Below are 57,671 nucleotides of genomic sequence, written 5' to 3' on the forward strand. Positions count from 1 at the left end.
TCAGCCAAATGGTATATAAGCACGCCATTTCAACGGTAGTTCCTGCACGTAACCCCCGTAGTAGTTCAAGCCCATCGACCACAACCAGTGCACCACAACCAGCAGGCTACCAAGGTGGCTTTGGTGCTGCATCTGCTGCTCCTGGTGGGTTTGAGCGTGGCACGCCTGGATTTGAAGCAGGTGGTTTTGCTAATAAACGCGGCGGCTTTAGTCGCGGTGGTTTTGCAGACAGAGGCGGCTTTAATCAAGAGCGCTCAGGCTTTATACAAGAGCGCGGATTCGGTGTTGAGCGCGGCTTTGAAGACGATCGAGGCTTTGGCGCAGACCGTGGTTTTGCGGCTAACCGTTCGCAGCGTCGTTTTGATGAGCGTAGTTTTGAAAAGCGTGGCTTCACATCAGCGCCATCTGCACCGTCTGACGATGACAACTTAAGCAATAAGTTTTCAGACGATGATTAGACTGTTTAAGTAAGGTGTTACTCATTAATACTAGTTAATGAATACTAGCGCTTATTATCAAAAACCTGTCCATGTGGGCAGGTTTTTTTATTGTCGTTTTTGCTATTACAGGTAAATATATTGGTAATGGGCAAATTTATGAGGAACAGTCAGGTATATGGCGAGTACATGTCAAGCACATGACAAGAACATAAATAGGAACCTAGAGTCACTAAGGTTAGGATTTGCTTTAAATATTTACACCGACTTACATAGCGACACTGCTCGTTTATTGGCTGAATATGCTAAACTAAAAGCCATAATTTTTTGATAAAAGTACCGTTATGAATGTAAATACACCACATCCGACTGCTCAGCAATATATCGATTATGCCACCAATGCCATACGCACGGAGCAGGCGGCGCTTGATTTATTGATAGATCAACTCGATGAGCGCTTCGTACAAGCCTGTGAGCTGATTTTAAACTGTAAAGGCCGTGTTGTGGTGACCGGTATGGGTAAATCTGGTCATATAGGCCGAAAAATTGCAGCCACTTTTGCCTCAACTGGTTCACCGGCATTCTTTATGCATCCTGGTGAAGCCGGACATGGTGACTTGGGTATGCTTGTGGCAGGCGATGTGCTACTGGCTATCTCAAACTCAGGCGAGTCAGATGAAATTAAAACCTTATTGCCAGTAGTGAAGCAGCTATCTATTCCTCTGATAAGTATCAGTCGTGATAAGCGCGGTATGCTGCCACAATCTGCAGATGTTGCTTTAACGCTAGGTGCCTCAGAAGAAGCCTGTCCGCTGGGACTGGCACCAACCTCGAGCACCACAGCGACTTTAGCCTTAGGCGATGCCATTGCTGTGGCATTAGTCCATGCGCGTCATTTTACGTCTGAAGACTTTGCCATGTCTCATCCTGCTGGTGCACTTGGGCGTAAGCTATTGATGCGCGTCAGTGATCTGATGCATCAAGCTGACCCTAGCTTGTCATTACCGATTGTCAGTGCTGATACCAGCTTGCACCAAGCTTTATTTGTGATGACCAATGGCCGCTTAGGCATGGCAGTTGTGGTAGATGATGAGCAGCGTGTTGTCGGCATCTTTACCGATGGTGACTTGCGACGTGCGTTAGAAAAGCACATTGATTTAGACACCGCTATGGCAGATATTATGACTGCTAATCCAAAGCAGGTCTCTAAAGAGATGCGTGCCTCTGATGCGTTAAGCTTGATGAATGAAAAAGCGATTAGTCAGTTACTTATTGTCGATGATAAGCAGCGTCTAGAAGGGGTGATTACCATCCATGATTTATTACAGGCTGGGGTTAGCTAAAGTCTCATTGATTCACTATAATAAGCCATGTTTTAATGCTACCTAAAGCTCTATTTACTAGACCGTCAATTATCAGACAACTATCTAACTAATAATCGAACTAATAAACAGTCCAAATCTAAAACAGTTCAAAACTATAAAAAAACAATAAAGAAGATAACTATGCAAGATTTAATAAAAGCGGCCGCAAATGTAAGATTATTGGTACTTGATGTCGATGGTATTTTGTCCAATGGCTATATTATTTATGATGCCAATGGTACAGAGATTAAATGCTTCAATGTTAAAGATGGTATGGGCGTTAAATCACTGAAATTTGCCGGTGTAAAAACAGCGATTATCACGGGTCGCTCTAGTGAAATGGTTAATATCCGAGCGCAGGAGATGGGCATCGACTATGTGGTACAAGGACGCGATGATAAATTGACGGCGTTAAAGCAACTGCTACTCGATTTACCTTATGAGCTAGAGCAATGTGCTTATATGGGCGATGATTTGCCAGATCTTAAAGCCTTGCAATCGGTAGGGTTGTCAGTGACTGTGCCTAATGCGCACCAAGAGGTATTAAGTCGAGTGATGATGGTGACAACTAAAGCCGGTGGAGAAGGCGCTGTGCGTGAGGTTTGTGACTTGATTCTCAAAGGGCATGGCAAATATGATGAGTATTTAAGTCAGTATGTGATAGATTAGAATCTGCCTAACGTTATTGCATCTTAAAGAGGTTAAATGAACACTCGATTTTTATTTATCTTATCCTTGATTGTCTCTGTTTTTGCCGTGTGGTTTTATCGTCACCAGGGTGAGCTCGATTCTATTTTAAACTTCTCGACCACTAACATTGAGTACGAAGCAACCGATATTCTAGCCGTGCAAACCGATGAAGATGGGGTAGCAGAGTATTCGCTGACTGCCGATAATCTGACGCATTATGCGGATGAGAACTTAGATAAATTGCAAAAAATGCGCTTAAATTGGCGACCTAGCGCTACGCGTAGTGTGATGGTCGATGCCGATGAAGCAGCGATGTATCATGAAGAGTCGAAAGTGGTCATGACCAATAACGTCTTGTTCTCTAGCCGTGTTAATCCGTCAGATGCCGATGGTTCAGCGACTAAGCCGCCAATGAAATTAGTGGCGTCTGAGTTAATTGGTGATTTGCAGCAAAAACGTATTTATAGTAACAAGCCTATTGAAGTGACTCAGGCAGACAACAGCTTTGAGTCAGATAGCTTTGTGGCAGACTTGGCAACTGGAGAATATGACTTTGCACAAGTGGCGGTGACTTTTATGCCGCCACCGCGTAAAGAAGTGCCTTTATTCTAGTCGCTTTATTCAAATATCAGTTTGATTTAATATTATTTCGTTCTAGTGCACTTTTGGCCTTGTAGCTTGTAGTATTTTGTTCAAATTGCATTTTGCTCAAGTCGTATTTTGGTTTAGTACAAAATATTTGGTTGTAGCAATATGCTTGCAACTAAAGGGCTTTAATAAACTTAGTGTCCACTATCATAAGCTTGTATAATACTGCCTACTTAAGCCGCTTTAAAAACATTCTAATTGTTAACGTCTCAATATGCAGAGGCTGACTAAAAATAAACACTGAATAATTGGCCACAACGCCGACATCGATAAAACCGACAACTGAAAGAATACATTTAGGAAAAAACTGTGAATCAACGCTCAAATATCTTAGCGCAAACCGATGCAACCCCTTACTCAAAACGATTGGGTATGATAGCTGTGGTCGCAGCAACTGCTATCGCTTCAATGGCGTCTATGCATCAAGCAATAGCCTTGCCATCTGATGCCCAACAGCCCATACGTCTATTGGCCGATAGAGCAACCTATAGTGAGCGCACGGGTGTTACCTCTTACTCGGGTAACGTGACGATTACTCAGGGTACGCTTAAATTGGCAGCTGATAACATCACAGTAAATCTATCAAATGGGCGTAGTATTCAGTCGGCAGTGGCAACCGGTCGACCAGCTACTATGCAACAAGTCGTGACCAAAGAAAAAGGTCTGGCTAAAGGTCAAGCCAATAAGATCGATTACAATGCACAAAGTGGTATTGTCACTTTAACCGGCAATGCAAAACTGACCCAAAATGGGGCCAGCTTTTCAGGTAACGTAATTCGCTACAGCCTAAAAGTGGGTGATGTTGAAGCGACAGCAGGCGGTAGTCAACGTGTTGAACTTATTTTCCCGCCGAGTCAATCCAATAGCCGTACAGGAATCAGATAGGTTATGAACAATCCACAACATGACAGTTCAGACAAGGTCGAAGCCAACAGCAGTCCGCTGACTGATTCTCAGCAATCCTCTTCAGAGCTTAGTGGCTTAGATAGCAGTTTAGTTGCTGAAAAGCTTGCTCAGCAGTTACCGCAAGACAATGATGCCAATGTGTCTGCAAATGCGTTAACCATGCGTAATCTAGGTAAACGCTATGGCAAGCGCTGGGTCGTTAAAGACGTGTCATTTAGCGTTGAGCCGGGTCAAGTTGTGGGCTTGCTTGGACCGAACGGTGCTGGTAAAACCACTAGCTTTTATATGGTGGTTGGCCTAGTGACGATGGATAAAGGCGTGGTACGCCTAGGTGGCCAAGATCTATCTAAATATGCAATGCATGAAAGAGCGCGCGCAGGTATTGGTTATCTGCCACAAGAGGCGTCCATCTTCCGTAAGTTATCGGTGGAAGATAATATTATGGCGATTCTACAAACGCGCAAGGATCTTGATACTGCGGCACAGAAGCAACAGCTAGAAAGCTTGATTTCAGACTTTAGCTTAGGTCATGTCAGACACTCATTGGGTATGAGTGTTTCAGGTGGTGAGCGTCGTCGCTGCGAGATTGCTAGAGCATTGGCAGCAGATCCTAAGTTTATTTTGCTTGATGAGCCATTTGCTGGTGTCGACCCAATTTCAGTAAGTGACATTAAAGAAGTTATTATTAAGCTTAGAGACAGAGGCATTGGGGTGTTAATCACCGACCATAACGTTCGTGAGACGTTGGCCATTTGTGATCATGCTTATATTGTTAGTGAGGGCGCCATCATTGCACACGGTACGTCACGTGAGATCTTAAGCAATGAGTTGGTACAAGAGGTTTATCTAGGTAAAGACTTCCAGCCTTTATGCTAAAAGCTCATGCTAAAAGCTAGGCCGTTTAAAAAGTGATTTAATCAAATAAATATAAATATAAATAGCTGGCTGCGATATGCCGGCTATTTTTTTGAACATTATTACTTAAAAATAGTACTTAAAAATATAATAGACGATCGGTTGCAATCATTTGGCTCAGTCTGTATTTAGACTGCCAAGACAGCATATAAATCTACATATAAACGATAATAAGATAATAAGTTAAGAGAAAAATAAAAGGACAAGGGTTATGGCTAAAGTAAAAACCAGTTTTGTGTGTCAAAACTGCGGGGCACACTATGGTAAATGGTCAGGACAATGTTCAGACTGTGGCGAGTGGAATACACTGGTTGAAGCCCCAAATATCAGCCTGCCACATCATAAAGCCTCTAATAAAGCGCCCACGCCTGCTTCCCATGCCGGAGCTCAGCGCACAGTGAGTGCCGGCGAACGGGTCAACTATTCAGGCTCTCAAAGCGGTGTAGTAACGCTAGGCTCAGTGAACGTCACCTTTGATACACGGCTGCCAACTGGTATTAGTGAGTTTGATCGAGTCTTAGGCGGGGGACTGGTTGCCGGCTCGGTGGTATTGATCGGCGGTGACCCAGGTATCGGTAAGTCAACCATCTTATTACAGACAGCTGCCAATATGGCGCATCCGGAATCGTTGTCAGGCAGTGCCTTATATGTGACAGGTGAGGAGTCGTTATCACAAGTGGCGATGCGTGCACAGCGTTTGGGCTTATCAAGCGATTATCTAAAGGTTATGACAGAGACCAATGTTGAGACCATCTGTAGTGCCTTGACCCAAGAGCAACCAGCAGTCGCTATCATTGACTCGATTCAGACCATCTATACCGATGCGATTAACTCAGCTCCAGGCGGCGTCAGTCAAATTCGTGAGTCAGCTGCGATGCTAACCCGTTATGCTAAGCAGACCGGTACCGCACTATTTTTAGTGGGCCATGTCACCAAAGAGGGAACGCTGGCAGGTCCAAGAGTACTGGAGCACATGGTAGATACGGTGTTGTACTTTGAGGGGCAATCAGACTCAAGATTCAGAATGATACGTGCGGTCAAAAACAGATTTGGCGCGGTCAATGAGCTGGGTATCTTTGGTATGACAGATACTGGGTTAAAAGAAGTGGCGAACCCCTCAGCGATATTTTTAAGTCGTTATGATAAGCCGATTTCAGGCTCTGTGGTCATGGTCAGTCGAGAAGGAACACGACCGCTACTGGTAGAAGTACAGGCCTTGGTTGATGATTCTTCAGGACAGCCCAGACGTATGGCGATTGGCTTAGACCCTCAGCGCTTAGCAATGCTACTGGCTGTTATGCACCGTCACGGTGGTATTCATACCAGCGGACAGGATGTCTATGTCAACGTGGTCGGCGGGGTTAAGGTACTTGAGACAGGTTCAGACTTGGCGGTGTTATTGGCCTGCGCCTCTAGCATTAAAGAAAAGCCATTGCCGTCATCCTTAGCGGTGTTTGGGGAGGTTGGGTTATCTGGCGAGATTCGTCCTGTTCCCAATGGCCAAGAGCGTCTAAAAGAAGCAATGAAGCATGGTTTTACCCATGCCATTGTGCCCAAGGCCAATGCGCCCAAAAGCCAGATGGCACAGTTTGCTGGTATCAATGTGATTACTGCTGATCGACTCGATGATGCGATTGAGCGTGCGTTTGAAATTTAGTCGACGTTATTTCTAAGTTTGGTAACTGTTTAGTATAGACAAGTGGCTTAATTATTCTACGATGATGTTGTGTTAAGAATGGGGTATTTATAGCAGAGGTATACAATGCAACAAGATAAACTATATGGGTACTATAATATTGATTTTGAAAAAGAGATGAATATTAATGACTTTGAAAAGTTGCTGATAAAAAAATTTCCGACATGTAATATTCATATCGAAAGTGAGGATGAAACCATAGAGCACTGCTTTAATAATGATAATGACAAGTTTGAGATATGGATGACGGTTGGGTATTTAAAAACAGATGGCATATATGATTTTGAAGATGTAAAAATTAGAGTAATGTTAGATATTATGACTGATTTTGAAGTTAGGCCTATAGAAGTAATCATTGCATTAAAGGAGGTTTCAAGAAAATTTAATACAAAAATTTACATCCCTATGCAGGATGTAGATAAGGGAGCCTCCTTCACCTATAGCGATTATACCTTTTGGTGCATTGATAATGATAAAAGAAAAATTGTCTTTGATTCTGAAGAATTTGATATGAATCCCAAAAATCTATATTGTGATTATATGCCTTTTTAATGAACAGGAAAAAATAGTAAAACTTTTTACTGAGAAATATAGCTTTCAGTCAGACTGCTTTATATGAAACCGATACGGTTTATAACTCTGAAGTACAAGACTTTAGTACCTATCATATTGGTGACTATTTATGACTGATATAATTAAATCTAGATTTACTCCTCGGGATGTTAACTATCCTTCCTGCGCTGACGTATATGCAGAGTTTTTTGTATATTCTAGGTTTGAAGATGCAGAAAAGCTGTTTCAAGGGAATGTTATTAAACCTGACTTTCAGCAAGTAGTTGGAGATACTTTTACGAATAAGTTAGATAGAGTAAGGATTGCAAAGCTTGATCTATGGGGTATCTCAACAGACAAAAAAGTAGTATCTAAAGACGCTAGAGATCATTTAGACTATTTATTATCTAAGCTAATAATCGAAAAGAAGGCGATATTAAGCTTGCAAAAAAATTATAAAATGGGAGTAAAATGTGTCTGGTTTGCAAGTTCTACTGGAGGTCCTGCTGTTTGGCCAGAACAAATGAGTATACTAAGCGAGCTAAATCTTGAGCTTGCATTTAGCGTTTATTGTTTGGATTAAGTTATTAAACCTATTTATATATATGGCTTTATAAATATTAATCATTGAAATCTGTAAAAAGCTACGATGCTATTGATCGTGCGTTTGAGATTTAGTTGATGAACCATTGCTTGAAGCACTTTGACCCCTGCTTAGTATAGACTAGTGGCTCAATTATTCTACAATGATGTTGTGTTAAGAAAGGGGTATTTACATATTCAAGTCACTTTATTTTAGTTTGATAAGATCAAAAAAAGCCTTGTAAATGTACAAGGCTTTTTTATTAGCTAACAGCAGTTAGATGATTAATCTTAGAATGAATCGCAAAATTAATAGTACTTATAAAAATGATGTACAGGACCTTGGCCCTTACCAACATTTAAAGTATCTGCTTTGCTTAATGCGCCAGTTAAATATGCTTTCGCTTTTTCACAAGCCACATCTAAGCTATCGCCTTGACCCCAGAAGGTTGCAATGGCTGCTGATAAAGTACAGCCCGTGCCATGACTGTTTTTGGTAGGGATGCGCTTACCTTCAAACCAGTGATAAGCATCACCGACACGTAATAAGTCAGGCGACTCATCAAGGCCAAGATGACCGCCTTTTAATAAAGCGGCGACACCTAAATGCTTGGCTTGGCTGACCATTTGCTCGCGGCTTGTTGCTTCAGCGACACCCAATAAATCAGCTGCTTCAGGTAAGTTTGGTGTAATTAAGCCCACTTGCGGGATTAACACATCACGTAAGGCAGCAATCGCATCTTTGTCTAATAATCTATCGCCACTTTTGGCTACCATCACGGGGTCTAATACCACTTTACTAGGCTTGTATTTGGCCAGCGCTTCAGCGACACAGGTGATGATGTCTGCCGTGCCTAACATACCGATTTTGATTGCATCCACTTTGACGTCAGTAAAGACAGAATCGATTTGGGCACGAATCAAATCAAGAGGCATGGTCTCGATTTTCTGAACCCCTTGCGTATTTTGAGCGACAACTGCAGTGATGACACTCATGGCATAGCTGCCATTAGCACTAATGGCTTTGATATCTGCTTGAATGCCAGCGCCGCCAGTACAGTCGGTGCCTGCGATGGTTAAGGTATTGGTAATCATGTTTAATCCTTATAATTTCTGTCTAGATCTCACGTCTAGTTCGATTGTTGCTCAAGCAATGCTTGGGCAGCAAATTTAGGGTCTTCTGCAGCACAAATAGCGGAGACCACGGCTATACCAGAACAACCCGTACGATAGACATCACGGGCGTTGGCTAATTGTATGCCGCCAATAGCAACTGTGGGTAGTTGACTGGTAGTAACCAGCGTCTTAAGCCCTTCAGGCGCTAGTGGCTGAGCATGATTTGGTTTGGTCTGTGTTGAGTAGACAGGACCGATACCAAAATAGTCTAAATAGGGGAGGTGATAAGTTTGAGCGTGTTGCAGCTGATGCATGTTATTGATGGTTAATCCTAAAATGGCATCGTTACCTAAGATGTCACGCGCTTGTTCAACCTCGATGTCAGTTTGCCCAATATGGGCGCCATCCAGCTGCGCTCTTTTGGCAATCAGCACTCTATCATTGATAACCAGAGGAACCCGTCCGGCAACCGCTTCTTTGAGTTCACAAGCAATCTGATATAAGCGTTCGTCATCAGAGGTTTTGTCACGCAGTTGTACAAAACTCACGCCGCCCTCAATAGCGGCACACACGGTTTCTATCAGTCCACGCTTAGCACACATATTGGCGTCTGTGACCAAATACAGGCTTAAATCAGGAATTGAGCGCGATGTTGATGGCATATTGCCTCCAATTAAGGGCAAAATTATTTATTAGTGTTTAAATGTTTCTTTAATTCAATAGGATAACATCAAATTGATGTATTTATAATGCATGATAGCTTACATTTATTTATTTACAAGTCTTGAGTTTTAAAATAGTTAAAAATTTTGATAAGTTTTTATTAAGCATAAAAAAAGACCTGCTAAGCAGATCTTTTTTTAGATAATTTAAAGAATCCTATTCTTTAAAGTGTGCTGGTCACCAATTAAGGCGCGCTCACTCTCTCAATAGTGACGTTAGCGATACCACGGCTAACTAAGCCGATTTTCTTCGCTGCGCCATATGATAAGTCTAGTACACGATTACCATGGAATGGACCACGATCATTAACCTTAACTATCACACTTTGACCATTTGACGTGTTTGTTACTTTCAATAAGGTGTTGAACGGCAATGAAGGGTGTGCCGCCGTTAATGAATGCATATTGAAGCGCTCACCACTGGCTGTCTTTCTACCATGGAACTTACCACCGTACCATGAGGCACGACCGCTTTGCTTAAATTTGTTCACCGCATTAGATGCCACTAAGGTTAGGTGTGACAACACATCTTCATCATTTTGATTAACACCAGATGCTTTGCTGTTGATAAGCGAGCTGTTGGTCGCTAAAGATGACGGCTCAAAAGAGGTCTGTAGTAGAGAAGTTGGGTGGTTTTGTTTACGTGCTAACTCATTGAGTACACTGTCGATATCGCTTGGGGCTTTAACGCTTATAGTTTGCTTAGAATCCGTAGCGTGAGCTAAAGTAGATGCTCCAACCATGCATGCTAGCGCACATAACGCTGATGAGAATGTCTTCATAATTGCCTCGTAAGCATTTATCTAATGTAATAGAACTCAAAAGATTATGCATTTACTATTAAAATATATCTTAAATCAAAACTTAATAGGATGAACTGAAAATATCAGTACATTAAGTCGATTTATATAAAGGGGGATGATTAATCGCTGACTAATAACAAGCGCTTTAATCAATTCTGTTTAGTACCATGACTGTTAAAAATCATGTTGCTAAAGATACACAACAAGTGTCACAAATAGATTTGTCTGTGTTGTGGTTTTGTAACTTAACATTAATCGCAGGTATTTAGCAAGTGACCGACGCGTTTAATTCTAAATTATTTCCGAATTTTGCAAATAATAGCACAAATTGGCATAGGTCAAACTAATACTTAAGGCGTAGGCTGCACACATAAAACGTTAAATTAAAGTTAATTTAGTGGCAGCCTACAGCCGAGGACCTAATAAAAGCTACTCAATATAAGCCACTTAATATTAAGCTAATTGCTTGATATTAAATTATTGAGAGTAGATTAGTCATAGACGACTTCAACAATTTCAAACTCTACAACGCCACTTGGGGTCTGAATACGGGCTTCGTCGCCTTCTTCTTTACCAATTAGGCCACGAGCGATAGGCGAGTTGACAGAGATTTTGTTGTTTTTAAAGTCTGCTTCGTCGTCACCAACGATTTGATAGCGTTTCTCTTCTTCTGTCTCTAAGTTCTCGATAACAACAGTAACGCCAAACACCACACGACCTTCGCGAGGCAGTGTTGTTGGGTCAATCACCTGGGCACCAGAAAGTTTGGCTTCGATATCACGAATACGTGCTTCACAAAAACCTTGTTGTTCACGGGCAGCATGATATTCTGCATTTTCTTTTAAGTCGCCGTGTTCACGGGCTTCAGCAATCGCCGCAGTGATACGTGGACGATCAACAGTCTTTAACTCTTTTAACTCAGCTTCAAGTGCTGCATGCCCTTGTGGCGTCATAGGATAACGTTGCATATCATCTTCCTTATATAGATAAAACGAATAAACCAATAAATGACCAATCAATAAGCTAATAAATCAGCTAAGTGAATAAATAAAAAAACACCACAGCGCCTATTATTATAGGCACTGTGCGTCTCATACATTAATAGTGTGCTTAAACGATCTGTTAGAAATGGCTCGAGTACAGCCAATAATCGCTGACGCCGCTCCTAACAAAAATTGCTAACCGAAATTGTCGATTAGCAATTAAAAAACGATTAAGATTTGAGCAAATAAATTATTTAATTAGCCGTTATTTAGCAGTAGCGGCTTGCTCGTGCAAGGTTTGCAACTTGTATACATCAAATGGCAAATCAATGGCGTAAGACTTACATACTGCATCAGCTGCGCCTAAGGTTGTCACGTAGAACACCTTGCTTTGTAGAGCGTTGCGGCGGATAGAGAATGAGTCCTCTTGCGCTTGTTTGCCTTCAGTAGTATTTATAATAAGGTCAATCTCACCATTTTTCAAGGCATCAACCACGTGTGGACGGCCTTCAGTTACCTTATTGACGCGCTGACACTCGATACCTTGCTCATTTAAGAAGGCTTGTGTGCCTGATGTAGCAATCAATTTGAAGCCATAATCGATAAGCTGCTTAGCGATAGGGGCAAGGCTTGGCTTATCACTGTCACGTACTGAAATAAAGACAGTTTTGACCTCATCACCTTTAGGTAATCCTGGTAGACGCTCATTGGTACCGATAATACCTTTATAGAAGGCTTCACCAAAGGTTTTGCCAACACCCATAACTTCACCGGTTGATTTCATCTCTGGGCTTAAGATTGGATCAACACCTGGGAACTTAGCAAATGGGAATACTGACTCTTTCACCGCAAAGAATGCAGGCTTAATTTCTTGAGTAAACTGCTGCTCTTCTAGTGATTTACCAGCCATGCTGCGTGCTGCAACCTGTGCTAAAGAAGTACCAATACACTTAGAAACAAAAGGTACGGTACGTGCTGCACGAGGGTTCACTTCAAGAATGTAAACCGTGCCGTCTTTTACCGCAAACTGTACGTTCATCAGACCAACAACGCCAAGCTCTTTGGCCATCGCAATAGTTTGCTCACGCATCTCATCGCAAATCTCTTCAGATAGCGAGTAAGGAGGCAATGAACAGGCTGAGTCACCTGAGTGAACACCGGCTTGCTCAATGTGCTGCATGATACCGCCGATTACCACTTGCTTGCCATCACTCACACAGTCGACATCCACTTCGATGGCGTCATCTAAGAAGCGGTCAAGCAATACAGGTGCTTCGTTAGAGGCCTGTACCGCAGTGCGTAAGTAGTGCTTCAGCTCGTCTTCGTTATAAACGATTTCCATCGCACGGCCACCTAGAACGTATGATGGGCGTACAACCAGTGGGTAACCTACATCTTGGGCTTTGACCAGACCATCTTCCATGCTGGTTGCTAAAGCGTTAGGCGGCTGAATCAGGTTTAACTGCTGAATCATGTGCTGGAAGCGTTCACGGTCTTCAGCGCGGTCGATAGCGTCTGGAGAAGTACCAATAATGTTAACGCCAGCCGCTTCTAAGCTACGCGCAAGTTTCAATGGTGTTTGACCACCAAACTGTACGATAACGCCGTCTGGCTTCTCAATGCGCACAATCTCAAGCACGTCTTCTAAGGTAATAGACTCGAAGTATAGACGGTCTGAGGTGTCATAATCGGTAGAAACGGTTTCAGGGTTACAGTTAACCATGATGGTCTCATAGCCGTCTTCACGCATTGCAAGTGCCGCGTGTACACAGCAGTAATCGAACTCAATACCTTGACCGATACGGTTTGGACCGCCGCCGATAACCATGATTTTCTTGTTATCAGTTGGGTTGGCTTCACACTCTTCGTCATAAGTTGAGTACATATAAGCAGTTGAGGTCGAAAACTCTGCGGCACAGGTGTCAACACGCTTATACACAGGGTACACTTCTAGGTCCCAGCGTTTTTTGCGTAATTGCTTTTGCGATACGCCAAGTAGCTTAGCCAAACGTAAGTCTGATAAGCCTTTACGTTTGAACTTGCGTAAGTTTATCGCATTGATACCACCAAAGCCTAACTGTTTCACTTGTTCTTCAGTTTTAACGATATCTTCAATCTGAACTAAGAACCAAGGATCGATATTGGTTAGGTTAAACACCTCATCGACACTCATACCAAAGCGGAATGCATCGGCAAGATAGAATATACGCTCAGGTGTTGGTACGGTTAGACGCTGTTTAAGCTCTGATTTTACTTTATCAGCACTTAGCTTGCCTTCTTTAAGCGCAGCAAAATCAATTTGCTCATCAAAGCCGTCAGCACCAGTCTCAAGGCCACGTAATGCTTTATGCATAGACTCTTGGAAGTTACGGCCGATAGCCATTACTTCACCAACAGACTTCATCTGAGTTGATAAGATGTTTTCTGCTTGCGGGAATTTTTCAAAGTTAAAGCGTGGAATCTTAGTAACGACGTAATCGATTGATGGCTCAAAGCTGGCTGGTGTTTTACCGCCAGTGATGTCGTTTTGAAGCTCATCTAGAGTATAACCGACTGCTAGTTTTGCAGCGATTTTAGCAATAGGGAAGCCGGTTGCTTTTGAGGCTAATGCAGATGAGCGTGACACACGTGGGTTCATCTCGATCACAACCATACGGCCTGTTTTTGGATTGACACCAAACTGTACGTTTGAACCGCCAGTTTCAACACCAATCTCACGCAATACAGCCAATGAGGCGTTACGCATGATTTGGTATTCTTTATCGGTAAGCGTCTGAGCAGGGGCAACAGTGATTGAGTCACCGGTATGTACACCCATAGGGTCTACGTTTTCGATGGCACAAATAATGATACAGTTGTCATTTTTGTCGCGTACCACTTCCATCTCGTATTCTTTCCAGCCGATTAATGACTCATCAATCAATAACTGGTTGGTAGGCGATAAATCAAAACCACGCTCACAAATTTCGATAAACTCGTCACGGTTATAAGCGATACCGCCGCCAGAACCACCCATGGTAAATGACGGACGAATGATACAAGGGAAACCAAGTTTGCTTTGAATATCAAACGCTTCTTCCATGCTTTCCGCGATTTCAGCGCGTGGACACTCAAGACCAATACGCTTCATCGCTTGGTCAAATAGGTCACGGTCTTCTGCCATTTCGATGGCATCTTTGGTAGCACCGATCAACTCAACGTTATATTTTTCTAATACACCGTTTCTATCTAAATCTAATGCACAGTTTAGTGCCGTTTGACCGCCCATGGTTGGCAAGATAGCGTCTGGACGTTCTTTGTCGATGATTTGCTCAACCGTTTGCCAAGTGATTGGCTCAATATAGGTTGCATCTGCCATGACAGGGTCAGTCATGATAGTGGCAGGGTTTGAGTTGACTAGAATAACGCGGTAGCCTTCTTCACGAAGCGCTTTACAAGCCTGCGCACCTGAGTAATCAAACTCACATGCTTGACCGATAACGATAGGGCCGGCGCCGATGATTAGGATGCTTTTAATGTCGGTACGTTTTGGCATAAGTCTCTCTTTTATTTCTTCAAATGTGTATTAGTAAGTAATATCAACTCGCTCTTTTAAAGCTTAAATATTGAAAAAAGTTAAAATGGCATGAGCATTACATAAACTTTAGTGAATATTATCAAATGCTATATTCAGGTCTTTAAAATATTCTTCCCAGCTTTCAATTGAGTTCGAATAGTTGTAATTACCAATATTTACTATATGTTCAATGACTTGTAGAGATTGATCGAAAGTTAAATACTCATTATTAGCTAACAATTCGGCAAACTCCCCCATTTCAGATATTGTAAAACCGTATTCATATTTAGCCTGCAGTATGTCATCTTTAAGAACTGCAGTGAGCTCATCATTAAAATCATCATTATGAATATATACGATCTCGGGAATAACACGCTCTAATAATTCAAAAGGGTAGATCTTATTAAGCTTTAAAAGTATAGAGAATGCCCAATTCCAGCGTTCGTAAGGCTTTAAGGATTGCATCTTAAATTGGCACTGATTTCTAAAATTATTAACGGCTAACTGCCAAGTATTCTCATTAGATGCAGATCTCACTTTACAAAAGCTCTTACAATGCTGAATACTAGCTATAAAAATATTTTTTATTTTTTCGACCATCTAAACTAACTTTTAGCGTCAGCCAACATCTGTGCAAACTTGTTAAACAACAAAGCAGCATCATGTGGGCCGGGGCTTGCTTCAGGGTGACCTTGGAAGCTAAAGACAGGCTTATTGGTCAGCTCAATACCTTGGTTGGTACCATCGAATAACGAGCGATGCGTTGGCTTAACGTTATCTGGCAGTGTTGATTCATCAATTGCGAAGCCGTGGTTCTGGCTGGTAATCATCACCTTTTGAGTCTCAAGGTCTTGTACTGGATGGTTCGCACCGTGATGACCGGTTTTCATTTTCATAGTTTTTGCACCGCTGGCAAGACCAACCAACTGATGACCTAAGCAGATACCAAAGGTAGGTACGTTGGTTTCTTCAATGATGTGACGTACGGCCTCGATTGCGTAGCCACAAGCTGCAGGGTCTCCAGGGCCGTTTGATAAGAAGATACCGTCTGGGTTCATCGCTAATACATCTGCGATAGGTGTAGTCGCTGGAACAACGGTTACTTTACAGCCGATGTCGACCAGCATACGTAAGATGTTGGTTTTGGTACCAAAGTCGTAAGCAACCACATCATATTTGTGCTCAATGTGCTCACCTAGCTGTTTGTAGTAGCCGCCAGTCTCGCTTTCGGTTACGCCATGTACACCGCGGTCAGCCAGTTCCCACGTGCCTGCTGTCCATTCAAAACCGTCAGGGTGGGTGCATTCTTTTGCTAAATCCATGCCTTCAAGACCAGCAAAGCCTTTGGCAAGTTCTAATGCTTTTTCGATATCGTCATCGCTTAAAGTTTCACCATTACTGGCGGTCATAATACAGCCATTTTGAGCGCCTTTATCACGCAAAATTCGGGTCAATTTGCGGGTGTCGATTTCAGCGATAGCAACGGTTTCTTGACGAGTAAGATAATCAGATAGACTTTCTGAGTTACGGAAGTTTGAGGTGGTCATAGTGGCATCACGGATGATAAGTCCTTCAGCCCATACTTGATGCTTAAAATCAATATTACCTGATTCCGCATCTTCACTGTTGGTACCTGTGTTACCAATATGAGGGTAGGTTAGGGTGACGATTTGCTTGGCATAGCTGGGGTCAGTCAATATTTCTTGGTAGCCAGTCATTGACGTATTAAATACCACTTCACCAACACGGTGACCTGCAGCACCTATTGAGATTCCACGAAAAATACTGCCATCGGCCAACGCCAGCACAGCTTCAGTTTGTTGAGAGTTATTGTGTGTTGTGTCTTGTTGTACGCCCATATTACCACCCTTTTAATTCGTGTTTATCATGACCTGAGAGTTATCCATATTGCAACCATTGTTGGTTTAAAACAAGCCAAAAGCTTAAGTTCAAACAAGTTTAAAACAATTCAATTAACAAATTTTGGTCACAAAAAAGCGAGCAGGCCAATGACAGAAAACAACAAGATCACTAAAGGAAATTTTATTAGTGAGTGTTGCCAACTGTGTCATGTCTACTCGCTTAGGTACAGATTTCGCGTATTATACAAAACATAGTATTAAATGGCTACAACTATTATGCAATTTTTTTAATCTGTTACGCCTATTTTTTATTACTCCTACTGTCTATAAAACCAAACAGGACTTTACTGTTAAGAAACCATCATATTAGAAGCTATAATGTACCGCCAATTGGTACGACTCAGGTGCTAAGTTAGCGCTGACATGTAGGGTATCGTCATAATAGCTCTTAGTTAAAAACATGCTACTGGCCACGCCCAACGCTGCGCCGGCAAGGACATCTGTGGTGTGGTGTTTGTCTGCTTCTAGTCGACTGTAACCCACAAAGGTGGCACCGATGTAAGCGGGAATACTGTATTCAAAGCCATAACGCTTATGAATAAAGCTGGCGCCTTGAAACGCAATCGATGTATGTGCAGAGGGGAATGAGTCGTTATCACTGTGATCAGGGCGCTCACGGTCTACGGTTTTTTTAAGTCCATAAGTGGTCACCGCATTGGCAGCAAAGGATTTATAAAACTGCATTCGCCCTTCAGGGTCATCCATATAATAGGTAGAGCCATAGGCCAACGCAGGGATGGCGACCATCATGATATCACCGGCGGTCTCGATATCTGAGCTGTTGGCATAAGAAGGGGTTGCTGTCAGTAACGAGCCTGAAAGTACAATAAGTGCTGCGCTGTGCTTATGCGACATGAGTGTGTCCTAATAAAGTAGCTGTTTTTATAAAGTTAGCTATTGTTGACTATCTAATTAAAAATCTTTTATTAACTGGCTTTTGTTAAGTAGCTTGTTAGTCACTAGTATCGATAACCAGCTATTGCTGAGCTTGACGCTTACGATACTGAATAGAGTTAAATAATGATAAGCCAATAAATGCCACACCAATCAATCCAGTGACCAGCTCTGGAACATGAAACTTCATCGACAGTAGCATAATAATGGCCAACGCACCGATGGCATAATGGGCGCCATGCTCAAGATAAACGAATTCATTAAGTGTGCCTTTGTCGACCAAAAATAAAGTCATAGAACGTACAAACATCGCACCAATTGCCAAGCCTAACATGATGATAATCACATCATTGGTAATGGCAAACGCACCAATAACACCATCAAAACTAAAAGAAGCGTCGAGCACTTCAAGATAGATAAAGCCAGCGATACCACCTTTTAAAATAGTGGTCGACACGCCAGCGGTATTGGTAATCACATTGCCTTGTGCGTCAGTCAGCACCTCGTCATCATCTTCAGCGCCGCTACTGCCTTCAAGCAGGCTTGAGAGCACATTCACGCCCAGATACACTAAGATACCCCAAATACCAGCAATCAAGATGGCCGACTCTTTGGCTTCATCAACCCAACTAAGTGAAATCATCAATACCACGATGGCCACAAAGGTACTCATGGCATCCACTTTGCTAAAGCGGGTCAATTTGCGCTCAAACCAGTCAAACCAATGCACTTCTTTATCACCAAAGATAAAGGTTAAGAACACCAATAATAAGAACATACCACCAAAGGCAGAAATTTCAGCATGGTGAGCGTTTAGGTGCTCTGCATATTGGGCTGGATTGTTTAAAGCCAATTGAATCACTTCGACGAAGCCAAGCTTTGCAGTGACGGCCACAATGACGATAGGGAAGATAAGGCGCATGCCAAATACAGCCACTAAAATACCAAGGGTTAAGAAGATTTTTTTCCAAAAATCATTCCAACCTTTTAAGATAGAGGCGTTTACCACCGCATTATCAAAAGAAAGTGAAATCTCCATCACTGCCAAAATAGCGGTAATAGCCAGTGCGCTAAATAAGCCAGCAATACCGCTGTGAGAGTAGCCCCACCAAGCGGCAGCGATTAAACAGGCGATGGTGAAAATGATATCAAATAAAAAATGACGCATAGGGTGTCCAGATAACCAGATAAATAGTGCTATAGTTGCTGATGCAGATGATAGCATGAGATGAGGTGACAATAAATTGACTTTAGTTGCCGAGCTCACCAAGATATATAAAACATTTATAAAAAGTGTTTAAGGTCGTTATTGTCAGTCAGTGTCAGTGTCAGTGTCAGTGTCTGCGCTTTAAAAGTGTTGAAAACACTGACTTTTCAGGTTCTATAGACCTAAAACAATAGCTGCGAGTATAAACCATAAATGAGACAAGGAATATATAATGATATATCAATTTTTGGATAAAACGCCTAAGTTTGCTGCTCCCTTCAACGGTTGGGTTGCAGAGAGCGCTCAAGTCATTGGTGATGTCTATTTAGGGCACAAGGCCAGTGTCTGGTTTGGCGCAGTGATTCGTGGAGATAACGAGCGCATACACATCGGTGATTATACTAATGTGCAGGAAAACGTGGTGATTCATACCGATGCGGGTATTGAGGTGAATATTGGCGATTATGTCACTATTGGTCATTTGGCAATGCTGCATGGCTGTCAGGTTGGTGATAATAGCTTGATTGGTATCGGCGCAGTGGTGCTAAACAATGCCAAAATTGGCAAAAACTGTATTATCGGTGCCAAAGCGCTAGTGACAGAAGGCAAGGAGATTCCAGATAACTCATTAGTCATGGGCGCACCGGCAAAAGTAGTGAAAACCTTAAGTGATGAGCAAGTGGCCATGTTAAAATTATCGGCGCAACACTATGCTGAAAAGTGCCAACAGTTTAAAACAGGATTACTGGCGGTAGCGCAGCCTGAATAATCGCCTGTTAATTGGTGTTTTATTGAAGATAGTTTTTTAACTGTTTATTAAAGACCGTTTATTAAAACTGTGTTTTAAAGTTTGGTTGTTAAATAACGTATGAGAGAAAGTATGCAAAATCAATCTGTAACAGCATCAGACGCCCAAAAAACGTTGGCCTTATTCGATCTGGATCATACGCTACTCGATGTCGATAGCGATTATCTATGGGGTGAGTATATCGTCAATAACGGACTGGTTGATGAGGCGCAATATCGCACCGCTAACCAAAAGTTTTATCAAGACTATATCGAGGGCACCCTAGATGCCACTGAGTATAATGAATTTGTGGCGCAGTTTTTGACCAGCCTGCCGATGGATGAGTTGTGTCAAATACGTGAAGACTATATTGAGCAAGAAATCGTGCCGCATATGCGCCCTAAGGCGATTGACGCCATTCGTCATCACTTAGACTCAGGTCATGATGTGGTGATTATCTCAGCAACCAATGATTTTGTGGTATCTGCCATCGCTGAGCGCTTTGGTATCAAGCAGTCGCATGTGTTAGCCACGCCGCTTGAAATTGCTGACAATCGCTATACTGGCAAATTAACCGACAAGCCAAACTTTCAAGACGGTAAAATATACCACTTGAATAAATGGCTAGAGACTAAAAAACAGCAGGGCGTTGAGTACGATAAAACCTATGCGTATTCGGATTCAAAAAACGATTTGCCACTATTGCAATGGGCCGATGTGGCGATAGCGGTGACTCCTGATGACACGTTGCATGCGCATGCCTTGTCACATCGCTGGGCGGTTGAAGACTGGTCACTTTAACCTTAAGGTGCTGACTTAAGCCTCTAAGATCAAAAAGACTAAGCCCTTTGCTACTACAATGTTTTACAAGTGAAATAACTGGAACTTCTATGGAAATTAACCAATATCAAGAACAAATTAAAGACCTAACCACACGAGCTCAGGACCTACGGAGGTACCTTTGACTTTGATGGCAAATCTGAACGCCTAGAAGAAGTCAATCTTGAGATGGAGTCGCCAGACTTATGGAATGATCCAGAGCGAGCGACCAAAATCAGTAAAGAAAAAAGTCAGCTAGATGGTGTGATTAATACCATTACTGGGCTTGAAACTAGTCTGGAAGATGCGGCAGCGATGCTTGAATTAGCGGTTGAAGCAGAGGACGAGTCACTGTTGGCCGATGTCCAAAGTGAGTTAGACGCCGCGCAAGCACAGGTCGATGATCTTGAGTTCAAACGTATGTTTGACGGTGAAATGGATGCCAATAACTGCTTCGTTGATATTCAATCGGGCAGTGGTGGTACTGAAGCACAAGACTGGGCAGAAATGCTACTGCGCATGTACACCCGTTGGTGCGAGTCGCATGGCTTTAAGGTTGATATTATAGAAGTGTCCGCAGGTAGTGTGGCTGGCGTGAAGTCGGCCTCATTTAAGGTCAGCGGTGATTATGCCTTTGGTTGGTTACGTACTGAAACCGGGGTGCATCGCTTAGTGCGCAAATCTCCTTTTGATAGCAATAATGGCCGCCATACCTCGTTTGCAGCGGTATTTGTGTCGCCTGAAATTGATGATGATATTGAGATTGATATCAATCCAGCTGACTTACGCATCGATACCTATCGCTCGAGTGGGGCCGGTGGTCAGCACGTTAATACCACCGATTCAGCGGTACGTATTACGCATGAGCCAACCGGTGTGGTGGCACAGTGTCAAAATGAACGCAGCCAACATGGTAACAAAGCCACGGCAATGAAGATGCTACGTGCAAAACTGTACGAGCTTGAGATGCAAAAGCGCATGGAAAAGCAGCAAGCAGTTGAGGACAATAAGTCGGATGTGGGCTGGGGCAGTCAAATTCGCTCTTATGTGCTTGATGATTCGCGTATTAAAGACTTGCGTACTGGGGTTGAGACCTTTAACACGGGCGCGGTACTTGATGGTGACTTAGATCAATTTATTACCGCCAGTCTTAAGGCTGGGCTGTAGTTTTGCAACTATAATGATTGTTTATTAGCTGGTAATGATCGCCTAATAGTTGGTCTAAAGCACAACTACCATTATTAAACAAAACTTTAACAAAATAATTGCAGTAAAGTTTAACTTATCAATGTAATCTACGACTGGTATGACAATCATGCCAGTCTTTTTTTTGTCTCTAACGTTGTCTCCGATAAGGGGGAGTTTATGAGTAAAGTATTATTTAGTTCTTTATCTCGGTTTGAGCCTTATGTGCTAGCCATCTTACGTATTGTGACAGCGTATGCCTATTTACTAAACGGTACCACCAAGCTATTTGGTATTCCTGTTAGTGAGCATCCAATGCCTGAGCTGTTCTCATTTATGTGGATGGGCAGTGTGTTAGAGGTTGTGTTAGGGGTTATGTTGTTGGTCGGCTTTCAAACACGTTTGGCTGCCTTTATTAGTTCAGGTATGATGGCTGTGGCCTATTTTGGTTTTCATGCTCAGTTAGATAATTTTTGGTTACCTTTAAACAATGAAGGTGAGGCGGCTGTATTATATTGCTTTATTTTCTTATATTTATGGGTGCGTGGTAGTGGTGCTTGGGCTTTTGATAAAGAAACCTATTTGCCTGTTCATTCAGATGCTCATTTGTCTAATAAACGCTAAACTTAAGTTGTTTTATTCCATTAACGATTGATAAGTTTGTCATTAAAAAACCGTTTAACATTGATGATGTTAAACGGTTTTTTAATTTATATGTTTTATGATGATTAAATTCAGTCAAGTAAGTGTTGTAATGCAGTTTGAACACCTTGCTCTTCAATGGAGCCAGTAATAAAGTCCGCTTTTTGTTGCAGTGCTGGCTGGCCATCTCCCATTGCCACGCTATAGCCAACCAAATCAAACATCTCTAAATCATTAAAGCCATCGCCAATGGCCATCGCCTCACTGACATCTATACCAAAGTAATTACAAACGTCCTGCACACCACGGGCTTTGGATGCTTCAATTGGCAAAATATCACCGCCAACATGATGCCAATGTACCAACTTTAATCCATCAGCAGCAAAATCAACGTCCTGCATTTTTTCGACTTCATCATTGAAAAACACCGAGCACTGATACACTTGATGGTGTTTAAAATATCCAGGGTCAATAATGGCGCTAGGATTTTCGGCAGCAAAAGCACGAATACGCTCATTATCATTGGCCCATGCCAAGTGCTGTGCTGAGTCAAACTTATGCACAAGATGGTCTTGTCGGCATAATGTATCTATTTTGGTTGCTTGCTCTAGAGTTAATGGATAGTGGCTGATGACGCCTTTTTTATCAAAGTTATATTGTCCATTGGTGCAGACAATGGCATCAAACACATCACGTTCAAGCAGTGCCATGATATCTGCCGGTATGATAGATTTTGAACGTCCAGTGGCAATGGCTAGTTTTACATCGGTTTTAGCCAGTTCAATCAAAGTCGCTTCATTATGGGGTGCAATCTCGCCGCCACGACTTAAGGTATCGTCAATATCAAAAAAGATAATTTTTGGTATAAAAGTAGGAAGATTGGTTTGAGTTGTCATGTCAGTCCTAATACTTGAACATTATTTATAGGTTTATAGGTTTATAGGTTTATAGGTTTATAGGTTTATAGGTTTATAGGTTTATAGGTTTATAGGTTTATAGGTTTATAGGTTTATAGGTTTAAGTGAAGCTTTAATGATTACCATAGCATAAGTGGTAGAAATTAGGGCGTGTCTGCGAGAATGTGGGTTATAATCAGATATCGATAGAGCAATGTGATTATCACAATAAACAATAACAATGGCCAACCGCCAAAATCCTTAAGAGCAATATAAATGATTAATACTAAAATTTATAAACAAATATATTTACTGGCAGAAGAATTGCTAGCCGCTGACCAAGCGCAAGACCAACCGCAGTTCGATGCGTTATATGACGAGCTGAAAGCGCTATGTAACACCCATGAAAATACTGACAAAGATCATCCAGAGCAGTGGGAAACCTTGGCTGACTTTACCTCAGACTTGGATTTAGCATTGGCACTATATGACAAAGCGCTGGTCAAAGCTGAGGCAGTCAACTCCAAGGACCATATGGCATCGATTGCCTTTTCAAAAGCTGAGCTACAGCAGCAGTTAGGTGAGTTACAAGCGGCGATAGAAAGCCTGCAATATGCCAAACAACACGCCAATAAAATCGAAGATAAAGAGTTTAAAGTCGAAATTGATGACAAACTACAGGCACTGCTTAAAATGGTTTAAGCCTGCTGAGTCAAAGCAACCAGCTTAGCGATCGCTTCAACACAAGCATCACACATCTGTTCAAGATAGGGGCTGCTGTCTTGATCAGCAAACAGCACAAACTCGTAATGGCTGTCATCTAAGCTGTAATTAACGCCAAACCCGCCGGCCATCACTGGTGCAAATAAAATGCGTCGAACCGGTGACTGAGTACCCATCGATGAGGTAGATAAAAAGTCGCCGCCGGTCAGGGTCTTATAGCCTGGGCTGTTGAAGAACTCAGCCATACTTGAGTCATTAGCATCCGCATCGGTCATCATATATTTTAATCCAGACAGGTGACGATCAAAGGCCTGACCTGTTTTACAGGCTATCACTCGTTGTTTATGCGCATCTAACGCTTGCTGTAACAAATCCATATCAGTAGTTGGCTTAGCATTGTTACTGTCTTTGTTGTCGTCATCTAGCAGTTCCTGAACCAAAGCAATCGCTTGCTCACTATTAGGGCGTAACCCTTCTGTGCGCCCGGCCATAAAGTGACTGGTATCGACAGCCTCATAGGTATTACGCACTTGACCAAAGGTTTTTAGCTGAGCATAGAGCAGCGCAAACTGCATTAGTGCATCATGACTGACTTTACCTTGAAGCCCACTATAATCTGCTAGGCTGCGTTGAACCTTAATTTGTTGGGCACGCTGGCGGATGTCTTCAATGTCCTGTTGAATCTGCAACAATAGCGACTCATCGTCACATTGCCAGTCTAAGCGCTGAGCTTCAGATACTGACTTTTCACTGCTATGACTGTCATCATCAAAATTAATGTGTGATTTTAACGCTTCTGGGGCAGCATCGACTAAGCCAAAAGCATAATTAAACATGTGTTGTAGAGCCGCGCCATCTATTTCACTGTGCTCGAAGTGAATGGCCAAAAAGTCAGAATCCAAATCCATTTGATAGGTATTGGGTTTTAATTGCCAAGCATGTCCTGGCATAAAGGTTTGTTGCTGAATCTGAGTGACATCATCCGCACCCGAGCGATACAGTGACAGGCAAAATAGACTGTCTTTAACCGCTTGATAGGCTTGCTTATTGTGCGGCTGCTGACACAGCTGATTTAAATAGCTAGCGACTTTAACACTGCCCAATGCACTCACTTCGGTAAAGTCGATAACCGGCTTTTCATAATCCGCATTTATAATCAATTCTAGGATGGCTTCAATTTGAGCTGCAGATATCAGCTTGCCGGTGTTGTCAGTTAGGGGCAGCGTAAAATGATGACCTTGCCAAAATAGGCTCATGCTGCGATTGGCCGCTTGTTTCGGTGCGTAATAATAACTATCCTGCACCGCCTTATCGGCACTTGGCTCACGAATGGCACCAGTTAATAGTCGCCAGTTGTACATAGAGATGGGCTGGCCACGTGGATCAATCGGAGGCTCAATGTTGTCATTAATATAATCTAGATGTAACCACGCCAATCGATAGATAAGGCTAACAGCTCGCTTAATGCCAGTGTGTGCGGTCTGATAGTTGATCTGTAAGCTGGCGTTATTGGTAATGGCGTGTGGGCGGGTGTCTTGCAGGTACTCTGCCAACTTAAGCTCAGTCAACCAGCTTAGCCCTTGATTTTCTTGAGTCTGTGCATAGGCTTGTAATCGTTGTTGCAGGATGGGGCCGCCTTGATTTTGAAAGGCTTGTGCAGCAGCTGCGGTAGCATCACGCTGCTGTGGGCTTAACAGGGGTGAGATGCCGCCCATAAAGCGCTGCAGGGTTTGATCTAACTTAGGAATAGGAAGCGATTGCATACAGTATCCTTAATGATAAAAATGATTTTATTATTGTGCACATTTAAATAAAAAAACAGCCTTTAAAATCTAGTCTATGCAGTAAGTTAACATCATAAGCACTGAGTATCAATTAAGCCAATATTTAAGCCGATATCGTTGTGCTGATATTAAATATTCACGCTATTCACATCGCCTTTTAAGTCATTAAAAAGTCAATCAGTTTGGCTTGGAATGTCATGCATAACACATTCTAATGCGATAAACTATCGCACATAATAAGTGCCACTGATGACACTTAAAAACTATTAAAATATTTAGTGGCATTTAAACCAGCACTATTAAAATCAACAGAATTAAAATTAGCATTATTTAAAAAGGATATCCGCTTTGACTACATTATCGCTGCCAACACTTGCCACTATTGATGATGACAACCTGCAAAGTGAAATACAAGCGCTGTGGGATAATAAAACCAAGCCACAAGGGTCGCTTGGCCGCTTAGAATCATTAGCGATGCGTATTGGCTTGATTCAAGGCTCAACAACGCCAAGCGTTGATAGGGCACACATTCGTGTGTTTGCCGCTGATCATGGTCTAGCGCAGCATGGTACTTCTGCTTTTCCAACCGCTGTCACTGCTCAAATGGTATTGAACTTCTTAAACGGCGGCGCTGCTATTAATGTGCTCGCCCGACAGCATGAGATAGAGTTAAAAGTGGTAGATGCTGGTGTGGCAGCGGATTTTGCTGATTTTGGTATCACTGATAATCCGCAATTAATTAGCCAATACAAAGTCCGTTTAGGCAGCCGTGATGCGCTAAATGAGCCTGCTATGACTCAAGAGGAATGTGTGCAAGCCATTAATGCCGGCATGGAAATTGCCAAGCAGCTTGACGCAGAAGTATTTATCGCAGGAGAGATGGGCATTGGTAACACCTCTGCTGCCAGCTTATTATTATCACGATTAGAAGATATTCCTATTGCCCAATGTATTGGTCGTGGCACCGGTCTTGATGATGCCGGACTTGCTCGCAAAATTGACACCTTAACACAAGTGCTACAACGTCATCAGCAGGTAACTGAGCCATTAGAAGTATTGGCAGCATTGGGCGGATTAGAGATTGCAATGATGGCAGGTGCCTTTATTCAAGCCGCGCATGAAAGACGAGTATTATTGATTGATGGATTTATTACCAGTAGTGCCTTGTTGGTCGCTGAACGTTTAGTACCAGGGGTGGCACAGTTTGCCGTTTTTGCCCATCATTCTGTAGAGCCCGGTCATGCGCACTTATTAAAGGTTTTAAATGCTCAGCCATTGCTGGACTTTGATTTGCGCTTGGGTGAGGGCAGTGGCGCAGCTTTGGCTTATCCACTGTTAAAGTCAGCCTGTTTAACTTTTAAAGAGATGGCCAGCTTTGCAGAGGCTGGTATTAGTGAAAAAGACAGCCATTAATTTGTCAGTGATTAATATCTAAGTCATTAATATTTAAGTCGCTAACAATAAGTTTATTATCATTAAGTCTATTAGCAACCAAGCCATTGATAATCCAGCAATGAGACAGATCATTCATGTCATCAACATCCCCACATCCTAAGCGCTCAGTAATAGAGAGCATCAAAACTGAATGGCGATTGTTATTGGTCGCCATTCAGTTTTTAACCCGAATTCCGGTCACCTTAAACAGCTATCAGCCCAATTGGCTCCATCAAAGCAGTCGTCATTTTCCAGGCGTTGGGTTAATCGTCGGGATGCTGTGTGCGGCTGTTTTTGCTTTGGTCAGCTACTTTTTTAACCCTTTGGTAGCAGCCATTGCCAGTACCGCTTTTGGTATTAAGTTAACCGGTGCTTTCCATGAAGATGGGTTAGCCGATACCTGTGATGGTCTTGGCGGCGGCTTAACCCGTGAGCGTACGTTAATCATTATGAAAGATTCGCGTATTGGTACTTATGGGAGCCTTGGCTTGGTATGCGCTTTGCTATTAAAGGTAAGTTTGCTGGCATCAATGCCAACGTCTGTCGCACTGGCTGCCTTAATTGTGGCACACAGTGTGTCACGATGGATGTCTACCAGCTTAATTGTAGCATTGCCCTATGGCGGTGAAATTGAACATGCCAAAGCCAAACCAATGGCGCAACAAATGTCTAGCAAACAATGGTTTGCTAGTGGCTTATGGCTGATTGCGGTGGCTATGGTCTTAGTGGTAGTGCTACCTGATGGCTTATGGCAAATTAGCTTGGGGCAATGGCTACTGGCTATAACATTTGTAGCTATTGCCATGGCTCATATGTATCGTCTATTAAAACGCCGCTTGCAGGGTTATACCGGTGATGGATTGGGTGCCACGCAGCAGATTACTGAAATTGCCATTTATGCCGGTTTAGCAGCGACTATTAACTTTTAGCGGTGACTTACTATTAACCAAGTATTCTAAATTTCAGAGCGCAAGTTACAGGGCCTAAATTGAAGCATAGTGCTTAAGGACAGTGTTTAAGGACCGTATTTAAATGTTGAAGTTGTATATTTGGCGTCATCCAAAGCCCAGTGCAGTGCGTGGGCTGTGCTTTGGTCAGCTTGATGTTGCGGTAGATAGGCGCAAGGTGAAGCGTTTGGCCAACCAAATAGACCGTTATGTCAAAAAACATAAGTTGCCTAAAGTCATTTGGGTCAGTCATTTACAGCGTTCAAAACAAGTGGGTGAGGTGTTGGCAGCACGAGGCTATCAATGCTTGGTTGATCCACAATTAGCAGAAAGCTATTTTGGTGCTTGGGAGGGCAAACCTTGGACTCAAATTAGCAAGGCTGAAGTAGATGCCTGGTGCAATAACTTTGCGCATTTTGCACCAGAAGGCGGTGAGAGTTTAACGCAACTATTTGCACGAGTGGCCGCATGGATTAACAAGCAGCAGACTAATCAGACATTACAAACCGCTACCCATAATAGTCATACACCAAGCCATCATACACCAAGCCATCATGACATACACAGCAATAAGACATTAAGTCTGGCATCAGTGAGCGAAGAAGAAGCTAGAACTATATTAGTAGTGGGTCACGCCGGCTGGATCACCACAGCAACTCTGATTGCAAAACAAATTCCGGTACCAGAAAAGGCCATAGACTGGCCAATGCCTGCTAAATACCAAGAGCTGAGGGTATTATCCTATCCAAATTTGGTTGATGATTATAAATAGCTAATAACTAATAAATAGATAATCAATAAACTGAAGGTTTTAGTCAAAAGTTTAAGACTAATAGCGCTTAGTATGATAGTTTAGCGACCAGTATTAGTATTGACGATATGACATGATTTTATAGTCAATCAGGTGCCGTTAATAATAAAAATAATTTAAAATATAGCGCGCGTGTCGCATTTTGAACAACTCATCTATGATTAATATAAAAATTCATAGATACTTTTGGCACACATAAGCTTGAAACAATAATAATTAAGGGGAATCATGGAGATTTACGCCGCAGCACTGACTTTGTTTTTAATTATGGATCCTTTGGGTAATATTCCCATATTTTTGGCAGTATTGGACAAAGTCCCTGAAGAAAGGCGCAAGTTTATTATTGTCAGAGAGCTGTTGATTGCGTTAGCGTTAATGGTACTGTTCTTATTTGCCGGTGGTAGTATCTTACACACCTTAGGCTTGAGCACAGAAGCTGTCGCTATTGGTGGTGGTCTGGTTATGATGATTATCGCCATCCGTATGATTTTCCCAACCCGAGGCGGGGTGATGGCCGATGACGATGATGATGATGGGGAACCATTTATTGTACCGTTAGCGGTGCCTTTAATTGCAGGCCCTTCGATTTTAGCAACCTTAATTTTGCTGACTGAAAAAAATCCAGAGAGTATCCCCAAGTCATTGGCTGCTTTGTTGCTGGCGTGGTTTGTATCCTCAGTTATTTTATTCTTCTCAACTAAGCTTTATAAAATATTGGGTCATCGTGGACTTAAAGCGGTTGAGCGCTTAATGGGTATGATTCTAATCTCCATTTCGGTGCAAATGCTATTAAATGGTTTCGCATCATTTATGAACTAGTCCAAATCTATTAAATAAATAAAAAACCTCGCTAATACTAATTAGCGAGGTTTTTTAATGGGTGCTCTGATAGTCGGTGTGAGCGTCTCAGGTTCTATCTGTAAAATATGAGATAGAGACCAAATTTTAAGCTAGGTTGGTTGATTTAACCTGACCATTAATCACAACCATATCTAATGGGTTTAAACCCATCTGATAAGCAAGATCGGCAGGACGCTCGATATTCCATAAGGTTAAGTCAGCATCGACGCCTACTTCAATACGGCCTTTGTTATCTAGTCCTAATGCCTTTGCTGCATGAGTCGTAATGCCTGCCAGTGCCTGCTCAGGGGTCATACCAAATAAAGTGCAGCCCATGTTAAGTGTCATTAGCAAAGAGGTTAAAGGCGAAGTTCCTGGGTTACAGTCGGTCGATAAGGCAATGGCGACATTGTGTTTGTACAGTGCTTGCATCGGCGGTAACTGCGATTCTTTTAAGGTATAAAATGCTCCTGGCAATAGTACAGCGACCACATCGTGCTCGGCCATCTTCTGAACGTTTTTCTCAGATAAATACTCTAAGTGATCAGAGGATAAACCATTGTAGTCGGCAACCAAGCCACTACCATCCATATCACTTAACTGTTCGGCATGTAGCTTAACGGGCAGCCCTAGCTGCTTGGCGGCATCAAATACCTTGGCCATTTGTGCTTTACTAAAGCCAATGTTCTCACAAAAGCCATCAACCGCATCGATTAAGCCTTCCTCATGTAAAATAGGCATCCATTCGCAGACCGCATCGATGTATTCATCGGAGCCATTTTCTTTGTTTTTATACTCAGTCGGTAGGGCGTGTGCGGCAAGGTAAGTGGTCTTGACCGTTATGCCATAATCTTGGCCCAATTGACGAGCCACTTGTAGCATTTTGCGTTCAGTGTCTAAATCTAAGCCATAGCCAGATTTAATCTCGATAGTGGTAACGCCTTCAGCAAGTAGCGCTTGCAAACGACGCTCGGTTTGCGCATATAATTCATCAAAATCAGCCTCACGAGTGGCGGTAACTGTCGCCACAATACCGCCGCCATTATCAGCAATTTCTTTATAACTCACGCCTTGCAAACGTGCTTCAAATTCATTGCTTCGGTTGCCGCCATAGACCAGATGGGTATGACAATCGACTAAGCCAGGGAGCAGCCACTGACGATTGGCATAAATGATTTTGTCATCAGCATCAGCTTGCATAATTGCTTGATGATAAGCAGGGCTGTTTAATGCGCTTTGACTGTCGCCAATCCAACTGATTTTGCCATCTTTAATGGTCAAGGCCGCATCGATAATCTGACCATAAGGGCTATGGTGTTTGTTGGCATCCGTATTTTCTGAATGAGCGACTGCTAGGCTTCTATCAAAGCCATATTGTTCAGAAAAAGTAGCGATATTGGCATGTAAAATGAGAGTGTCAAAATCTTCTGGGAAATTTTTAATCATTGAGGATGTCATAAGTGACTCCGAGTCTATAAATGGGTTTGTTTTAATATTTATAATCTTTTTAACTGTTGAATCTTTTAATTTTTTAATAACAAATGGTGCTGAATCATCAGTGCCAATAATCTTGCAGTGACTTTACAGCTGCGACCATCAATGTCATAAGTGGGGTTAATTTCGGCAAAATCAGCCATTTTTACTTTACCACTGGCAAAAATAACCTCAAGGCAGCGCTCGGCAAAATCAAGGGAGATACCCTTGGCAGCAGGCGCGCTAACGCCCGGTACTACGCTGGCAGGGAAGGCATCCATATCAATAGTGACATACAAGACGTCAACTTGCTCAATAAATTGCTCTAATTGTTGTGCCATAGCATCCCAGCTACTACGCGCACAACTGTCATCACTAATAATAGTCACGCCCAGTTCATTGGCGCGATCAAATAAGGCGGTAGTATTAGAAAACTGACTGATGCCAATAGCACAGTAATGAAACGGTTGGCCGTTTGCTTGGTTGTGTTCAGCAATTTGGCGAAACGGGGTGCCAGAGGTGCCTTTTTGCGCATTACGTATGTCTAAATGGGCATCAAAGTTGATAATACCAATCTTAGGGCTATCTGCTTGATCGGGCTGGTTCAGCGCATGCCATAACCCCATATAACTTGCATATGCAATGGCATGACCACCGCCTAAACCGATGGCCAGGCTACCTTGATTGATAATCTCAGTCACTTGCTCACTGTATTTGGCTTGGGTTTGCTCAAGTACCTCTGGCATCAAGCGGTCATTGTCATGACACACGATATCGCCGGCATCACTTAATAAGCTAGCGTATTGTGAGCTGTCGAACTTATCTTGCAACGCTGGTGTAATCGGTAGCTTCGCAAAGCTTTGACGTATGGCAGGCGGTGCGTTTCTGGCACCGACACGGCCTAAGTTACGACGCACGCCCTGATCACAGGCAAAACCGACCAAGGTCACTTTTGAGGCAGGTTTATTATCTACGCTGTCAGATTGAGTATTGTTGTCTTGAGCAGCGCTATAAGGTTGCACCAGCTGATACCAATAAAGCGCACGTTCTGACTCGTCAGGCTCAGCTCGACCTGTCCAGAGACTGGCATCAAAAGGATTGCGCGCCACACCAGCGTTCGTGCTGTCTATGGAAGAAGACGTCATTGACATAATAGACACTCTCAAATGTTAATAATGGGTTTTAGTTTGCTGTTACTGCCTTAATCTTGCATGAACCAATCTGCGCGAAGCTCAGACCAATGTTCATTCAGCGCTGCAGACAGTACCAGTTGCTTAGCTGCTTCGATGTCAGGGGCCAGATAACGGTCTTTGTCATAGAAGGTCACTTTTTCACGTAACAAGCCATGCGCTTGGCTTAACAGTTTCGAGGTTTTTAGCCCTTTGTGGAAATCAATCCCTTGTCCTGCTGCCAATAATTCAATACCAACGATAGTAGCGGTATTCTGTGCCATATCATACAGGCGGCGGCCAGCAAAGGTTGCCATAGACACATGGTCTTCTTGGTTGGCAGACGTCGGGATGCTGTCTACGCTGGCAGGGTGTGCCAATGATTTATTCTCTGACGCCAAAGCAGCTGCGGTAACGTGGGCAATCATAAAGCCTGAGTTAACCCCTGGATTATCCACTAAGAAAGGCGGTAGACCGCCATTCAGGGTGGCGTCTATCAGCAGTGCCACGCGGCGCTCTGACATAGAGCCAATTTCTGCGATGGCAAGGGCTAAAGTGTCGGCAGCAAAGGCAACTGGCTCGGCATGGAAGTTACCACCTGAGATAGCAACCGGACCGTCTTCGTCTCTGAAAATAAGCGGATTGTCAGTGACGGCATTGGCTTCGATAAGTAAGGTGTTGCCAGCTTGATTGATTATGTCTAAACAGGCACCGACCACTTGTGGTTGGCAGCGCAGACAGTATGGGTCTTGGACACGGTCATCGTTTTCGGTGTGCGACGCACGAATTTGGCTGCCATCAATTAAGCTGCGGTGCGCTTTAGCAATTTGAATCTGACCATGATGGCCACGTACGTCGTGAATACGCGCATCAAAAGGTGAGTCAGAGCCACGAGCAGCGTCAACTGATAATGCACCTACCACGGTTGCTGTCGCCACTAAGTCACGGGCTAAGAAGTAACCTCTTAAGGTTAAAGCAGTCGATACTTGTGTGCCATTAATCAGCGCTAAGCCTTCTTTGGCAGCTAAAGTGACTGGTTCAAGATTAGCTTGTGCTAGTGCCTCTTTGGCCTGCATTTCTTGGCCATTAACGTAACAGGTTCCTTGACCAAGCAGGGTCAAGGTCATGTGTGATAAAGGCGCTAAATCGCCTGATGCACCTACTGAACCTTTGGCAGGAATATGTGGAATGATGTTGTGATTAATCAGATTGATTAAGCCATCAATCACCTCACGACGCACGCCAGAGAAGCCTTGTGCTAGGCTAGCCACTTTCATCACCATAATCAGACGTACAACGCCGTCTTCTAAGCGCTCACCGGTGCCTACAGAATGCGACACAATCAGATTGTATTGTAATAAGCCGAGCTGATCATCACTGATGCGTGTTTTTGCCAATAAGCCAAAGCCGGTATTAATACCATAAGCACTTTTATCACGGCCAATGATTTCTTTCACACAATCGTGCGAGGCGTCTATGTCTTTGTAAGCGCTGTCATCAAGACTGACTTGTACTGGCGCATCATAAACTTGGCGCAGTTGTTGGAAGGTGAGTTTGCGAGGGGTTAAGATTAGGCTTTGAGTGGTCATCGTAAAGTCCTTTTTATCTCTTGATTTGTTGTTATTAAGCTGTAAAAGGTGTTACTTTTTATGATGTTATTTAACAGGTATAGGGGTATAGCGAGGGTGTTCTAATGATACTTTTAATTTTTTATCAGTAATAATGGGTGTGTAAAATATAAATAGCCAAAATCGATTATTAAAAAACAGTGTGACAATTTAATTTAAAACTAAATTGCCACATTGAAACCTGCCATGTACTTCAGGCTTTTAATAGTTCAGCGTTAACTAAACAAAGTGCTAAAGCGACTAATATTCGAGCTAAAAAAACTATCCAAGCTTAAAAGGCTATCCAAGCTTAAAATATCCAGCCCATTGATAGCGCTAAGTGACCAAAGGCACCGGCAATTAAAATACTAAATACCGTACGTTCAAACCAAATAACCAGCATTTTTGGAATAGATAATGGAATTTTGGTCGCGAGTACACACGGAATCATAGCTGAGAAGAACAGCACGCTACTAATAGATACCACACCGGCCACATAACGTGTCATTAGGTCAGCTTCACTTAACAGTAGAGCAGGCAAGAACATTTCGGCCAGGCCAGCAGACATACCTTTTGCCGCTTCCATCGGATCGCCAACACCGGCTAACCAAGTAAATGGGTATAGTAATAAGCCTAAGATATCAAAGGCTGGGGTGAACTTATCCAATAATAAGCCTGCCAGACCAACGGCGATAATAGAGGGTACAATCGCTGCTGCCATCTCTAAACCATCACGGAAGTTATCCCAAAAGATTTTTGGAATATTGCCAGCACGTCTTGAGGTTTCAATCCCTAAATCAAGCGCTGCCGCAAAACGGTTGCCTTCATTGGTTTTACAATCACGGGCTTCGACATCGATGTCATCATCTGCCGCCATACTAATAGGCGGAATGCGCGCAGTAATGGCCGTCACTAAAAAGGTGATCACTAACGTTGACCAGAAGAAGACGTTCCAAAACTCCATTAGGCCCAGTGTTTTGGCAACAATTACCATAAACGCTGCTGATACCGTTGAGAACCCAGTGGCGATAATCATCGCTTCACGCGTCGAGTACATGCCTTTAAGGTAAACACGATTGGTGATTAGCAAGCCAATAGAGTAGCTGCCCACAAATGAGGCCACGGCATCAATAGCAGAAGAACCAGGGGTACGCCAAATAGGCTTCATAATCGGCTGTAGAAGAACACCAATCATTTCGAGCAGACCAAAACCAACCAATGCCGCGAGAATAAGCGCACCAATCGGCACAATCATGCCAACAGGGAGTGCCAATTTCTCAAATAAGAAAGGCATCATATCTGGTGTCATAATCACATCAGGCGCCATGCCCATGACATAAATAGCACCAAGTATGAGACCGGCAACCTTGGCAAGGGTTAACACAATATCGGTCAAGCTTTCTTTATATTTGCCGGTAACGATTGGTTTAAAAGCACCATATATCATCATTAAGAATAATAAAAATACTGACACACTGTGCATCTCAGTTACTAAGAACTTAGAGGCGTGGTCAAATAAAATGGTGCTTTTATCGTTAATGGTGAAAGGTATAAAGAAGCAGACAATACCGATAATACTGAAAATAATAAGCTGAATAACAGCTCGGCCGCGACTCAGTACAGGCTCATGTGCCGGTTGGTTTAACGCAACTTCACTGGGCATGGCTGAGTTAATATTGTGTGGGTCGTTCATAAAACATCCTTGTTTTTTGATAGTGGGTCTACTGAATTGCTTGCCATAAATTAGTTGCTATAAAAATTGAGTAATATCAAATAATTAATGACAAATATTAACAGCGTGCGCTATTTAATCATAGGTAATTTTAAGCCGTACTCTTTCGCTGTTTTAATCGCTAATTCGTAGCCTGCATCCGCATGACGCATCACACCAGAGCCACAGTCATTGACTAATACACGTGCTAGACGTTTGGCAGCCTCATCGGTACCATCAGCAACGATAACCATACCAGAATGCTGTGAGTAACCCATGCCAACACCGCCGCCATGATGCAATGATACCCAAGTAGCACCGCCGGCAACATTTAGCATGCCATTTAATAATGCCCAGTCAGATACAGCATCACTGCCATCTTGCATGCTTTCGGTTTCACGGTTCGGGCTGGCAACAGAGCCGGTATCTAAATGGTCACGACCAATAACGATAGGACCTTTAAGCTCGCCGCTTTTCACCATTTCGTTGAAAGCAAGACCGGCTTTATCACGCTCACCTAAGCCAAGCCAGCAAATACGGGCAGGCAGACCTTGGAACTTAATACGGTCATTGGCCATATCTAACCAGTTATGTACGTGTTTGTTTTCTGGGAATAGCTCTTTAATCTTTTGGTCAGTCTTGTAGATGTCTTCTGGATCACCAGATAGTGCTACCCAGCGGAATGGACCTTTGCCTTGACAGAATAGGGGACGCACATATGCAGGAACGAAGCCTGGGAAGTTAAACGCGTCTTTAATACCTTCATCAAAGGCAACTTGGCGAATGTTATTACCATAGTCAGTGGCAGGCACGCCCATTTTTTGGAATTCAAGCATGGCTTCAACATGGATGGCACAAGAGCGCGCAGCGTCTTTGGCTACTTTCTCAAATTTGCTTGGATCTTCTTGAGCTGCTTTCCATTCTTCGACAGTCCAGCCAATAGGCAGATAGCCGTTAACTAAGTCATGTGCAGAGGTTTGGTCGGTCACTAAGTCAGGTTTAATCTCGCCTGCTTTAGCACGTTTTACCATTTCAGGTAAGATTTCAGCGGCGTTGCCTAGTAGTGCGATAGAAACCGCATCACCAGCTGCAGTATGTTTTTTGATTAGCTCATAAGCGTCATCTAAATCTTTGGCTTGCATATCGACATAGCCAGTACGTAGGCGGAAATCGATACTGGTTTGCTGACATTCAATGTTTAATGACACCGCGCCAGCGAAAGTTGCTGCTAATGGCTGAGCGCCGCCCATACCGCCTAGACCTGCGGTCAGAATCCAGCGGCCTTTCCAGTTATCTGGGCTGGCAGTTTCTGCGCCTGCACCATAATGCTGACGACCTGCTTCAGCAAAGGTTTCATACGTACCTTGTACAATACCTTGGGTGCCAATATAAATCCAGCTGCCCGCGGTCATTTGTCCGTACATCATTAAGTCTTTGCGATCAAGCTCGTTAAAGTGCTCCCAAGTGGCCCATTTAGGCACTAAATTTGAGTTAGCAATTAATACACGCGGTGCATTTTCATGAGTTTGGAACACACCAACCGGCTTGCCTGATTGAACCAATAAGGTTTCATCATCTTCAAGCTGTTTAAGAGATTCTAAAATTTGATCGTAGCATTCCCAGTTACGTGCAGCACGGCCAATACCGCCATACACGACTAAGCTTTTTGGATTTTCGGCAACGTCTGGGTGTAAGTTATTTTGAATCATACGAAACGGCGCTTCGGTTAACCAGCTTTTACAAGTTAACGTTGAGCCAGTTGGAGAGGCGATTTCGCGGCTTTCATCTCTGCGAGTAAATTTAGAAGTCATGGCGAGTCCTTATGCATGATTATGGGGAGGGGATATTACAAAAAACGTGGTTAATACCAATAAGTTGTATAGACAAATTATCAAGAATGATATAACTATGCAAGGTTTTTTTTTAACAAAAATGTGCTTGTTTGGGCTGTCAGATAGTAGATAGTGGAATATGTTGGTTTAGTGACAGCCATTTTTTAGCTGCTATACTAATGCACTTTATTAATACACTTTCACTCAATCAATTAACCTACTAATTAATGAGCCCGTTCACATGGCAAAAAAACCGCAACAAGCAAAACGCACTAAGCCCGCCTATCAGCGCATTAAAGAAAATATTTTAAAGAATATTCATTCCGGTAAGTGGCAGGCAGGAGAAGCTATTCCAACTGAAATGGCGCTAGCAGAGCGTTTTTCAGTGTCTAGAATGACTGTCAATAGAGCATTAAAAGAATTAAGCGAAGATCGTGTCTTGGAACGTAGACAAGGCTCAGGCACCTATGTGGCGCAGCAACAGTATAATCATACCGTTGTTGAAGTGCGTAATATTGCAGCCGATATTAAAGCGGCGGGTAAAGCTTATGAAGCGCAAGTGATCTATCAAAAGCGGCTCAAAATTAGTGAAGTCAGTACTCATGTGTTGTCCATGTTCAACACCCCTATGATTGACAAAAAAGGGGGCAATAGCATGTGGATTAAAACTGAGATAGCGACCAGTAGCACCCTAAACAAGTGGCTAGAAAGTGATGAAGATGAGGATATTGATAGCGTTGAGATTGTGCATATTGCCGATGGTAAGCCGGTGCAATTTGAGGAGCGCTGGGTCGATGCCTCGCTAGTACCAAACTTTATTGATCAAGACTTTACCGTGGTCAATACCAGTGAATATCTGATTGAACAAGCGCCATTACAAGGCGGCAGCTATACCATTCGAGCAGTCGCTGCACCTAAAAAAGTAGCCAATGCGTTGCAAATCAAAGCAGGCGAGCCAGCCTTACTGCTAAGTCGTCAAACCTATTCAGCAGGCCGTGTAGTGACCTTTGTTAACATGTGGCATGCTGGAAATGGCTATCAATTTTCAGGCATTTTATAGCTAGCAGAATAAATAACTTGTTTACTAATGGTAAGTTGGCATATACTTATGCCTTAATAATATATATTATTGTATAATATAAGCGTCTCATAAAGGTATATAATAAATGACATTTATAGCCCAATTAAAGGAATGTCATCATATGTTAAACAATATCAATGAGATAGAATCTGTTGATTTTGAGGCATTAAAAACATCTGCTTCTAAAGCATCTGCTTTACTCAAATCCTTATCCCATCCTGACAGACTGTTGTTACTGTGCCAATTGGTACAAGGTGAGTCATGTGTGCGTGATTTGGAGGTGACAACCGGCATTAGACAGCCCAGCCTATCACAACAGCTTGGTGTGTTACGTGAATCTGAATTGGTTAGCACCAGACGTGAAGGTAGACAGATTTTTTATAGTATTGCCAGTGACGATGCGCTGTCTGTGATGCGAGTGTTGTATCAGCTATATTGTGCACCGCAGCAGTCAGAAGATAAAAACAAGCAGTCACAGTCACAGGTTTCATAACCAGCCGCTTAACTGTTTAAAAAATTAGCTACTTCAAAATAAGCTACTTAAAAATCAGTTACTAAAAAGTCAGCTGCTTGATAAAACAAATGATGTGCCAGGTAGCGTTTACATTATCGATTATCGATACCCCTGACGCTGACAGATATCACTATGGGCCACAATAACTGTGGCCTATTTGTTTTTTGTGGAACAGTGCTTTAAGGATTAACGCTTACTTTATCGGTTAATGCATAACCGTTCTTAATGTCCAAATTTTGTAATCAGCCAAACGTTATTTAGGAAATATATATGCAAAGTGGTATAGATATGGCGAACTTTACGCCGTGGAGCGCCTTGATTGGCGGTATTATGATTGGTCTGGCAGCTTCGATTCTTATTGTCGGTATTGGCAAAATCATGGGCATGAGTGGAATTTTGAAAAGCAGCCTAGTGAGCTTACCTCGCTTTAGCTGGCAGTTGATGTTTGTTATCGGTATGGCCATCACTACTTGGCTGTATAGTTTATTCGTTGGATTCCCAGAGCTTGAGATGGGGCAGCCACTTTGGAAAATAATAGCGGCAGGTTTACTGGTTGGTTTTGGGACACGGTTGGGTTCAGGCTGTACCAGTGGTCACGGTATTTGTGGTATTTCACGCCTATCAGGTCGCTCGATTACAGCAACCGTACTGTTCTTATTTAGCGGTATTGTCACAGCGACCTTATTTGCAATGGCTTAGCTAAGGCTTTTATCAGCATTGTAAAACTTACCTGTATTGAGATAATAAAATGAACACATCAAATAAAACCAATCCAATTACGCTAATTATCAGTCTATTATCAGGTTCCATTTTTACCATTGGCCTTATCGTCTCTGGCATGGTTAATCCAGAAAAAGTATTGGGTTTCTTACGCCTATTTCATGGCTGGGATCCGTCGCTCGGTTTGGTTATGGGCGGCGGTATTGCCGTAGCAATGCCAACTTTCTTTTATGTGAAATCACGTATTGCTAAAGGCGAGAAAGCGATAGACGAGGGCAACTTTGATTTACCAAAAGCGACCAAGATTACACCGCAACTGGCCATTGGTAGTCTTATCTTTGGTATTGGCTGGGGCATGCTTGGGTTTTGTCCAGCGCCTGTATTGGTTACTGCATTTGCCGGCTACATAGAGTCGATGATATTTGTGGTCGCGATGCTGGCAGGATTCTGGTTATACGCTAAATTAATCAAAAACTAGACGTTAATCTGAATCTATAGGGGCTAGATATTCCTAATCAAATGGTCGTCCTTTCTAATATAAACATAGTTTGATATATAAATTAAATGCTAAACTGCTAACACAGGGATACTAGATTCTCATAAAACAATAACTAGCCATAATTTCCTAGGTCAACAATATGACTCCTATATACACTGCATTGGCTGTACTAGTAACCTTTATTTGGGGTGTGAACTTTACCTTTATTGCATGGGGACTTGAAAGCTTTCCACCGTTAATGCTCTCCGCCCTGCGTTTTTTCTTTACCGCTGTACCATTGATTTTCTTACTAAAGCCGCCAAAATTTAACCGTACATTATTTATCTATGCTATCGGCACATTTGTCATGCAGTATGCTTTTGTATTTACTGCCATGCACTTAGGTGCATCAGCAGGATTGACGGCACTTCTGCTACAAGTTCAGATTTTTATCACCGTATTTCTGGCATATTTTATATTGGGTGAGGCAGTGAGTCGCTTGCAAATCATTGGTATGCTAATTGGTGTGCTAGGGCTTAGCGTCATCGCGTTAAATCTTGGTGGTGATATGCCTTTGGCTGGGTTTGTCTGTATCTTGATTGCGGCCATAGGTTGGAGCTTTGGCAATATTGCTTCAAAACAGGCATCAACACAAGCGGCGCAGCAAGCAGCAAACGGAATTATTATTTCGTCTAATACTGGGAAGAACAAGGCATCCGCGTTGTCTGCTCTCACTCTTGTGGTTTGGGGTGGTCTGATCGCTTGTGTGGTTTTAACTCTATCTTCTCTCATATTTGAGACTGAGGCATGGCAGCTGGCGACGTTTACCGAGGCATCGCTTAAGTCTTGGTTATCACTTGGGTTTATTGTGTATGTCTCAACTTTGATAGGCTTTGGACTATGGGCGCATCTGCTTAGTCAAAATACGGCTTCTAAGGTTATGCCATTTGCTCTATTGGTGCCAGTATTTGGAATGACAACCTCCGTATTGCTCACAGGAGAGGTCGTGACATGGTGGAAGATGCTGGCAATGGTATTGATATTATCGGGGTTGGTGTTAGCGAATATGAAAATTAAACTAGGAAAAAAGCTCCAGCCAATATGATGTTATGTACTTATTCCTATATTTGCTGTTAACTTGATTGTCCCGTATAATACGACTCACTTTATCAATCCACGCCATGACACATCTGTGTATTTGGCCACAACCTACGGAGGAATCAGCATGTATTTGTTTCAAAAAACTGTATTACAGATGACGCAAAACACAATGAGCGATGACCTCGGTACGGTTCATCTAAGCGATAACTAAGCTTATTCTACCTCGATCATTTCTCTAGGCCAGCGACTGGTCACATTCCAATTTGCATTGTCTTAACTCATTGACCTTAGGTTAGTGGGCTTTTTGCGTCTGTCACTTATCACAGTTTCAACTCACAACAATCTATTAATAAAAAAACAAATATAAAGCGAATGGTGCTTTTTTAAATCAATTTGATTAACAAGCACATTCGATTAAAAATAAAGGTAATAACAAAATGGGCATACAGCTAATTTTGAATGAAAACAGTAAAAAGGGCGTACCGGTTAAGGTGTACACCCAAGATATCGCGCAAGAGGCGATACAGCAATTACGTAATATGGCACAGCTCGAGTTTGTGCACTCACATATTGCGGTGATGCCAGATGTGCATGTAGGAAAAGGCGCGACAGTGGGCAGTGTAATCCCGACTAAATCCGCCATTATCCCCGCCGCAGTCGGTGTTGATATTGGCTGTGGTATGAATGCGGTGCGTACCTCGCTAACCGCCAGCGACTTGCCAGACAGCCTAAGAGCCGTACGCTCAGCGATCGAGAAGCAAGTGCCGGTTGGCTTTAATATGCACAATCAAATCACAGCCAAAGCCTCGACGCTTGATCCGCTCGGTAAACGCTTAAAGCCAATTACCGATAAGCACCCAGGTCTGTTAAAGATGCTTAAAGGTTTTGAGCGTACCTGGGCTAAGCAGCTCGGTACGCTTGGCGGTGGCAACCACTTTATCGAAATTTGTCTCGATGAGAATGACGATGTGTGGGTGATGCTGCACTCGGGAAGCCGAGGTATTGGCAACTGTATCGGTCGCTATTTTATTAATTTGGCCAAAAAAGAGCATCAATCACGCTTTGGTCATGTGCCTGATAAAGACCTGTCTTATTTTGCTGAAGGCTCAAGCAGCTTTGATGACTATGTCGAAGCGGTACAGTGGGCGCAGGATTATGCGGTGCAAAACCGCAAAGAGATGATGCGCTTGGTATTAAGTGCGATGCAGTCCAAGCAGGCAGGATTACCCCAATTTACCTTGACCAAAGAAGCCATTAACTGTCACCACAACTATGTGGAAGAAGAGACACATTTTGGCGAAAACGTCTATGTCACTCGTAAAGGCGCTATTAGTGCTTACGAGGGTGAACTGGGTATTATTCCAGGCTCAATGGGGGCTAAGTCCTTTATCGTGCGTGGCCTTGGTAATGAAGAGTCCTTTTGCTCATGTTCACATGGAGCAGGACGCAAGATGAGCCGAACCAAAGCATCTAAAACCTTTACTGTTGATGAGCTTAAAGCACAAACCGCAGGCGTTGAGTGTAAAAAAGACAAAAGCGTACTTGATGAAATCCCTGGTGCGTACAAAGACATCGATGAGGTCATGGACAACCAAAAAGACTTGGTCGAGGTGGTGCATACCTTAAAGCAGGTGCTTTGTGTCAAGGGTTAGTTCTGCGAACTCTTTCAGTCTGCTACGTTGTTAATCTCGCTTGAAGTACTAGGCGTACATCAGCACTCGATTGCCTCGTAGCAAAATGAAATAGTAACGAATAACCCTTTATAGTAAGAAAAATAGGTCGGTCAACATATTAAGGAGAATAAAAATGTTTTTAATTAAAAAACCAAATTATAAAACAAATAAAAAACTAGAAAATTTAGGAAAAATATATGAGCTTAAAACAAACACTAAAGCTGGCTAGACAGCTAGAAAATCAAGCCAAAAAGAGTGATGGTAGTCCTGATAATAATACGGCGAACCTCAGCGCTTTAAAAGATGCAACCAAACCACGTAATCATATGGCGTTTAATCCGCTACTCAAAAAAGGCGGCGTTCATGAAAAAGACAATATCGAAGCGGTGCGAAAGAAAAAGCGTCGTGAGACCAAGAAAATTCTGCGTCAAAAGGATTGGTTGTCAGAAATCTAAATGGTTTTATTCTGCTTGTTTATCCAAGCAAACAAAAAGCCCATTCTATGCAAGTAGGATGGGTTTTTTATTAATGGTATGAAAACATTTAAGTCTATTAAAGCGGTTTAAAAACGCCCATCTAAATATATTGCGAACTTCTGCAAATGTTATTTGAATGTTGCTAACGGTTTAAAAATTCTGATTTAGTCCCATTAAATAATCAGCATTATTTGCCAATGATTTAATAAGTTAATTAATTAGTCATTACCTCAGTTAGTATTGCCACTAAGGAGCCTCATGAGCCTATTTTTCGAAAAACTCGTCAATCCTTTCCCTAAAATTGATAACCAAACCCCGCCAAATACTTTGTGGGGCTTTATTCGTTATCATAATCAGGGTTATGGTTGGGTGTTTCTCGCATTGGGCATCTTAGAGGCGCTGTCGGCTGTCAGTGAAATCGCCATTTATGCTTTTATGGGGCAATTGGTTGATTTGCTCAGCGAGCATGACAAAGCGACCTTTTTGCAAAGCGAGATGCCAACCTTATTGGGTTATTCGGCGTTGCTGCTGATTGCGATGCCCTTGATTAACTACCTTCGTACCTCACTCAGAAGCCGTACCTTAAATGGTAACCTACCGATGAGTGTCCGCTGGCGTTCACACCGTTATTTGCTTAATCAAGGCATGTCGTTCTTTCAAGATGAGTTTGCAGGGCGAGCGGCGACCAAGGTGATGCAAAGCAGTATGGCCGTGCGTGAAGTGACCTTGATTACGGTCTCGGTGATGGTCTATGTGCTGGTTTATTTCGGCAGTATGCTGTACGTATTGACCAATCTAAACACCTGGTTCTTAGTTCCGATGCTGGTGTGGCTGTTCATTTATACCGCATTGCAATTCTACTTTAATCCAAAGGTGCGTCAGTACTCTCAAGCGCAGTCTGATGCACGCTCGACCATGACTGGCCGTATTGTGGATGCCTATACCAATATCAATACGGTCAAGCTATTTGCACATACCGAGAGCGAAGCAGAGTACGCGCGCGACAGTATGGACACGTATTTGCAGACGGTTTATAAGCAAATGGGCACGTTATCAACTTTGATGATAACCATGACCATTTTGAACTATATCCTTATCTTTGCGACCAGTGCGCTGAGTATCTATTTGTGGCTTAATGATTTGGTTGGCCTTGGTGCGATTGCGGTTGCGGTATCGATGGCATTAAGACTGCTCGGTATGTCACGTTGGGTAATGTTTGAGCTGACCGATTTGTTTGAAAGCTTAGGTACAGTGCGTGATGGTATGAGCTTGCTGACTAAGCCATTAACGCTAACCGATAAAGAAGGTGCTCAGCCATTGGCCGTTCAAGGTGCGCAGGTTGACTTTAATAACGTGAGATTCAGCTATCACAGAGCCGGTATCAATGATGGCGACAGTGAAGCTGATAAAGAATTAAGTATCTTTAAAGATTTAAATCTGCATATAAAACCTGGTGAGCGTATTGGATTAGTCGGTCGCTCGGGTGCGGGCAAGTCAACCTTGGTGAATTTGTTACTAAGATTTTATGATGTGCAAGGCGGTAGTATTTGTATCGATGGGTAAGATATTAGCAAAGTAGAGCAAGAAAGCTTGCGAGAGCACATTGCTATGGTCACCCAAGATACGTCACTGTTACACCGTACCGTACGTGAAAATATCATCTATGGTAAGCCTGATGCCACAGAAGAAGAGCTACAGCGTGCGATTAAACAAGCCAATGCCGATGAGTTTATTGATTCATTGGTAGATTTAAAAGGTAATAAAGGGCTTGATGCGCAAGTCGGTGAGCGCGGGGTGAAATTATCAGGCGGTCAACGTCAGCGTATTGCGATTGCGCGTGTGCTGTTAAAAGATGCGCCGATTTTAATTTTAGATGAAGCAACCTCCGCACTTGATAGTGAAGTAGAAGCGGCGATTCAAGAAAGCTTGGACAGCTTAATGCAAGATAAAACGGTCATCGCTATTGCCCATAGACTATCGACCATTGCATCGATGGATAGACTGGTAGTGATGGATCAAGGTCGTATTATCGAGCAAGGCACGCACCAAGAGCTGCTTGCGAAAAAAGGTGTGTATGCGAGTCTTTGGGAGCGTCAGACCGGTGGCTTTTTAACGGATGAATAGGTGAGCTAAATCGCTATTCATCCTAGCTAATCTATACATTAGCAGCCAATCAACTAATCTGGAGTGGCAACTGGTTACAGCGTATCATCAGGATTGGCAATCTGGTCTAACTTATTATCAGGTAGCATCATAAAGGTCTTGATTCGCTGAGCCAGTTGCATCTCAACACGAGTGTACTCGTCATGTTCGGTTTCAATGCTGGTATCTTCTAAACTCGGATCAGTGAAATGCCAATGCGCAGTGATGGTATCACGTGCTAAATCATCCCATATGTTGAGCTCGGCTTCTTCAGCACTGTCCGCGCATAAGGTGAACACGAAGTCTAAATGCGGCGCATCATCTTCTAAAAAGACGCTATAGTGCTTGGGATATAAGCCCTCGGTATCAAAGCCATTGTCTTTAAGTATTTGCATGGCAACAGGATTAGCTTCATCTAGAGGTTGGATACCGGCGCTATAAACTTCGAAGCGGCCATGGCCTAATTTCTTTAACATGGCTTCTGCCATTAGACTGCGCCCTGCATTTTCTTGGCATAAGAAGAGGACGGTATAAGTGGTGTTAGGCACGGGCAGCTCCATTATTTATTTAAGATTAAAATATTAGCGCCAGTATAATAGATTACTATTGTCAATCATATTACAATCCTGCTATAACCTCTTATACCCATTCATTATTTAAGGAAGGCTCATGCCAAGCATTAATCAGTATTTCGATAACAAAGTCACCTCAATTGCCTTTCAAACCGCGACTAAGCCTGCCACTGTCGGGGTGATGGAAATTGGTGACTATGAATTTGGCACCAGTGAATTTGAAACCATGACTGTGGTTAGCGGTGCGTTAACCGTTAAGCTGCCAGGCTCTGATGAGTTTGTGACTTATGATGCCGGTCAAAGCTTCACTATTGAAGCGAATCAAAAGTTTCAGGTAAAAGTGGACGTTGAAACCGCTTATCTATGTACTTATGGCAAATAGTGCTTACGGCAAATAATACTTATGGCAAATAAGCTGGCTGATGTTATTAGGCTAAGCTAATTAGTCCAGTATTTAACGGCAGTAAACTTGATCATAGTTTGCTGCTTTTTTTAGTTATTAATGAGTTGTTAGAGTGGTTTTTTAGCTCATTTTTCGATTTTTAAGTTGTTTTTATTCAATTAATGATACGTTTTGTATTGATATATAGACTAAAATCGGTTATTAATAGAATCATCTTTATTCAGTTAACAGGATGTTAGCTTAACGTCTTACCCAACTTATTGTTGGAAATGCTAAAGGAATAGCGCTATGTCAGATTCAATCACATCAACGTCAGCTGCTCATGCTGACAGTCCAGTCGTCAATGCACCCCTAGATTATGCCCAATATTATCAGCAGTTTGATAAGCAGGCATTAATGACTCAAATATTTGCCGACCACCCTGAAGATGCGCTAAATGCTTATATGGCGTGTTGCGGTCGCCATGTGCGTAACGGTCTTGGCGAAAAGTTTGCTTTGGTTCACGAAGATTGTGAACAAAATGTCAGCACTCTGACATTTAATGAATTAGCAGAAAAAAGTGCGCAAGTGGCCAACCAACTTAAAGCCTATGGTGTCAAGGCGGGGGATAGGGTAGCGACCATGTTACCGCGTACCCCTGAGCTGTTAATCGTAGTGATGGCCACTTGGCGGATTGGCGCCATTTATCAGCCGCTATTTACCGCTTTTGGCTATGAATCTATTGCCTATCGACTCGATAAAGCCGACACCAAAGTGGTGTTTACCAATGTAGACAACCGTGCAAAGTTTGATGAGATTAATCATTTGCCCACTATGGTGGTGGTTGAGAATCAGGCAGCAGTGGATGCCAGTGTTTATGAAGATGATATTTTTGCTCAAGCATGGCAGCAATCGTCAGAATGTGAGCCCGTAGAACTGACCCCTGATGCAACCTTTTTGCAGATGTTCACCTCAGGCACGGTCGGTAAATCAAAGGGTGTGAGCGTACCGCTTGCTGCGTTGCCAACCTTCTACTTGTATATGCGCTATGCGATCGATTTAAGGGACAATGATAACTATTGGAATATGGCAGATCCTGGCTGGGCGTATGGATTGTATTATGGTATCACTGGGCCTTTATTGATGGGGGTGACCACTTACTTTAACGAAGCTGGCTTTGATGCACAAAACACACTCGATTTTTTAACCCGTCATAACATCAGTAATATTGCTTCATCACCGACCGCTTTTCGAATGATGAAATCAAGTGGCATCTTTGATCATGCTGCTGACAAGCTGTCATTACGCGTGGCTAATTCAGCAGGCGAGACGCTTAATACAGAAGTGGTCGGTTGGGTGAATGAACATTTAGGCTGTCCGATTTATGATCAATACGGCCAGACCGAGACCGGTATGACTTGCTGTATGCACCATGCGTTAAGCCATGATGTGCCAACCGGTTGTATGGGATTGCCATTGCCAGGACATACGTTAGTGGTGGTAGATGAGAACATGCAACCAGTCACTGACGGTGTACCTGGACAATTGGCGGTGGTGGTCAGCGAGTCCCCTGCGTTTTATTTCAACGGCTATAGCTGGAATGAAAAGCAGGCCTTCGAGGGCGATTATTATTTAACCGGTGATATGGTCGAACGCCATGATGATGGTACTTTCTGGTTTGTCGGACGTGATGATGATATTATCATTAGCGCTGGTTATCGCATTGGTCCAACCGATGTTGAAAACTGTGTGATGGCGCATGATGCGGTCGCTGAGTCGGCTGCAGTTGGCGTTCCTGATGAGGTGCGTGGGCATGTGGTCAAGTCTTTTGTGGTGTTGAAAAAGGGCGTTGAAGCCAGTGATGCGTTAGTACAAGAGATTAAATCTTTGGTTCATCAGCGTCTATCGGCACACGCCTATCCACGTCAAGTTGCTTTTGTCGATGCCTTACCAAAAACACCGAGCGGCAAAATTCAGCGTTTTATTTTACGTCAATTAGGCTAATATAAATTAGGTTGAATAAGACAATAAGCCTAAATAAGGCCAAATAAAACAAAGCTAAGTAATGTCAGGGCTTACTTAAGACATAAAACCTATTAGTAAAATTCAACCATGATTTATTAATAAAAGATTGATTAATAGAAAAATGGTTTATAAAAACCGTACAAATAAGGATGTGATATGGATATTAAAGCAAAAACCTTTATCGTTACTGGCGGCGCGTCAGGTCTGGGTGAAGCAAGCATACGTGAATTAGTCGCTCGCGGTGCAAAAGCAGTGATTGCTGATTTAAATGAAGAGGCCGGTCAAGCGCTAGCAGATGAGCTCGGTGATGCGGTGCGTTTTGTACGCTGCGATGTGACCAATGGCGAGCAGGTAGAAGCTGTAGTCAGTGCCGCTGAAGAGCTTGGTGGACTGGCAGGTAGCATTAACTGCGCCGGTATTGCAATTGTACAAAAACTATTGGATCGTGAAAACAATCCAGCCGATTTGGATCAGTTTAACAAAGGTATTCAGATTAACTTAGTTGGTACCTTTAACGTCGCACGTTTGGTTGCTGCCAGTATTGCGAAGCGCGTGGCTGCAGACGGCGGTCCAAATAACCAAGATCAGGGCGTGATTATCAATACCGCTTCTATTGCTGCCTTTGATGGGCAAGTAGGTCAAGCCAGCTATGCGTCATCAAAATCGGGCGTGGTCGGTATGACCCTGCCGTTAGCAAGAGAGTTGACCCGCCATGGTATTCGAGTGATGACCATTGCACCGGGCATCTTTGAGACGCCTATGATGGCCGGACTGCCTGAAAAAGCACAAGAGCAATTAAAGGCCAGCGTACCGTATCCAAAGCGTTTGGGTAAGCCTGCTGAATATGCGAATTTAGTGGCGCATATTATCGAAAATGCCTATCTCAATGGCGATGTGATTCGCTTAGATGGTGCTATTCGTATGACCTAGTTTTTCTTTCGGGTTTCTATTGCTTTAATGTCTTAGTGTCTATCGCTCTTAGTGTATATCGCTGAGTATTAAAGCATGACGATAAGCTGCATTCTTAATGGGTGCAGCTTTTTTTATTTACACTGAGTAACAGTTTTATAGCGGCTCACTACTGTTTTAAAGGATGTAAGCTATTTAGAATAAGCGATAACCTGACTAAATTTTTTCACCAATAATGATTTAGTCATTACCATAATAAAAAGTTAGTAGTTAAGGATTAATAATTAGCCATAAACCGCTAGGAGCCATTAATGACCACATCGCGTTCACCGAGCACAGACGCTGTCCCCAACACTGAACAGACAGACTCGCGCCATGATTATCAAGCGCTGGCAGCACGTGCACAATTGCGTTATGTCAGTGATGATGAGCCAGGATATACGCGTAAGCGTTGGGGCAAGGGCTTTACTTATAAAGACGCGTTGGGTAATACCGTCAAAGACAAAGTGCTACGCCGACGCTTTGAGTCGTTAGCGATACCGCCAATGTGGTCTGAGGTGTGGATCTGTCAGTATGATGACGGGCACCTGCAATGTACCGGACGCGATGAAAAAGGGCGCAAACAATATCTGTATCATCAGCAATGGGACAAAGTGCGTGATGATGCCAAATTTGATGCAGTGATTGGCTTTGGTGAGGTACTGCCTAAGCTGCGTGCACAAATTGAAAACGATCTTGAAGCCCCTGAGCTGAGCCGAGCGAATGTGCTAGCGGCGGTGGTCAAGCTATTAGAAACTACGTTAATTCGAATCGGTAACAGTCGTTATGCCAAGCAAAATAATAGCTATGGGCTGAGTACCTTGCGCAGTCGTCATGTCAGTGAGACCGAGGAGGGACTGGCGTTCGATTTTGTCGGTAAAAGTGCCAAAGAACATCATATTGAGCTGCAAGATGAGCGTTTAATTGACATTGTGCAAGCCTGCTCTGATTTACCTGGATATCGTATCTTTAAATATATTGATGAGGCCGGTGAGAAACAGGTTGTCGAAAGCCAGGATATTAATGAGTATCTAAGAACCCATACCGGTCATGAATATAGTGCCAAAGATTTTCGCACTTGGATGGCATCGGTGTTGGCAGCGTCTTATTTATATGAACATGCTGATGACGAGGTGCTAGCAACTGAGGCAGACAGTCAGCAGCGCCAGCAATTGGTCGTGGATATGGTCAAAGCGGTGGCAGAAAGCTTGGGTAATACCCCGAGCGTGTCGCGTGCCTCTTATATTCACCCACAAATTATATCGCGTTTTTTGCAAGCTGATTTTATCGAATCTTATAAGCAAAGCAGGCAAGGGCGGTCTAAAAAGTATCAGTCATTAGACGAAAAAGCTTTGTTGGCTTTTTTAACCACAAGCAAGTAAGCTAGTCTTTTTGGTACCCCTTATTTTAGTGAGACCTTAACCATCATGCCGTCATTTGCTTCTGTAGTCGCTGTTACTGATCGTAGCGCCGCCATAGATTATTATATGGCGGAACTGATGTCGTGGTCTCAATCCATTACTGCGATCGATTGGGCATGGACCGGGGTGGCGATTCACGTGCTACTCACCTTGTTTATGATCGTGCGCATCTTATCGACTCAGCGTAATACAGGGATTGCTATTGCTTGGTTAGTGCTGCTGTTTGCGATTCCTTTTTTGGGTATCATCGCCTATATTTTGGTGGGTGAGCCGTTTTTAGGTAAAAGCTATAAGTCTCGTAATGCTCAAGCCCAAAGGTTATTAAAGGGGTTAGCAAAACGTGAAGCTATTCAGTTGGCTAAGGTTGATGATACCTTGCCGGAGCGCTATCAAGGCGTCAGTCGTATCGGCACCTATGATACCGGCTTTGGGGTTTATGATCAGCACACCATGCAGCTTCTTACCTGTGCCGATCGCATGTTTGACAGCCTGATTGATGATATTAATCAGGCAAGCTCCTTGATAGTGATGGAGTTTTATATCATTTACCCCAAAGGCCGGGTACAGCAAGTGTTTCAGGCGTTAATTAATGCAGCCAAAAGAGGGGTAGAGTGTCAAATTCTCGCTGATAGTGTGGGGAGTTTTATCTTCTTTTCAGATGAATGGCATACTAAGCTCAGTGAGGCAGGTATCATCATTCACCAGTCGTTGCCGGTCGGGCTATTTAAAACCTTATTCAAACGTACCGACCTGCGTAATCACCGCAAAATTGTGGTAATAGATGACAATATCGGCTATACCGGTAGCTTTAACTTGGTTGACCCTGAGTTTTTTAAACAAGATAAAGATGTCGGGCAGTGGATTGACTTGATGATGCGCATTGAGAGCAATAAATCGGTGAGTGTGGTGACCGCCCTAACCGCAGTCAGTGTCACCGATATAGGCGCTGAAAGTTCGCGTAATTTACAGCTGCTGAGTGAGCGTATTGAAGAGACGGTCAACACCTATACCCGAAAGCTGTATAAGCCCAAGCCGGCGATTAATGATGTCAATGATAAGGCGTCTGGATATTTAGCGCGTCAAATATCCTCTTTTAATCTAAGTGATGAGTATGGACGTGACTTTAAAACCAGTCACAAAAGAGTGACTATTACTCCGGCTTCAGAAGACGATGACAAAGTGGACAGTAGTGTTGCCAGTGCCATTGATTTTTTGCAGCCGCTTGCTCACTTAAAGCCAGTTGATAACGTATTGGCACAGCTCATTCCTTCGGCGCCACGTATTACTGAGCATGTCATCTATCATACATTGCTGACTATTTTTCACCGTGCCAATCACAGCATTCAGATTACCACGCCTTATTTTGTGCCTGATGAAGCACTGCTTGCTGCGTTGACCACAGCGGCTAAGCGTGGGGTCGAGGTGACTTTAATATTACCTAAGAAAGTAGATTCATTTTTGGTGCAGCATGCCTCGCAGTCTTCTTACTCTATTTTAATGGAAGCAGGGGTCAATATTGCCTTATTCAAAGGCGGCTTACTGCATGCTAAGACAGTGGTGATAGACGATGATTACTGTTTGTTTGGTACGGTTAATATGGACATGCGCAGCTTTTATTTGAATATGGAAGTTAGCTTAGCGTTATATACACCGCAAATCGTGTCACAGGTCATCGCTTGTCAAAAAGCCTATCTAACTCAATGCGAGATGCTTGATTTGCAAAGCTGGCGTGCGCGACCTCGTTACAAACAGCTATTTGATTCAGGTATTCGCTTATTTAGTCCTCTGTTATAAGCTCTTGCCAAAAATGACTATAAGCGCTTGTTACACATAACGTATATTTAAAATGGTCATGTCAACAGTTATAAAGTAAGGTAAAATAGCGGCTATTTTTTTGGTTTGCACTGTTGTTTGGTGCACTAATTTGAGTTGACTTGTCGCCGAGCGGCAACGAGAGCAGTATTCATATAATAAGGTGAAAGTAGGTTGAGCATGGCAGACTTTAACAACAAAAAATCTTCACAATCAGCTGACACCTCCAATAGCCTTGATGCGTCAAAAACTTACCCGGTGCCTTGGTATTATCAATTGGCCATTAAGCTGCTAAAGCCGGTGTATCAGTTTATTCTATGGCGTCGTCATCAGAAGGCAAAAAAGACAGGTTTGCCCATCGCTGACTACAATATTGAAACCGATGCGCGTTTTGGTAAACAGTATCCGCCAGCGCCGACGTTGGCTGCCAGTCACCCGCAATCGGCAACAGATACTGTGTTTAGTGGTCGTACCATCTGGTGTCATGCGGTGTCATTGGGTGAGACCAATACCATTGCGCCGATGCTCAAGCAAATGCTGGCTCAAGGCGCTAAGATTTGGCTGACGAATACCACTCAGACTGGATATGCACGCACCCAGACATTATTTGCCGAAGCACTGGCATCCGGTCAGATGGTGCATAGCTTTGTACCTGTTGATGATGCGACAGTGATTAAGCGTTTTGTGGCGCATGCCAAGCCAGATCTAGTGATGTTTGTAGAAACTGAGCTGTGGGCTAATATCTTGGCAGTGCTGCATGAATCAGATATTCCTTCTGTTTTGGTCAATGCCAGATTATCGCAAAAATCGTTTGATAGTTACGCTAAGTTTAGCAAAGTCAGCCAGGGCATGATGCATAACATCAGTATGATCATCGCTCAAGATGTAGATTCAGCCAAGCGCTTTCGTAAATTAGGCACCCCTGTGCCCAAAATACGCCGAGCAGACTCTCTAAAATGGTCAACCAGTCCTATTGATTTATCTTCTGAGTCAGTTGGCCACTTGCAAGCAGAGCAGTTACAGCAGCTGCAAGCGAAATTTGCAGCACCTGAGACTAATGGCGGTCCTGATTTGAGCGATGTGGCTGGGACGTTACAAAGCCGTCCTATTTGGGTGGCAGGTAGTACGCATGAAGGAGAGGAGACACAAGTGCTGCAAGCGCATAAGCAATTATTGCAGCAGCCTGGGTTAGAAAAAGCGCTACTCATTTTAGTACCTCGACATCCTGAGCGTTTTGATGCAGTCGCCGAAATGATTGAACAATCAGGGCTAACGTTTAACAGACGCAGTCAACAGCAGTTGATAGCAGCCGATACACAAGTCTATTTAGCTGACACCATGGGTGAGCTGATTGATTGCTATCAGTTGGCAGATGTTGCCTTTATCGGTGGCTCATTGGTTAATATTGGCGGTCACAATCCGATTGAAGCGGCATGTTTTGCTAAGCCAGTTATTATGGGTACTCATACTCAGTCTTGCCATGAAGTGGTTGCGGAGTTAAGTGCTGCTGGTGCCCTGCAAGTTGTCGCTTCAGATGACGCAGCGAATGCAAAAAACAGCGGTAAAGCCAGTAAACAAGAGCACGGCCAGTCAATACAACCTGAGGTAAGTCTCTATCAAGCGCTACGACTGTGGCTAGGTGAACCGCACTTAGCTGAGCAGGCGGGTGAAAAAGGACAACAATTGGTAGCACAAAAGAGTGATGCCATGCAGCGCCAGTTGGCGATGATTGAAAAGCTGTTAGCAGATCATTATAGCAAGCAGCCAGTCGATAATGAGCAGCTCAATGACATTGACTTTGATCACTTTGAAGTGCGTCAGCGTTCTGATTAAACAGTGTTTTTTGAATAGCGCTTCAGTTAACCAGTTACTAAAGGGTCGTTTACTGTGAATATTGTATTGCTTGATCAGACTGCATTTGTTAATGCTCCGATGAATGGTTCTGAGGCAGTTTCAAAACAGCTACAGATAACAGATGCCACTCAAGTTGCGCATATTCAACAAGTATTAAAATTAAAAGTAGGTGAACGACTAAAAATAGGACAGCGAAATGGTCTGATAGGAAGTGCGCAAGTTGCGCAGTTATCAGATGATCAGGTGTTATTAACCGATGTGCAGCTAGAAAGTCAGCCGCCAGCTAAACTAGACTTACGCATTATATTGGCGCTACCTAGACCCAAAGTGTTACGACGACTAATTATGGATATGACTGCAATCGGTGTGGCCGAGATTGTACTGGTCAATAGCTATCGCACTGACAAAAGCTACTGGCAAAGTCCGATGCTAAAACGCATAGATGAGTTTGTTCAAGAAGGTCTTCAGCAAGGGGTAGATACCATAGCGCCTCAGATTCACCTAAAAAAGCGCTTTAAACCCTTTGTCGAAGATGAGCTACCTGCCATGATTGCTGGACAGCGCGCTGCGGTTGCGCATCCTTATGCCAATAAAACTCTGTCTGAGTTGTCAGCGACTCATGGCTTACCGAAGTGGCTGTGTATTGGGGCTGAAGGTGGTTGGATTGATTATGAGGTTAAGCTGCTTCAAGCGCAGGGCTGTGAAGTGATCAGCTTTGGAGATCGTATTTTACGTACAGAAGCGGTCGTCAATGCGTTGTGTGGGCGTTATTTATAGGTTGTTAATTTAGCAAGTTTTAATCATATTCAGTTTTCTCAGTCTTAAAGTCAGTCTTTTTTTAAAACAGCTGTTTGATTTTTAGTTTGCATCGCTTCTATGTAGTACTGCTTCGATTAATATTGTTTTCATTAATACTGTTTTTATTAATAACTGTTTTAGTTATTAGCAAATTATTTAGTTCGTGTGTTTTGCTTGTTTTTATTCATAGGTTTATTTGATGTCATACGCTGCCGTTATCAGTCGCTTTACCCGTCCATTGTCTCAACTGAGCAAGCCTGCAATGGCGGCGCTGTGTATGGCGGTTTTAACCGTGTCTGGCTGTTCTAATCAAAACGATATAAATGCAGATGATAATGAAAACGACGCTGAAAACAGTGCATTAATGCAAGAGCGTTTTCAAGTAGCGACCGATTTAGATATCGAGCAGATGCGCAAAGTAGGTGACGCTTATAGCGAAGAGACCGGTGTGCTGATTGACTGGATACCGATGGATGAGCAGGTATTTACCGTTAAGTTCGATGAAGAACCGCCGCTGGTGTTTGATATTAAAGTGCCAACCGGTAGCGATATGGTCATCATGCGTAGCGCCTACACCTTGGCTAATGCCAAAGCCAGTCATGTATTACAGCCATTAGGCTCTGAGATATTAAACAGCAAAGTGCCTAAGCAATATCAAGATGAAGATGGATTTTGGTATGGGGTTGGCATGTATGGACGTACGTTGGTGTATAACCATAACAAGGTAAACGAGCCAGAATTGATCAACTATGCCAGTGTCGGTGCTAACAAATGGCAAGGCCGCTTGTGTATGACCGATGTATTTAGCCCTGAAAATCAGGCCATTGCTAAAATGATGTGGGGTTATCGAGGCACTAAATTAACGCCTGAGATTGTCAGAAACTGGCAAATCAATATGGGCGCGCCTTCTGACAGTGACAGTCAAGTACTGGCAAAGATAGACCAAGGCCTGTGCGATGTAGGTATCGTCGACTCTGATGTGTTTTGGCAGTATAGCAAGACAAACCCAAATACCGCGGTGCGCCTGATGTGGGCCAACCAAATCAACCGCGGTACTATTACCAATGCCATTAGCATGGGCATGTTGGACTCAGGCGAAGACGTTGGTCAAGCACTAAGATTTATGGAGTGGTTGGTCAGTGATGAAGGTCAGGCGTTATTTGCTTACCATACCAGCAGCTTTCCTATCGCCACTATCGAAGATGAGTCGATTGATAAAGCAGTTATTCGCCCCGAGTGGACTGAGTTTTCTGCCGATGCGACCTTATTGTCTGAGGTGATTGCCAATCATCGCAAAATTGAGCCTGCCGAGCCGCCTGAAGTTAAACCCAAAACTGAAGAAGCTGAGGATGAGGCAGACAGTAAAACTACTCAAGAGACTAAAGCTACCGAGTAGGCGTAGGGCGATTAGTAGATTCAATCGTATATAAGCTCAAATAGTTAAGTAGAAAAATTAGGCTAGAAAAGGTTAAGACAAAACGATTGATGGACTGATTTAAAAGCATTAAATCCTCGTAATGATAAAATTAAGCTCAGGTTTAAAGCGATTATTTGGGTTCGAAATGATAGATTCTAATTGTTATTGATAATTATTACTATTTGTATTACTATACATTTCGTTAGTAAAAGCAATATTTATTGGCCTAATTAACGCATCAATATCGCACCTTAAATGAGTGCAAATTGCATCAGCAATATTATAAAAATACATTTAACCAGATTAGATATCGTAAAGAGGATTGTATGGGTACAGAACAAGCGGCAACATCAATGCTAGGTAAGAGCAAAGTTACCTTATTAGGTGCTGCTATGATGAGTGCACTGGCTTTAGCAGGCTGTAATAGTAGCAATGATAGTGACAAAGTAGCTGATGCTGACAGTCCAGCGACCCGAAACGATTCGGAAGTGGTTACTGTTTATTCTTCACGTAATGAGCAATTAATTCAGCCTTTATTAGATGAATTTACCAAAGAAACCGGTATAGCTGTTGAGCTTGTGACTGATAAAACCGGCCCATTAAT

At 43.0% G+C, this 57,671-nt stretch carries 51 protein-coding genes and 1 pseudogene (2 of these 52 running past the window's edge); 35 read left to right on the plus strand and 17 right to left on the minus strand.

The genetic code is table 11. The annotated features are described in order from the left end of the window. From hfq to A6J60_RS12445, 9 genes are all read left to right on the plus strand, one after another. Nucleotides 1–458, plus strand: the 3' portion of a protein-coding gene (hfq, locus tag A6J60_RS12405; protein ID WP_096066249.1) for an RNA chaperone Hfq. Its footprint begins 148 nt before the window's first position; 458 of the gene's 606 nt are visible here — the last part of the coding sequence; its start codon lies off the left edge, out of view; its stop codon occupies nucleotides 456–458. A 323-nt stretch (nucleotides 459–781) separates the two neighbouring features. After that, nucleotides 782–1,780, plus strand: coding sequence for a KpsF/GutQ family sugar-phosphate isomerase (locus A6J60_RS12410; protein WP_096066250.1), 999 nt, complete (start codon nucleotides 782–784; stop codon nucleotides 1,778–1,780). 162 nt (nucleotides 1,781–1,942) lie between these two features. Beyond that, nucleotides 1,943–2,470, plus strand: a complete 528-nt coding sequence (locus A6J60_RS12415; protein WP_096066251.1) for a KdsC family phosphatase — start codon at nucleotides 1,943–1,945, stop codon at nucleotides 2,468–2,470. A 36-nt stretch (nucleotides 2,471–2,506) separates the two neighbouring features. Continuing rightward, nucleotides 2,507–3,103, plus strand: coding sequence for an LPS export ABC transporter periplasmic protein LptC (lptC, locus tag A6J60_RS12420; protein ID WP_096066252.1), 597 nt, complete (start codon nucleotides 2,507–2,509; stop codon nucleotides 3,101–3,103). A 408-nt stretch (nucleotides 3,104–3,511) separates the two neighbouring features. Then, on the plus strand, nucleotides 3,512–4,024 hold the full coding sequence (gene lptA / locus A6J60_RS12425; protein WP_096066583.1) for a lipopolysaccharide transport periplasmic protein LptA: 513 nt from the start codon (nucleotides 3,512–3,514) through the stop codon (nucleotides 4,022–4,024). 180 nt (nucleotides 4,025–4,204) lie between these two features. Next, nucleotides 4,205–4,921 (plus strand): LPS export ABC transporter ATP-binding protein, encoded by a 717-nt coding sequence (gene lptB, locus A6J60_RS12430; protein WP_096066584.1) that lies wholly within the window; start codon nucleotides 4,205–4,207, stop codon nucleotides 4,919–4,921. Nucleotides 4,922–5,171: 250 nt separating this feature from the next. After that, nucleotides 5,172–6,617, plus strand: a complete 1,446-nt coding sequence (gene radA / locus A6J60_RS12435; RefSeq protein ID WP_096066253.1) for a DNA repair protein RadA — start codon at nucleotides 5,172–5,174, stop codon at nucleotides 6,615–6,617. 105 nt (nucleotides 6,618–6,722) lie between these two features. Then, nucleotides 6,723–7,208, plus strand: coding sequence for a hypothetical protein (locus tag A6J60_RS12440; RefSeq protein ID WP_096066254.1), 486 nt, complete (start codon nucleotides 6,723–6,725; stop codon nucleotides 7,206–7,208). Nucleotides 7,209–7,338: 130 nt separating this feature from the next. After that, nucleotides 7,339–7,791: a DUF4279 domain-containing protein gene (locus A6J60_RS12445; protein WP_096066255.1), complete on the plus strand. Its 453-nt coding sequence runs from the start codon at nucleotides 7,339–7,341 to the stop codon at nucleotides 7,789–7,791. A gap of 308 nt (nucleotides 7,792–8,099) precedes the next feature. On the opposite strand, the gene thiD is transcribed toward A6J60_RS12445, so the two are convergent. The 9 genes from thiD to A6J60_RS12490 all read right to left on the minus strand — a co-directional run bounded on the left by thiD (nucleotide 8,100) and on the right by A6J60_RS12490 (nucleotide 18,954). Next, the gene (thiD, locus tag A6J60_RS12450) at nucleotides 8,100–8,885 is read right to left on the minus strand and encodes a bifunctional hydroxymethylpyrimidine kinase/phosphomethylpyrimidine kinase (RefSeq protein ID WP_096066256.1); all 786 of its coding nucleotides are present in this window, start codon (nucleotides 8,883–8,885) and stop codon (nucleotides 8,100–8,102) included. Nucleotides 8,886–8,920: 35 nt separating this feature from the next. Further along, complete coding sequence (gene thiE, locus A6J60_RS12455) at nucleotides 8,921–9,568, minus strand: thiamine phosphate synthase (protein WP_096066257.1); 648 nt, start codon at nucleotides 9,566–9,568, stop codon at nucleotides 8,921–8,923. 245 nt (nucleotides 9,569–9,813) lie between these two features. Next, the gene (locus A6J60_RS12460) at nucleotides 9,814–10,410 is read right to left on the minus strand and encodes a septal ring lytic transglycosylase RlpA family protein (protein ID WP_096066258.1); all 597 of its coding nucleotides are present in this window, start codon (nucleotides 10,408–10,410) and stop codon (nucleotides 9,814–9,816) included. 512 nt (nucleotides 10,411–10,922) lie between these two features. Beyond that, on the minus strand, nucleotides 10,923–11,399 hold the full coding sequence (greA, locus tag A6J60_RS12465; RefSeq protein ID WP_096066259.1) for a transcription elongation factor GreA: 477 nt from the start codon (nucleotides 11,397–11,399) through the stop codon (nucleotides 10,923–10,925). A 280-nt stretch (nucleotides 11,400–11,679) separates the two neighbouring features. Then, nucleotides 11,680–14,949, minus strand: coding sequence for a carbamoyl-phosphate synthase large subunit (gene carB, locus A6J60_RS12470; RefSeq protein ID WP_096066260.1), 3,270 nt, complete (start codon nucleotides 14,947–14,949; stop codon nucleotides 11,680–11,682). A gap of 108 nt (nucleotides 14,950–15,057) precedes the next feature. Further along, complete coding sequence (locus tag A6J60_RS12475) at nucleotides 15,058–15,570, minus strand: hypothetical protein (protein WP_096066261.1); 513 nt, start codon at nucleotides 15,568–15,570, stop codon at nucleotides 15,058–15,060. A 5-nt stretch (nucleotides 15,571–15,575) separates the two neighbouring features. Further along, the gene (gene carA, locus A6J60_RS12480) at nucleotides 15,576–16,829 is read right to left on the minus strand and encodes a glutamine-hydrolyzing carbamoyl-phosphate synthase small subunit (RefSeq protein WP_096066262.1); all 1,254 of its coding nucleotides are present in this window, start codon (nucleotides 16,827–16,829) and stop codon (nucleotides 15,576–15,578) included. Nucleotides 16,830–17,198: 369 nt separating this feature from the next. Beyond that, nucleotides 17,199–17,747 carry a phosphatase PAP2 family protein gene (locus tag A6J60_RS12485; protein ID WP_096066263.1) on the minus strand — a complete coding sequence of 183 codons (549 nt, stop codon included), beginning with the start codon at nucleotides 17,745–17,747 and terminating at the stop codon, nucleotides 17,199–17,201. Nucleotides 17,748–17,868: 121 nt separating this feature from the next. After that, nucleotides 17,869–18,954, minus strand: coding sequence for a DUF475 domain-containing protein (locus tag A6J60_RS12490; RefSeq protein ID WP_096066264.1), 1,086 nt, complete (start codon nucleotides 18,952–18,954; stop codon nucleotides 17,869–17,871). A gap of 271 nt (nucleotides 18,955–19,225) precedes the next feature. Between A6J60_RS12490 and A6J60_RS12495 the strand changes: the two genes are divergently transcribed. From A6J60_RS12495 to A6J60_RS12510, 4 genes are all read left to right on the plus strand, one after another. After that, nucleotides 19,226–19,762: a gamma carbonic anhydrase family protein gene (locus A6J60_RS12495; RefSeq protein WP_096066265.1), complete on the plus strand. Its 537-nt coding sequence runs from the start codon at nucleotides 19,226–19,228 to the stop codon at nucleotides 19,760–19,762. Nucleotides 19,763–19,873: 111 nt separating this feature from the next. Continuing rightward, entirely contained in the window at nucleotides 19,874–20,581 is a 708-nt protein-coding gene (locus A6J60_RS12500) for an HAD family hydrolase (protein ID WP_096066266.1), read from the plus strand. Nucleotides 20,582–20,670: 89 nt separating this feature from the next. Continuing rightward, nucleotides 20,671–21,766, plus strand: a protein-coding gene (gene prfB, locus A6J60_RS12505; RefSeq protein ID WP_096066267.1) for a peptide chain release factor 2 whose coding sequence is annotated in 2 segments (ribosomal slippage) — nucleotides 20,671–20,742 and nucleotides 20,744–21,766 — 1,095 coding nt in all. Because the reading frame shifts where the segments join, the coding sequence is not laid out codon by codon here. A gap of 198 nt (nucleotides 21,767–21,964) precedes the next feature. Continuing rightward, nucleotides 21,965–22,408 (plus strand): DoxX family protein, encoded by a 444-nt coding sequence (locus A6J60_RS12510; RefSeq protein ID WP_096066268.1) that lies wholly within the window; start codon nucleotides 21,965–21,967, stop codon nucleotides 22,406–22,408. 110 nt (nucleotides 22,409–22,518) lie between these two features. On the opposite strand, the gene A6J60_RS12515 is transcribed toward A6J60_RS12510, so the two are convergent. After that, nucleotides 22,519–23,322 (minus strand): Cof-type HAD-IIB family hydrolase, encoded by an 804-nt coding sequence (locus tag A6J60_RS12515; RefSeq protein ID WP_096066269.1) that lies wholly within the window; start codon nucleotides 23,320–23,322, stop codon nucleotides 22,519–22,521. A 276-nt stretch (nucleotides 23,323–23,598) separates the two neighbouring features. On the opposite strand from A6J60_RS12515, the gene A6J60_RS12520 reads away from it, so the two are divergent. Further along, nucleotides 23,599–24,024: a Replicative DNA helicase gene (locus A6J60_RS12520; protein ID WP_096066270.1), complete on the plus strand. Its 426-nt coding sequence runs from the start codon at nucleotides 23,599–23,601 to the stop codon at nucleotides 24,022–24,024. Here A6J60_RS12520 and A6J60_RS12525 read toward each other — a convergent pair. Beyond that, complete coding sequence (locus A6J60_RS12525; RefSeq protein ID WP_096066271.1) at nucleotides 24,021–25,808, minus strand: choline/carnitine O-acyltransferase; 1,788 nt, start codon at nucleotides 25,806–25,808, stop codon at nucleotides 24,021–24,023. The two genes, A6J60_RS12520 and A6J60_RS12525, sit on opposite strands and share 4 nt — an antisense overlap. Before the next feature lie 369 nt (nucleotides 25,809–26,177). On the opposite strand from A6J60_RS12525, the gene cobT reads away from it, so the two are divergent. The 4 genes from cobT (at nucleotide 26,178) to A6J60_RS12545 (ending at nucleotide 29,840) form a co-directional block, all read left to right on the plus strand. Further along, nucleotides 26,178–27,242 carry a nicotinate-nucleotide--dimethylbenzimidazole phosphoribosyltransferase gene (gene cobT, locus A6J60_RS12530; protein ID WP_096066272.1) on the plus strand — a complete coding sequence of 355 codons (1,065 nt, stop codon included), beginning with the start codon at nucleotides 26,178–26,180 and terminating at the stop codon, nucleotides 27,240–27,242. 116 nt (nucleotides 27,243–27,358) lie between these two features. After that, the gene (gene cobS / locus A6J60_RS12535) at nucleotides 27,359–28,192 is read left to right on the plus strand and encodes an adenosylcobinamide-GDP ribazoletransferase (RefSeq protein ID WP_096066273.1); all 834 of its coding nucleotides are present in this window, start codon (nucleotides 27,359–27,361) and stop codon (nucleotides 28,190–28,192) included. 103 nt (nucleotides 28,193–28,295) lie between these two features. Further along, the gene (locus tag A6J60_RS12540) at nucleotides 28,296–28,982 is read left to right on the plus strand and encodes a histidine phosphatase family protein (protein WP_227526149.1); all 687 of its coding nucleotides are present in this window, start codon (nucleotides 28,296–28,298) and stop codon (nucleotides 28,980–28,982) included. A gap of 267 nt (nucleotides 28,983–29,249) precedes the next feature. Further along, a complete protein-coding gene (locus tag A6J60_RS12545; RefSeq protein ID WP_096066274.1) occupies nucleotides 29,250–29,840 on the plus strand; it encodes a YhgN family NAAT transporter in 591 nt (196 codons plus the stop codon). Between the two features lie 126 nt (nucleotides 29,841–29,966). Here the strand turns inward: A6J60_RS12545 and hutI are convergent, their stop codons facing one another. The 5 genes from hutI to hutU all read right to left on the minus strand — a co-directional run bounded on the left by hutI (nucleotide 29,967) and on the right by hutU (nucleotide 37,632). After that, the gene (gene hutI / locus A6J60_RS12550; protein ID WP_096066275.1) at nucleotides 29,967–31,319 is read right to left on the minus strand and encodes an imidazolonepropionase; all 1,353 of its coding nucleotides are present in this window, start codon (nucleotides 31,317–31,319) and stop codon (nucleotides 29,967–29,969) included. Nucleotides 31,320–31,384: 65 nt separating this feature from the next. After that, nucleotides 31,385–32,485 carry a formimidoylglutamase gene (gene hutG, locus A6J60_RS12555; RefSeq protein WP_413772366.1) on the minus strand — a complete coding sequence of 367 codons (1,101 nt, stop codon included), beginning with the start codon at nucleotides 32,483–32,485 and terminating at the stop codon, nucleotides 31,385–31,387. Between the two features lie 50 nt (nucleotides 32,486–32,535). Further along, a complete protein-coding gene (gene hutH, locus A6J60_RS12560) occupies nucleotides 32,536–34,092 on the minus strand; it encodes a histidine ammonia-lyase (protein WP_096066276.1) in 1,557 nt (518 codons plus the stop codon). A gap of 328 nt (nucleotides 34,093–34,420) precedes the next feature. Next, nucleotides 34,421–35,803 (minus strand): YjiH family protein, encoded by a 1,383-nt coding sequence (locus A6J60_RS12565; RefSeq protein ID WP_264755581.1) that lies wholly within the window; start codon nucleotides 35,801–35,803, stop codon nucleotides 34,421–34,423. A gap of 110 nt (nucleotides 35,804–35,913) precedes the next feature. Continuing rightward, nucleotides 35,914–37,632, minus strand: coding sequence for a urocanate hydratase (hutU, locus tag A6J60_RS12570; RefSeq protein ID WP_096066277.1), 1,719 nt, complete (start codon nucleotides 37,630–37,632; stop codon nucleotides 35,914–35,916). 262 nt (nucleotides 37,633–37,894) lie between these two features. Here hutU and A6J60_RS12575 point away from each other — a divergent pair, with 262 nt between their 5' ends. The 8 genes and pseudogenes from A6J60_RS12575 to A6J60_RS12610 all read left to right on the plus strand — a co-directional run bounded on the left by A6J60_RS12575 (nucleotide 37,895) and on the right by A6J60_RS12610 (nucleotide 45,820). Then, a complete protein-coding gene (locus A6J60_RS12575) occupies nucleotides 37,895–38,713 on the plus strand; it encodes a UTRA domain-containing protein (protein ID WP_102993973.1) in 819 nt (272 codons plus the stop codon). 142 nt (nucleotides 38,714–38,855) lie between these two features. Next, entirely contained in the window at nucleotides 38,856–39,227 is a 372-nt protein-coding gene (locus A6J60_RS12580; protein ID WP_096066280.1) for an ArsR/SmtB family transcription factor, read from the plus strand. 291 nt (nucleotides 39,228–39,518) lie between these two features. Next, nucleotides 39,519–39,947, plus strand: a complete 429-nt coding sequence (locus A6J60_RS12585) for a YeeE/YedE family protein (RefSeq protein WP_096066281.1) — start codon at nucleotides 39,519–39,521, stop codon at nucleotides 39,945–39,947. Nucleotides 39,948–39,996: 49 nt separating this feature from the next. Continuing rightward, on the plus strand, nucleotides 39,997–40,446 hold the full coding sequence (locus tag A6J60_RS12590; RefSeq protein WP_096066282.1) for a DUF6691 family protein: 450 nt from the start codon (nucleotides 39,997–39,999) through the stop codon (nucleotides 40,444–40,446). Between the two features lie 160 nt (nucleotides 40,447–40,606). Beyond that, the gene (locus A6J60_RS12595; protein ID WP_096066283.1) at nucleotides 40,607–41,551 is read left to right on the plus strand and encodes an EamA family transporter; all 945 of its coding nucleotides are present in this window, start codon (nucleotides 40,607–40,609) and stop codon (nucleotides 41,549–41,551) included. 433 nt (nucleotides 41,552–41,984) lie between these two features. Then, nucleotides 41,985–43,199 carry an RtcB family protein gene (locus A6J60_RS12600; RefSeq protein ID WP_096066284.1) on the plus strand — a complete coding sequence of 405 codons (1,215 nt, stop codon included), beginning with the start codon at nucleotides 41,985–41,987 and terminating at the stop codon, nucleotides 43,197–43,199. Between the two features lie 218 nt (nucleotides 43,200–43,417). After that, a complete protein-coding gene (locus A6J60_RS12605) occupies nucleotides 43,418–43,675 on the plus strand; it encodes a hypothetical protein (protein WP_096066285.1) in 258 nt (85 codons plus the stop codon). A 279-nt stretch (nucleotides 43,676–43,954) separates the two neighbouring features. Beyond that, nucleotides 43,955–45,820 (plus strand): annotated as a pseudogene (locus A6J60_RS12610) (ABC transporter ATP-binding protein). A gap of 74 nt (nucleotides 45,821–45,894) precedes the next feature. Here the strand turns inward: A6J60_RS12610 and A6J60_RS12615 are convergent. Beyond that, a complete protein-coding gene (locus A6J60_RS12615; RefSeq protein ID WP_193778066.1) occupies nucleotides 45,895–46,386 on the minus strand; it encodes an arsenate reductase ArsC in 492 nt (163 codons plus the stop codon). A gap of 121 nt (nucleotides 46,387–46,507) precedes the next feature. Here A6J60_RS12615 and A6J60_RS12620 point away from each other — a divergent pair, with 121 nt between their 5' ends. The 9 genes from A6J60_RS12620 to A6J60_RS12660 all read left to right on the plus strand — a co-directional run. Beyond that, a complete protein-coding gene (locus tag A6J60_RS12620) occupies nucleotides 46,508–46,792 on the plus strand; it encodes a pyrimidine/purine nucleoside phosphorylase (protein WP_096066287.1) in 285 nt (94 codons plus the stop codon). Nucleotides 46,793–47,101: 309 nt separating this feature from the next. Further along, nucleotides 47,102–48,796 (plus strand): AMP-binding protein, encoded by a 1,695-nt coding sequence (locus tag A6J60_RS12625; RefSeq protein WP_096066288.1) that lies wholly within the window; start codon nucleotides 47,102–47,104, stop codon nucleotides 48,794–48,796. A 177-nt stretch (nucleotides 48,797–48,973) separates the two neighbouring features. Beyond that, complete coding sequence (locus A6J60_RS12630; RefSeq protein ID WP_096066289.1) at nucleotides 48,974–49,747, plus strand: SDR family NAD(P)-dependent oxidoreductase; 774 nt, start codon at nucleotides 48,974–48,976, stop codon at nucleotides 49,745–49,747. Nucleotides 49,748–50,037: 290 nt separating this feature from the next. After that, nucleotides 50,038–51,147, plus strand: coding sequence for a DNA topoisomerase IB (locus A6J60_RS12635; protein WP_096066290.1), 1,110 nt, complete (start codon nucleotides 50,038–50,040; stop codon nucleotides 51,145–51,147). A 105-nt stretch (nucleotides 51,148–51,252) separates the two neighbouring features. Further along, nucleotides 51,253–52,980, plus strand: coding sequence for a phospholipase D-like domain-containing protein (locus A6J60_RS12640; protein WP_227526205.1), 1,728 nt, complete (start codon nucleotides 51,253–51,255; stop codon nucleotides 52,978–52,980). Nucleotides 52,981–53,178: 198 nt separating this feature from the next. Next, nucleotides 53,179–54,831, plus strand: a complete 1,653-nt coding sequence (locus tag A6J60_RS12645) for a 3-deoxy-D-manno-octulosonic acid transferase (protein ID WP_096066292.1) — start codon at nucleotides 53,179–53,181, stop codon at nucleotides 54,829–54,831. Nucleotides 54,832–54,885: 54 nt separating this feature from the next. Further along, on the plus strand, nucleotides 54,886–55,629 hold the full coding sequence (locus A6J60_RS12650) for a 16S rRNA (uracil(1498)-N(3))-methyltransferase (RefSeq protein ID WP_413772367.1): 744 nt from the start codon (nucleotides 54,886–54,888) through the stop codon (nucleotides 55,627–55,629). A gap of 220 nt (nucleotides 55,630–55,849) precedes the next feature. Next, nucleotides 55,850–57,046, plus strand: a complete 1,197-nt coding sequence (locus A6J60_RS12655) for a substrate-binding domain-containing protein (RefSeq protein ID WP_227526150.1) — start codon at nucleotides 55,850–55,852, stop codon at nucleotides 57,044–57,046. Nucleotides 57,047–57,393: 347 nt separating this feature from the next. After that, a protein-coding gene (locus A6J60_RS12660) for an extracellular solute-binding protein (protein ID WP_096066293.1) crosses the window boundary here: on the plus strand, nucleotides 57,394–57,671 show its start. 826 nt of this gene lie beyond the right edge of the window; the window shows 278 of its 1,104 coding nt (coding positions 1–278); its start codon is at nucleotides 57,394–57,396; its stop codon lies beyond the right edge, outside the window.

Source organism: Psychrobacter sp. FDAARGOS_221, from assembly GCF_002313155.2.
GTDB lineage: Bacteria > Pseudomonadota > Gammaproteobacteria > Pseudomonadales > Moraxellaceae > Psychrobacter.

Excerpts from the sequence above, each read along its gene's own strand:
- A6J60_RS12485 (WP_096066263.1), bottom strand. The coding sequence starts at position 17,747 with ATGTCGCATAAGCACAGCGCAGCACTTATTGTACTTTCAGGCTCGTTA.
- A6J60_RS12410 (WP_096066250.1), top strand. The coding sequence starts at position 782 with ATGAATGTAAATACACCACATCCGACTGCTCAGCAATATATCGATTAT.
- A6J60_RS12460 (WP_096066258.1), bottom strand. The coding sequence starts at position 10,410 with ATGAAGACATTCTCATCAGCGTTATGTGCGCTAGCATGCATGGTTGGA.
- A6J60_RS12620 (WP_096066287.1), top strand. The coding sequence starts at position 46,508 with ATGCCAAGCATTAATCAGTATTTCGATAACAAAGTCACCTCAATTGCC.
- A6J60_RS12515 (WP_096066269.1), bottom strand. The coding sequence starts at position 23,322 with ATGACAACTCAAACCAATCTTCCTACTTTTATACCAAAAATTATCTTT.
- A6J60_RS12490 (WP_096066264.1), bottom strand. The coding sequence starts at position 18,954 with ATGCGTCATTTTTTATTTGATATCATTTTCACCATCGCCTGTTTAATC.
- A6J60_RS12565 (WP_264755581.1), bottom strand. The coding sequence starts at position 35,803 with ATGAACGACCCACACAATATTAACTCAGCCATGCCCAGTGAAGTTGCG.
- A6J60_RS12495 (WP_096066265.1), top strand. The coding sequence starts at position 19,226 with ATGATATATCAATTTTTGGATAAAACGCCTAAGTTTGCTGCTCCCTTC.
- hutU (WP_096066277.1), bottom strand. The coding sequence starts at position 37,632 with ATGACTTCTAAATTTACTCGCAGAGATGAAAGCCGCGAAATCGCCTCT.
- lptC (WP_096066252.1), top strand. The coding sequence starts at position 2,507 with ATGAACACTCGATTTTTATTTATCTTATCCTTGATTGTCTCTGTTTTT.
- A6J60_RS12475 (WP_096066261.1), bottom strand. The coding sequence starts at position 15,570 with ATGGTCGAAAAAATAAAAAATATTTTTATAGCTAGTATTCAGCATTGT.
- A6J60_RS12580 (WP_096066280.1), top strand. The coding sequence starts at position 38,856 with ATGTTAAACAATATCAATGAGATAGAATCTGTTGATTTTGAGGCATTA.
- greA (WP_096066259.1), bottom strand. The coding sequence starts at position 11,399 with ATGCAACGTTATCCTATGACGCCACAAGGGCATGCAGCACTTGAAGCT.
- A6J60_RS12545 (WP_096066274.1), top strand. The coding sequence starts at position 29,250 with ATGGAGATTTACGCCGCAGCACTGACTTTGTTTTTAATTATGGATCCT.
- A6J60_RS12575 (WP_102993973.1), top strand. The coding sequence starts at position 37,895 with ATGGCAAAAAAACCGCAACAAGCAAAACGCACTAAGCCCGCCTATCAG.
- A6J60_RS12600 (WP_096066284.1), top strand. The coding sequence starts at position 41,985 with ATGGGCATACAGCTAATTTTGAATGAAAACAGTAAAAAGGGCGTACCG.
- A6J60_RS12635 (WP_096066290.1), top strand. The coding sequence starts at position 50,038 with ATGACCACATCGCGTTCACCGAGCACAGACGCTGTCCCCAACACTGAA.
- lptB (WP_096066584.1), top strand. The coding sequence starts at position 4,205 with ATGCGTAATCTAGGTAAACGCTATGGCAAGCGCTGGGTCGTTAAAGAC.
- A6J60_RS12640 (WP_227526205.1), top strand. The coding sequence starts at position 51,253 with ATGGCGGAACTGATGTCGTGGTCTCAATCCATTACTGCGATCGATTGG.
- A6J60_RS12525 (WP_096066271.1), bottom strand. The coding sequence starts at position 25,808 with ATGCAATCGCTTCCTATTCCTAAGTTAGATCAAACCCTGCAGCGCTTT.
- hutH (WP_096066276.1), bottom strand. The coding sequence starts at position 34,092 with ATGACCACTCAAAGCCTAATCTTAACCCCTCGCAAACTCACCTTCCAA.
- A6J60_RS12630 (WP_096066289.1), top strand. The coding sequence starts at position 48,974 with ATGGATATTAAAGCAAAAACCTTTATCGTTACTGGCGGCGCGTCAGGT.
- carB (WP_096066260.1), bottom strand. The coding sequence starts at position 14,949 with ATGCCAAAACGTACCGACATTAAAAGCATCCTAATCATCGGCGCCGGC.
- A6J60_RS12415 (WP_096066251.1), top strand. The coding sequence starts at position 1,943 with ATGCAAGATTTAATAAAAGCGGCCGCAAATGTAAGATTATTGGTACTT.
- A6J60_RS12585 (WP_096066281.1), top strand. The coding sequence starts at position 39,519 with ATGCAAAGTGGTATAGATATGGCGAACTTTACGCCGTGGAGCGCCTTG.
- thiE (WP_096066257.1), bottom strand. The coding sequence starts at position 9,568 with ATGCCATCAACATCGCGCTCAATTCCTGATTTAAGCCTGTATTTGGTC.
- A6J60_RS12445 (WP_096066255.1), top strand. The coding sequence starts at position 7,339 with ATGACTGATATAATTAAATCTAGATTTACTCCTCGGGATGTTAACTAT.
- A6J60_RS12625 (WP_096066288.1), top strand. The coding sequence starts at position 47,102 with ATGTCAGATTCAATCACATCAACGTCAGCTGCTCATGCTGACAGTCCA.
- cobS (WP_096066273.1), top strand. The coding sequence starts at position 27,359 with ATGTCATCAACATCCCCACATCCTAAGCGCTCAGTAATAGAGAGCATC.
- A6J60_RS12520 (WP_096066270.1), top strand. The coding sequence starts at position 23,599 with ATGATTAATACTAAAATTTATAAACAAATATATTTACTGGCAGAAGAA.
- lptA (WP_096066583.1), top strand. The coding sequence starts at position 3,512 with ATGATAGCTGTGGTCGCAGCAACTGCTATCGCTTCAATGGCGTCTATG.
- hutG (WP_413772366.1), bottom strand. The coding sequence starts at position 32,485 with ATGTCAATGACGTCTTCTTCCATAGACAGCACGAACGCTGGTGTGGCG.
- A6J60_RS12510 (WP_096066268.1), top strand. The coding sequence starts at position 21,965 with ATGAGTAAAGTATTATTTAGTTCTTTATCTCGGTTTGAGCCTTATGTG.
- A6J60_RS12590 (WP_096066282.1), top strand. The coding sequence starts at position 39,997 with ATGAACACATCAAATAAAACCAATCCAATTACGCTAATTATCAGTCTA.
- hutI (WP_096066275.1), bottom strand. The coding sequence starts at position 31,319 with ATGACATCCTCAATGATTAAAAATTTCCCAGAAGATTTTGACACTCTC.
- A6J60_RS12655 (WP_227526150.1), top strand. The coding sequence starts at position 55,850 with ATGTCATACGCTGCCGTTATCAGTCGCTTTACCCGTCCATTGTCTCAA.
- A6J60_RS12440 (WP_096066254.1), top strand. The coding sequence starts at position 6,723 with ATGCAACAAGATAAACTATATGGGTACTATAATATTGATTTTGAAAAA.
- A6J60_RS12540 (WP_227526149.1), top strand. The coding sequence starts at position 28,296 with ATGTTGAAGTTGTATATTTGGCGTCATCCAAAGCCCAGTGCAGTGCGT.
- A6J60_RS12605 (WP_096066285.1), top strand. The coding sequence starts at position 43,418 with ATGAGCTTAAAACAAACACTAAAGCTGGCTAGACAGCTAGAAAATCAA.
- A6J60_RS12645 (WP_096066292.1), top strand. The coding sequence starts at position 53,179 with ATGGCAGACTTTAACAACAAAAAATCTTCACAATCAGCTGACACCTCC.
- carA (WP_096066262.1), bottom strand. The coding sequence starts at position 16,829 with ATGGGCGTACAACAAGACACAACACACAATAACTCTCAACAAACTGAA.
- A6J60_RS12595 (WP_096066283.1), top strand. The coding sequence starts at position 40,607 with ATGACTCCTATATACACTGCATTGGCTGTACTAGTAACCTTTATTTGG.
- A6J60_RS12500 (WP_096066266.1), top strand. The coding sequence starts at position 19,874 with ATGCAAAATCAATCTGTAACAGCATCAGACGCCCAAAAAACGTTGGCC.
- radA (WP_096066253.1), top strand. The coding sequence starts at position 5,172 with ATGGCTAAAGTAAAAACCAGTTTTGTGTGTCAAAACTGCGGGGCACAC.
- thiD (WP_096066256.1), bottom strand. The coding sequence starts at position 8,885 with ATGATTACCAATACCTTAACCATCGCAGGCACCGACTGTACTGGCGGC.